Source organism: Starkeya nomas (genome assembly GCF_902703545.1).
Classification (GTDB): Bacteria; Pseudomonadota; Alphaproteobacteria; order Rhizobiales; family Xanthobacteraceae; genus Ancylobacter; species Ancylobacter moscoviensis.
Genome location: NZ_CACSAS010000001.1, coordinates 54,419 through 110,903 on the forward strand (window position 1 = coordinate 54,419; position 56,485 = coordinate 110,903).

Here is a 56,485-nt window from a genome sequence, read left to right on the forward strand (position 1 = left end):
GCACGCCGCGTCGGGGCAGCACCACCACCAGCCCGTCGCGCGCCAGGCGCTGCAACGCCTCGCGGATCGGCGTGCGGCCGATATTGAGGCGCTGCGCCAGCGTCAGCTCGGAGAGCACCGTGCCCGGCGGCAGCTGCAGCGTCGAGATCAGCTCCTCCAGCTGGCGATAGGCGCGATCGGTGAGCGTGAGATCCTCGGTCTCGAACCGCTCCTCATTGCGCCGGCTGCGCGACGTGCCGGTCTTACGGGTGTCCGTGGCGGCGCGCTTGGTACCTGCTGGCGGCATGGGGAACTCCGGAGAAAACCGGCCGGGAAAGGACGGTGGAAGGCGAAGTCTGGAGATATCGAAGTCTGAGATATCACTGAGTCGCGGCCAGCATATCACCCCGCGCGGCGGCATAAAGGCGCAGCAGGGCCTGCGCGAAACGCTCCGGATCCTGCGCCATCAGATTATGCCCGGCGCCCGGCCACACGTCGAGCCGCGCGCCGGGAATGCCCTCGGCGATCCGCCGGCCATGCGCGAGCGGGCACTGGTCGTCCTCCGCGCCATGCAACACCAGAGTGGGCAGGACGATGCCGGCCAGCGCGGCGCTCAGATCGGCATTGCGGACGCTCTGCCATGCGCCGGCCACCGCCACCGGCGTGGCATAGGCGGAAAGCGCCAGCCGCTCGGCCCGCAGCCGTGCTTCTTCGGCGAGGCCTTCATGGCTATCGGAATGGAACCACACCGCCTCGGTCCCCGCACAGGCGGTGCCGCTCGCCAGGACTAGACCGTCGAGCCGGGCGGGGTCGTGCCGGGAGAGATAGCTCAGCGCCACCAGCACCCCCATGCTCCACCCGACCAGCGTCACCGGAGCCGGTGCCGCCTCGATCACGGCATGGAGGTCCGCCGCGAAGTGAGCGAGCGTGTAGGCCTCGGGCGACGGCGGGCTGAGCGAACGCCCGCGCCCGCGCAGGTTCGGCATGAGGATCACCCGTTCGCCGCCGAGCCGCGCCGCGACCGCGCTCCAGCTCGCCGCCGTGCCCTGTATACCGTGCAACAGTATGAAGCTGCCGCGCGCGGGGTCCGCGCCGCCGGCGACCCGCAGGCACTCGATGGCGCCGGCGGGCGTGTCGATGACGTCTGTCGTGGGCGGCACCATGGCGGCACTCAGGCCGCGCGGGCAGTGAGAGCGGCGTCGATATCGGCGCTGGTGAACTCCCACTCATTGCCGAAATTGGCGACCACATCGCGCATGAAGCGCTCATGGTTCGTCAAGGCCGGCTCGGCGGCACCGAAATGATCGGCGAGCATGGCCAGGGCGAGTTGCGCGGGAGCGATCCCCTCATAGCTCCACTCGAAGCCGTCTCGGCTTATTTCCCTGATGTCCGTACGCTCCGGCAGCGGAACGCCGTCCACCGTCACCAGCACGCCGTCGATGGTCCTGTCTCCGCGATATGTCTTCATAACCAAATTCCATTAGCACCCGACATCTGACATGTTAGATGTCTATTTTATGGCAGGCAATGGAATTCGTGCCTCGTCGACGTTCCAAGCGCGGGGACATCCGCAATCGGGGAACGGCATTGCCGACAGGCGCAGGGGCAGGCCCGGAACATGATCTCCGGTCGGAGCGCCGCCAACGCCGTTGGCCCGAGTACGGTTCGAACGGCGCGGCTCCGAACGGCCCTCCGAGAACGCGGACAACCGCTTACGACGGCCCCGTTGCGAGCAGGGCCTCCCGCGCCGCCCGGATGTGCCGTCGCATGAGGATTTCCGCAACATCACCATCCCGCTCGACGAGCGCGGCAAGGATGCGGCGGTGTTCCTTCCACGCGGCGAGACCGCGCCCCTTCAGCAGCCCGTGTCGCGAGCGGCAGAGTTTCAGCCGGGGATAGAACTGCTCGCACAGCAGCCCGGTAAGTACCGGATTCCGGCAGCCCATCGCGATGCGCACATGGAAGTCGTTGTCGAAATCGTTCTGGACGTAGGGGCCCTCCGGATCGGAATGCAGCCCCTCGCCATGCCGCTCGACGATGGCAGCGAGCTTCTCGAACTCGACATCGGTCATCGCCGTCGCGGCCAGCCGGCAGGCCATGCCCTCCAGCGCTTCACGCACATCGAGCAGCGACAGGAAATCCTCCAGCGTCGGCGAGATCACCCGGACGCCCTGATGGGCGACATGTGTGACGAGTCCCTTCTCCTGAAGGCGTCTCAACGCCTCGCGGACCGGTGCGCGGCTGACGCCGAACTCGTCGGCAAGCGCCGGCTCATTCAGCTTCTCTCCCGGCCGGATGCGCCCCGCCATGATCGCCGAGGTGAGCATGTCGAAAAGCGCGTCGGACTGGTTCGAGCGCCGAGCACCCTCTGGATAGGCGATTTGTGTCGACACATTGATGGGCGCGCTCAAGCTCACCTCCTTATAAATTGGTCGACATCGGCTTGCGATCGCGACAATTCTCTGCAATGTGTCGACAATAACGAAAACTTGGGAGGATAACCAGATGATACGCCTGCTTCTGGCCGTCACGGCCGGCCTCGCCCTCGGCGGCGTGGCGCCGGCCCAGAATTTCGAGCCCGCCAACCCCGAATGCATCGCCCCGGCCGCGCCGGGCGGCGGCTTCGATCTCACCTGCCGCATCACCTCCCAGCAGCTCAACGAGCTCGGCATCGTCAAGCCGACGATCCGCACCACCAACATGCCCGGCGGCATCGGCGCCGTCGCCTACAACAACATCCAGGCCCGCCGGGTCGACGACCCCAACGTCATCATCGCCGTGTCGACCGGCTCCTGGGTCAATCTCGCCCAGGGCAAGTTCGGCCGCTTCAACGAGAACGACGTGCGCTGGCTCGGCGCCATCGGCGCGGATTACGGCGTGCTGGCCGTGCGCAAGGACAGCCCCTACAAGACGCTGCAGGATTTCGTCGACGCGCTGAAGAAGGATCCGGGTTCGGTGACGATCGGTGCCGGCGGCACGGTCGGCAGCCAGGACTGGATGAAGCCCGCCCTCGTCGCCAAGGCCGCGGGCGTCGATCCGCGCAAGATGCGCTACCTGTCCTATGAAGGCGGCGGCGAGGCGCTGGCGGCGCTGCTCGGCGGCACCATCCAGGCGGTGCCGGGCGATGCTTCCGAAGTGCAGGGCCAGCTCGAAGCCGGCGAGATCCGCGTGCTCGCGACCTTCTCCGAAGATCGCCTGCCGGGCGTCTTCGCCAATGTGCCCACCGCCAAGGAACAGGGCTACGACGTCCAGTGGCCGATCGTGCGCGGCTTCTATGCCCCGCCGAAGATCACCGACGAGCAGTACGCCTACTGGGTCGATGCGCTGAAGAAGCTCAATGCCGATCCCAAGTGGCAGAAGGTGCGCACGGACCAGGGCCTGTTCGAATACGACATGGTCGGCGCGGACTTCGATGCGTTTGCCAAGCAGCGCACCGACGCCTTCCGCAAGCTCGCCGCCGAAGTCGGCCTGAAGACCACCGATAACTGAGGTCGGGTCATGAAGGCTGGGCTGTTGGGCGACCGGATCACCGGCTCTCTCTTTCTCCTCATCGGCATCGGCGCGATCTGGCATGCCTGGTCGCTCGACGTTCCCTTCGCCGCCGACCCCGTCGGTCCGAAGGCCTTCCCGATGGTGGTCGGGGCGCTGCTGGCGATCGCCGGTGCATCCATCCTCCTGCGGCCCGACGAGATCGCGTGGGAAGTGGGCGACTACGGCCGGGTGGCCGTGGTCGCCGGCGCGAGCTTTTTCTATCCGCTCGCGCTGGAATTCATCGGCTTCGTCCTGGCGACGGCCCTTCTGTGCTTTGCGTGCGGCAAGGCCTTCCGGGGCCCGACAATCGGCACCGCCATCGCCTCGGTCGCGCTTTCAGTGACCTTCCTGCTGCTGATCGACGTCGTGCTCGGTCTGCCCCTGCCGCGCGGACCGCTGGGTATCTGACATGGACGCCGTATCCTCGCTGGCCTTCGGCTTCAGCGTCGCCTTCACCCCGTTCAACCTTTCACTGGCTCTTGCCGGCGCCGCCCTCGGCACGGCGATCGGCGCGCTGCCGGGCATCGGCCCGATCAACGCCATCGTGCTGCTGCTGCCGCTGTGCTTTTCGCTGAAGCTGCCGCCCGAGAGCGCGCTGATCCTGCTGGCCGGCATCTATTACGGCTCGGGCTATGGCGGGCGCATTTCGTCGATCCTGCTGAACATTCCCGGCGACCCCGGCCTCGTCATGACGACGCTGGACGGCTATCCGCTCGCCCGACAGGGCCGCGGAGCGGCGGCCCTCGCGCTGAGCGGCATCGGCAGCTTCGTCGGCGGCACGCTCACCGTCCTGCTCCTCACCTTCCTCGCCGTGCCGATCGCCCGTCTCGCGGTGGCGTTCGGGCCTGCGGAATATGTGTCGCTGATGGTGCTGGCCTTTGCCCTGCTCTCGACCATGGGACAGGGACGCACCGCCAAGACCTGGGCGGCGATCTGCCTCGGCCTGCTCGGCGCGATGATCGGCATCGACGGCGGCTCAGGCGTGGAGCGTTTCACCTTCGGCTCGCTGGAGATGCTGGGCGGCATCGACTTCACCACGCTGACGATCGGCCTGTTCGCCGTGAGCGAGATCCTCGTCGTCGCCGAGGGCATGCGTTCGGGCGCGGTGACGAATCTCGGCTCCGGCGAACGGTTGAAACTCAGCGAGTTGGTGAGCTGCCTGCCGGCGATGTTTCGCGCCACCGGCATCGGTTTCTTCCTCGGCGTTCTGCCGGGCACGGGCGCGGCGGTGGCGTCGGCGCTCGCCTATACGGCGGAGAAGCGCGTCTCGAACCGCAACAACACGTTCGGCAAGGGCGACATGCGGGGCCTCGCGGCGCCCGAGACCGCCGACAATGCGGCGCAGACCGCCTCCATGGTGCCGATGCTCGCGCTCGGCATTCCCGGCTCCGGCACCACGGCCGTCATGCTCGGCGCGCTGCTGATGTACTCGATCACGCCGGGCCCGCTCCTGTTCACGCAGCGGCCGGAGATCGCCTGGGGCCTGATCGCCTCGATGTATATCGGCAACGTGATGCTGCTGGTGCTGAACCTGCCGCTGGTCGGCCTTTTCGCCCGCCTGCTGCTGGTGCCGAACTGGATCCTGTTCCCCGGCGTGCTGGGACTCTCCTTCGCGGGCGTCTACGCCGCCACCAATTCCACGTTCGAACTGCTGCTCACCACCGGCATCGGCATCGCGGCCTATGCGATGCGCAAGATGGGCATCCCGCTCATCCCCATGCTCATCGCCTTCGTGCTGGCGCGCCTTCTGGAAGACAACATCCGGCGCGCCCTGTCGATCTCGGACGGCGACCTCATGGCCCTGTTCTCCTCGCCGGTCGCCATCCTGTTCTGGCTGCTCGCCGCCCTGACGCTGCTGGTACCCGTGCTGGCCCCCCGGTTCGGCCGGCGCATTCGCGCCGTCTCGGACAGCGAGGGCGGCTGAGGCTGCTTCGGTTCAACCGCACATCTACAAGGACCAACGCCGTGACCTATCTTCTCAGCGCCGATCTTCCCGCAGCCTCGGCCGGCGCGCGCTTCCGCTCCCTGATCGAGCGCGACGCGATCCTGCAGATGCCGGGCGCCCATAACGGGCTGGCCGCCATCCAGGCCCGCGATGCCGGCTTCGAGGCCCTCTACCTGTCGGGCGCGGCGGTCAGCGCCGCGATGGGCCTGCCGGACCTCGGCATCCTCACCGTCGACGACATGGCGTTCCACATCCGCCAGATCGCCCGCGCATCGAGCCTGCCGATCCTGGTCGACGGCGACACCGGCTACGGCGAAGCGCTCAACGTCATGCACATGGTCCGCAGCTTCGAGGACGCCGGCGCGGGCGCGGTGCAGATCGAGGACCAGATCCTGCCCAAGAAGTGCGGCCACCTGAACGACAAGCATCTCGCCTCGCCCCAGGATATGGCCGCGAAGGTCAATGCCGCCCGCAAGGCGCGCCGCGATCTCGTCATCGTCGCGCGCACGGATGCCGCCGCCAGCGAAGGCATCGAGGGAACGGTGGCGCGCGCCAAGCTTTATCTGGAAGCCGGCGCCGACGCGATCTTTCCGGAAGCCCTGACCTCGGTCGACATGTTCCGCGACGTCGCCCAGCGTCTGCCGGGCGTGAAGCTGCTCGCCAACATGACCGAGTTCGGCCGCACCCCGGCACTGACCGCGGCGGAGTTCCAGGAACTCGGCTACCGCATGGTGATCTGGCCGGTCTCCTCGCTGCGCGTGGCCGCCAAGGCGCAGGAAGAGCTTTTCGCCGAGATCCGCCGCGCCGGTACGCCGAAGGCGCTGATCGCGCGCATGCAGACCCGGGCCGAGCTCTACGACACCATCCGCTATTTCGATTACGAGACGCTCGATCGGTCGATCGTCACGACAGTGCTCCCATCCGCATAGACGGCCAGGCAGACCAGCTTCAGACGAGCGGCCGCGCATGCGGATCGCGTGAGCAATCCCTGCTGTCGCCGGAGGTGGCCGGCGTCGTCGAAACGTTGCCTTGCCGGGCGATAATCGGCGCGCGGCGATTCTGGCCCGGAAGATCCGGAGATGAGCCCACGCGCCAGGCCGCCGCCGAGCCCGGCGTCGGAGATGGCGCTCGACAAGATGATCCGGGCGGAGGCAGCCGGTCCACCGCGTTTGCGTCGGCCCCGCAATCGCTGCATCAGCGACAGTCGCAGACGAACACGGCATCCCGGCCACTCCATGGGGCGGACGACAGCGTCCGAGGAGGAGCACGGTCAGCCAAAGCCCCCCCAACAGATGCTGGACAACCCTGTCCTGAAGGGAACGTCTGTTCAAAAATGCCGCCCCCTGCTTCTCGACCGCAACGTCGAGATCGTTCCGACAGACGTCTACGGCGGGGGCACCCGCGGGGCTGTCAGCAGGCCTTCGTCTGATTGCGGCATAGTGACCGACCGGGTATCACGGCCGCAGCTTATGACTCCCGGCGACCTTCTGGACACAAGTCGCCTTATTCCACTAGAAATATCAAATCACCATCTTACGCCGCAACGTTGAACGCTACCATCACAAATGAATATGAATCACGTTCGCGACTATCTAATAACTTCTTATGATTTCGATACTGCTAGCAATCTTTGGCATCGACCAAACGCAAGCCCATTCTCCTATTCCGATGGTGATGAAGTAGAAGATAGAATTTATTCTATTATCAAAGAAAGCTCTGATCGCTCCTCGTCGTCGATAGAACTACAAAAGTCAATTACAGACTGGCCAACGAACTATCATTTCAACTCTCGGCGCGCCAACTTAATGCGCCCGATTCGGCATTTGCTGAAAGGATCGATTCTCGAAATCGGAGCGGGAACCGGGGCCGTCACTCGGTTTCTCGGCGAAAATGGCGGTCAGATCCTCGCCATCGAGGGGAGCGGGCGGCGGGCGGCCATCGCGGCCACACGCTGCGCCGATCTGTCCAACGTCACTGTGGTAGCGGACGACTTTGCTGCCCTCCCGTCGGGCCCGAAATTCGATGTAGTGACACTGATCGGCGTGCTGGAATATGCGCGCATATTCTTCAAGATCGACGATAGCGATCCTGTGGCCGCCCTCATCGCGCGCGCTCGCAGCTTTTTGCGTCCTGGCGGCATCCTCATTGTCGCCATCGAGAACCAGCTTGGTTTGAAATATTTCGCGGGCTGCGCGGAAGATCACACCAGCAAGCCCATGTTCGGCATTGAGGATCTCTATCGCGGGGACACGGTGATGACGTTCGGGCGAGCGGAGCTCTCGCGACGTCTCGCCGATGGCGGCCTGCCGCATCAGCAATGGTGGTTTCCATTGCCGGACTACAAGTTGCCCGTTTCGGTGCTGTCGGATCAGGTATTGCGACATGAGGTCGACTTGTCGGCGCTGCTCGCTGAGGCGGTGCGCACCGATCCGCAGATCACGGGTCCGCTCGCATTTTCACTGGAGCGCGCCTGGAGCCCCGTCTTCCGCAACGGCCTGCTTGGCGATCTCGCCAATTCGTTTCTCGTGTTGAGCTCCGACGAGGCGTTGCCAGATCACGACGTCCTGGGTGTTCACTATGGCACCTCGCGACGGCCGGAGTTTTCGAAAGAGGTTCGTTTTGAATGGCAGGACGGGACCGTTCGTGTGTGCCGCAGCCGGCTGAATCACGAGCCGGGCGCCAACCCCTCGGAATTGATCTCGCTTCATTTGGCCGACGAACCGTTCCTGCCCGAGCGCACCTGGCACGCCGAGCTCATATCACTGTGGGCGAGGGCAGGATGGACGCTGGAGGAGTGGAGAGGCTGGGCCCGGCGCTGGCTGGACTCCGTGCTGGCTCTCACGCCTATGCCCGCCCAGCCCGCTCCACCCCCAGCTGCGATTGTCCCCGGCCATCTGGTGGATGCCATTCCGCGGAACATGGTCCTAGACGGCAAGGGAACACCGCACTTCTTCGATCAGGAATGGCGGCTGAATGAGCCGGTCGAGATCGGCTTCATCGCCTACCGCGGCATTTACGACAGCCTCGACACCCTGGTCAGCTGCGCCAAGCCTACTGAAGGCGTCAGCCTCAGCAAAATGTCGCTGTTCCAGGATTTCACCAGGTCGCTGGGTTGGCAGGTGACGGCTGACGACATACGGCGCTACACGCAATTGGAAGGACGTATCCAAGCAACGGTCTCGGGAGCCAGCGAGCGTCCGCTTTCCAGCCTTTACGACACGGTCGCCGTCCACCTCGGGTTCGGAGATATGAAGGTCAATTGCATTCAGGCCTTGCAGCAGCAACTCGTTGAGTCGCAGGCTGAAATCCAGCAACTAACGACATCGAACGAGACCAGGGAAAACGAGCACCAAGCCTATCTCCGGTATATTTCAGATATCGAGGAGAAGCTGGCGACATCAACCAAGACCCGGGAAAATGAGCGCCAGACTACCTTCCAGTATATTGCAGATATCGAGCAGAAGCTGGCGGCATCGATCAGGTCCCGGGAAACCGAGCGGCAAACTTCCCTTCAGTATATTGCAATTATCGAGCAAAAACTGGCGGCATCGATCAAGTCCCGGGAAACCGAGCGCCAGACGTCATTTCAGCATGTTTCGGCTATCGAGCAGCGACTGGCGGCGTCGATCGCTAGCCGGGAAAACGAGCACCAGACCTCTCTCCAGCACATCACGGCTGTCGAGCAGCAACTGGCGGCGTCGATCAATAGCCGGCAAAACGAGCACCAAGCCTCACTCCAGCACATCGCGGCTATCGAGCGGCAACTGGCGGCATCATTGGAAGCTTATCATGAGGTGCAGTGGCAACTGATAGCCATGAAATCCGCGAGCGATTGGCTGGCCAGCCAACTATGCCGCGCTTATTTCAAACCGTGGCACCCCCTACGCCAAGGCATACAGCGCTTGGGATTGCATACGGCACTGTTTTTCAAGCCCGTACTCTCTCGCCGCGGCATTCGCCGTTTCCGGAAGTCACTTCTGAGACGCGAACCTGTCCGTTTCCAACTCGAATGGGAAAGAAGGAGCACTCTTGCCGCTGTGTTGCCTGCAGGCGAGCACGCTCCAACATACGGCGAACAAGAATTTATTCCAATCCAGAGCGAAAATTACATCGGCATACCGGCAGAAGAACTGGAAGCCGATCAAGAGAATGATGCGAATTTCAGCACACAGGCCGACAATAGTAATGAATTATACGAACTTACAAATGAACCAGACATCATTCTGATTCGCACCGATCAAAAAATATCTCTTGAATTCAGCGAAATAAGTTCATTTGATTCTCAATCTGAGAACGACATTGCACTGATAGAGAATCATCAATTCTTTGATGATATTTCTTATTCTGGAACCGCGGAAGCTGCCCAGATGGGCATGTCACCGATCGCCCATTATGTGAAGCTAGGCGAAGCTCGCGGACTTGCGCCATCGCGACAGTTCGACCCGACTTTCTACAGGCGCCGCTACCCCGACATCGTAGAACGCTGTTTAGTTCATTATATCTGTCATGGCCGGGATGAAGGGCGTTCCCCCTTCCCGGTTGCGCGGCGACTGAACTATCCCGTCGGAACGATAGACCCACGTCTACCTACAGTAGTCATTCTGGTACATGAAGCCTCTCGTACCGGGGCTCCCATTCTTGCATGGAATATAGTCCGCTCGCTCCGTCAAAAATACAATGTCGTTGTCTTTCTCCAGCGGCAGGACGCTCTTACGGAAGCTTTCGAGATGGCGGCAAACGCCGTTGTCACCATGCCCATCGATCTCGTGGCGCATGAGGCTGAGTTCGAGGAACTGGCGCGAGAACTGATCAGCAATTACAATCCGATCTATGTAATCGCCAACAGTGTCGAGAGCCGCAGTCTCGTGCCCGCCTTCGAAGAGAACGGCGTGCCCGTTATTGCCCTGGTTCACGAATTCTCCAACTGCCACCGCCCACTCGGGATTCTCTACGGCCTTTTCAAACTGGCGTCACAGGTGGTCTTTCCGGCACAAATCGTAGCGGACTCTGCGCTCACCGATCATCGCCACCTGATGCCCCGCCGCTACACCATCCTGCCGCAGGGGCACTCCGAAGTGCCCCCTCAAGCCGAGAGTGCGGAAACGGGATTTCCCGTCGCAGATCCGCGCATACTGAAAAAACCGGGCCTGCCCGAGCATGGCGACATCGATGCCTTGCCGCCGCGCGATGGAACCCTGCTTGTGGCGGGTATGGGTACCATCACGCCCCGCAAGGGAGTTGATGTATTCTTGTCAGCGGCAGCCGAAGTCGTTCGCCGCAGGCCAGACCTGTCGATCGAATTCGCCTGGGCCGGTGAGGCCTTCACCTTCGACCAATCCTATGTCGATCTGCTGGAGGCGCAGGTGGAGCGCAGCGGCCTCGCCGGCCGATTCCGCTTTCTCGGGGCCTTCAGCGACCTTGAGCCGCTCTACGCGCGCACCGACATCATGGTGCTGTCCTCGCGGCTCGATCCGCTGCCCAACGTTTCCATCGACTGCGCCCTGCACGGCATTCCGGTACTGTGTTTTGAAAATGCCGGCGGAATGGCAGAGCTTCTGCTGAAGTCCGAGGATACACGCAAGCTGGTCGTGCCCTATCTGGATGCGGGAACCCTTGCCGAACGCATCGTGGAACTGGCCAGTGACACGGATCTGCGCCGGACGCTCTCACAGGCCGTACGGGAGATCGGCGATCGTACCTTCGATATGCAGGGCTATGTCGATGCTATCGACAATCTCAGGCAGGCATCGCTGCATGTGCGGCGGCAGACGCAGATCGATTTTGAAACGATCGGAGCTGCCAGCATGTTCAATGCGACACTCTACCAGCCGGGCGACACCGCGCAGATCGGTAGCGATGAGGCTCTTTGGCACTATTTGCAGGCCTCCCGTCATGCGGTTCCCCGCGGCGAGCCTTATTCCGGCTACTTCGTACGTCGTCCCCTTGAGGGCTTTCATCCGTTGATCTACGCGGAAGACAACGCCGCCTATGACGAGATGACAGGCGAAGATCCGCTGGCGCATTATCTGCGCTCCGGCTCTCCCAGGGGTCGCTGGCTCCATCAGACAATCACACCACAGGCGAACCCGCCATCAGTACCCAGCCATCTCAGGGTCGCGATGCACGGGCATTTCCACTACCCGGAACTCCTGCCGGAATTCCTCGGGCGGCTCTCCCGGAACCGGGTGCCCTGTGACCTCTTCCTCACGACCAGCAGCGAGGAGCGCCGTCTGCAACTCCAGCGCTCGCTGGAAGAGTTCGGCATGAGGGGAACGGTCATGGTCGTTCCAAACAAGGGGCGTGATATCGGGCCCCTGCTCAATGCCTTTTCGCGCGAGCAGCTTTTCGCCTACGACATAATCGGCCATGTCCATGGCAAGCGCAGCCCACATGCCGATGGGTCGCTGGGTGATGTGTGGCGCACCTTCCTCTGGGAACATTTGATTGGCGGCGATTTTGCCATGCTGGACGAGATCGCGGCCGCTTTCGAGGCAGATCCGCGGCTTGGCCTTGTGTTTCCCGAGGACCCGAATCTTTGCGACTGGACCGAGAACCGGGAGATTGCCGAGGCCCTCGCGGCACGAATGGGCATCGATCTAACGAACCACTTCGACTTCCCGATAGGCACGATGTTCTGGGCTCGTCCGGAAGCACTCCGGCCGCTCTTCGATCTCCATCTGACTTGGGACGATTATCCGGCGGAGCCGCTGCCCATCGACGGAACGATGCTGCATGTGCTGGAGCGGATGATACCGTTTGCGGCCCGCAAGGCCGGCTACGATTATGCGACGACCTACGTAAGGAACCATCGGCGGTGACGCATCCTCCTATCAACTTGGATGGATGCGGCGTTCGAGTTCGAGATCAGGATGCTCACATACGTCCCGGGCCATGCCTGGTGTCTTGGAGAACGTCCCCCTCGCGAAGGGCCGCAAGCCCGAAGCGCTGGCGATATTCGCGGGGCCCGAGCCCCGTCACCTTGACGAAGACCTTGCGGAACGAGCCCGGATCCTCGTAGCCGACATCCCACGCGACCTGCTCGATGGGACGCGTGGTCGCCTCCAGCATCTCGCGCGCCTTGCCCACGCGCAGGTGCTGGCAGTATTCGCTCGGCTTCAGCCCTGTTGCCTTGTGAAAGCGGCGCAGGAAAGTGCGCGGCTCGAGCCCCGCCTTCTCCGCCATCGCGGCAAGCGTCGCATCACGGGCGCCGGTCGCCTGCAGCCAGTGCTGGACCTGCAGCACCGCCTCGTCGCCATGGCGCAGCTTCGGTGAAAACACGCTGTAGTATCGCTGCTCGCGGCCGGGAGGGTCGACCAGCAGGAAGCGCGCGGTCTCGAGCATGACGGTCGGCCCCAGAAGCCGATCCACGAGCCTGAGTCCGAGGTCCGTCCAGGCCATCAATCCGCCCGCGGTGATGAGGTCGCCGTCGTCGATGACGAGCTTGTCGATGTCCATGCGGGCATTGGGGAAACGTTCCGAAAAGTCATTGGCGTAGAACCAGTGGGTGGTGGCGGCGCGGCCCTCCAGCAGCCCGGTCTCTCCGAGCAGGAAGGCGCCGGCGCAGACCGAGCAGAGCGTGGCGCCGCGCGCGTGGCGGTCGCGCAGCCATGAGGCAAGCGGCGCCGCCTCCTCCGCGGTTATCGGCGCGATGACGGCCGGCGGCAGGATGACGAAGTCCGGTTCGCCCGGCAGCCCCGGATGGCTGTCGAACACCCGCTCCGCTCCCTCGCCGTCTTCTCTGCCGCGCCAGTGGCCAAAGCGCAGCCCGGGCGCCTCGCCACCCAGGTGTCGTTTCACCATGAGGTTCGCAACCGAGAACAGGTCGGTCAGCCCATGCGCCGCGCCGAGTTGCGCACCGGGATAGATCAGGACGGCGATATCGGCGATCGGGGTCGAGGGGATGGTTTTTGTCATTTGTCACTTATGGCCCGGATTATGTCGATTCCGCCAATCCGAAACGCGACCGCGGCGGTCTATCTGTTTCTCCATCGAATTGAACCGCGGACGAGACGTCCCGGCCGAGAACCAGGAGAAACAAGCCATGAGCACGGTTACCACCAAAGACGGCGTTGAAATCTTCTTCAAGGATTGGGGCCCGAAGGACGCCCAGCCGATCGTATTCCATCATGGATGGCCGCTGTCGTCCGACGACTGGGACGCGCAGCTGCTGTTCTTCCTGTCCAAGGGCTATCGCGTCGTCGCTCACGACCGGCGTGGCCATGGCCGCTCGTCGCAGGTCTGGGACGGCCACGACATGGACCACTACGCAGCCGACGCCTCGGCGGTCGTGCAGCATCTCGATCTGAGGAACGCCGTCCACATCGGCCACTCGACCGGCGGCGGCGAGGTCGCCCGCTACGTCGCGCGGCATGGCGAGCCGCAGGGGCGGGTCGCCAAGGCGGTACTGGTCAGCGCCGTGCCGCCGCTGATGGTGAAGACCGCGAACAATCCCGGCGGCCTGCCGATCGAGGTGTTCGACGGCTTCCGCAAGGCGCTCGCCGACAACCGCGCGCAGTTCTTCCTCGACGTTCCCGCCGGCCCCTTCTACGGCTTCAACCGCGAAGGCGCGAAGATCGACCAGGGCGTGATCAACAACTGGTGGCGGCAGGGCATGATGGGCTCGGCCAAGGCCCATTATGACGGCATCAAGGCCTTCTCCGAGACCGACCAGACGGAAGATCTGAAGGCGATCACCGTGCCGACGCTGGTGCTGCACGGCGAAGACGACCAGATCGTACCGATCGACGACAGCGCGCGGCTCTCGGCCCCGCTGCTGAAGAATGGCACGCTGAAGACCTATCCGGGCTACGGCCACGGGCTGCTGACGATCAATGCCGACGTTCTCAACGCCGATCTGCTCGCCTTCATCCAGAGCTGAGCGACAAGGGAATCGGCGCACGGGAAATCGTGCGCCGGTTCTTCAAATGATCGCCGGCGGCATCGACCCGGAACCAGGCGACATGAAGCCCGACATCGCCGGAGGCCGAGAAGGGGCCGCTCCCGCCTGAACCCACAGCCGACCGCGGCAGGATCTGCTAGAAACCCGAAGCGCACCCATCGCTGCGCGGATCGCCGGCCCCCTCCAACGTGCCGTCCGCCGTGCGGACGATCGCGCCGGCATGACCCATCATCGCATCGAAGGGCGGCACGATTTCCACATCATGCCCGGCGGCCCGCAGGGCCGCGACCAGCGCCGGCGGAAAGCGGTCTTCCAGCTTCAGCGTCACGCTCTCGGCACCCCAGGTCCGTCCGAGCAGCCAGCGCGGCGCCGTGATCGCGGCCTGCAGTTCCTCGCCGAACAGCGCATAGCGTGAGAACAGCGCCGCCTGGGTCTGCGGCTGCCCTTCGCCACCCATGGTGCCATAGACCATGTAGCGCCCATCCTCGAAGGCGGCCATCGCCGGGTTGAGCGTGTGGAAGGGCTTGCGGCCCGGCGCCAGCAGGCGGGGGCCCTCCCCCCGTAGCTGGAAGCTCGCGCCGCGGTTCTGCCAGACGATGCCGGTCTGCGGCAGAACGATGCCGGAGCCGAACTCGAAGTAGATGCTCTGGATGAAGCTCACCGCGAGTCCGTTGCCGTCGATGGCACCGAGCCACACCGTGTCGCCGGCGGAAGGCGGTGCCGGCCAGGGCAGCGCCGTTTTCCCGTCGATACGTCCGGCCAGGCGATCCAGGGCCGCGTCGGCGAGCCAGTCGGCCGGGTCCTCGCTCATGCTGTCGGGGTCGCCGACGATGCGGTCGCGCACGAGGAAGGCCTGCTTGGTCGCCTCGACCAGGCCGTGAATGTGGTCGAAGCCCTCCGCCTCGCTGACGCCCAGCCGGCTAAAGATGGCGAGGATCATCAGCGAGGACAGGCCCTGCGTCGGCGGCGGGAAATTGAACAGCCGCATGCCGGGCAGCCGCACCGAGAGCGGCGCGACGCGCCGAGCCTCGCAGCGTGCGAGGTCCTCCAGCGCGACCGGCGAGCCGGCGGCGGCGAGGTCATCAGCGATCTCGCGGGCGAGCCTGCCGCGATAGAAGTCATCGGTGCCGGCCGTGCCGATCCGGCGCAGGGTCGCGCCGAGCGCCGGCAGCTTCATAATGGAGCCAACCGCCGGCGCGGCCCCATGATCGAGGAAGCTTCCGGCAAAACCTGAAACGCCGGCCAGCTCGGGCCGCTTTTCGGAGGTCAACTCGTTCTGGCTGGCCGTGACGGGGAAGCCGTTCTCCGCGTGCCAGACAGCCTCCTCGACGAGCCGGGCGAGCGGCAGTCTCCCGCCATGTTCGGCGCTGACCTTCAGCGCCTCGCCCCAGCCGGCGATGGTGGCGGCCGTGGTGTTGGCTGCCAGCGGGCCGCGCTGGGGAATGGCGTCGAGGCCGGCACGGCCATAAAGCTCGGGCGTAGCCGCGCCCGCCGCCCGGCCGCAGGCCTCAACGCCGACGGGCACCTCGCCCGGACGGCCGATGAGCCAGAACCCGTCGCCGCCGATGCTGGTCATGTGCGGATAGACGACGGCGAGGGCGGCCGCCATGGCCACGGTGGCCTCCACCGCGTTGCCACCCTCGCGCAGCACGCGAAGCCCGGCCTCGGTCGCGAGATGATGCGGCGAGGTCGCCATGCCCCGCCGGGCACGTACCGTGTTCAACATAGAGAGATTCCGTCCTTACCAGCCGATCGCCTTGGGCAGCCAGGTCGCCAGTTCCGGGAAGGCGAACACCAGCGTGACGGCGATGAGTTGCAGCCCGATGAAAGGGACGACGCCGCGATAGATGTCGGCGGTCGCCACCTCCGGTGGAGCCACCCCGCGCAGGTAGAAAAGTGCCCAGCCGAAGGGCGGCGTGAGGAACGAGGTTTGAAGCACCGTGGCAATCAGCGCCGCCGCCCAGACCAGATCGACATTCGCCCCGATCATCAGCGGCAGGAACATCGGCACGACGATGTAGCTGATCTCGATCCACTCGATGAAGAAGCCGAGCACGAAGATGATCAGCAGCATGAAGATGAGAATGCCATCCGTGCCGCCGGGCACGAAGGCGAAGGCATCGTGCACGAGCCGCTCGCCGCCGAGGCCACGGAAGGCCAGCGCGAAGACCTGCGAGCAGATGAGCACGAAGAACATCATCGCGGTGATGCGTGCCGTGGACTGCACCGTCTCCGTCAGGGTCTTCCAGCTGAAACGACCGGCAAACGCCGCGACGAGGATGGAGCCGAGCGCGCCCATGCTGGCGGCCTCGGTCGGAGCCGCGATGCCGCCGATGATCGAGCCGAGCACCGCGAGCACGAGGGCGATCGGCGGCAGGCCGACCTTCAGCGCCTTCAGCCACAATTCGCGGCGCGGCATGGCCCGGCGCTCTTCCAGCGGAATGGCCGGCACCTTTTCCGGCCAGATGATGCCGACGGCAATCATGTAGACGCAGAAGATGCCCGTGAGCAGCAGCCCCGGCAGCACGGCGGCGGCAAACAGCGTACCCACCGACTCGCCGAGGATATCGGCCAGAAGAATGAGGATGGTCGAAGGCGGGATGAGCTGGCCGAGGGTACCGGAGGCACAGATGGCGCCGCAGGAGAGGCTCTTGTCGTAGCCACGCCGCAGCAGGGTCGGCAGGGTGAGCAGGCCCAGCGTGACGATGGTCGCGCCGACAATGCCGGTGGTCGCCCCCATCAGCATGCCGACGAGGATGATGCCGAGCCCCATACCGCCGCGCAGGCTGCCGGAGAGATGACCGATCACCTCCATCAGCTCGTCGGCGAGGCGCGACTTCTCGAGCATCACCCCCATGAACACGAACAGCGGGATCGCGATCAGCGTGTAGTTGGCGGTGACGCCGTAGATGCGCGCGGGCAGCAGGCCGAACAGCGTGGTGCCGAAGCCGAGCCAGCCGAAGAAGAAGCCGCTGATCGCCAGCGTGAGCGCCACCGGCACTCCGACGAACAGCATGACGAAGAAGGAGGCGATGCAAGCGATCGCCAGGATTTCATTGAGGGGCATCGACAGGCACCGTCGCGGGCGGCTCGGCCGGCCCACCGAGGAAGGGCTCAAGCGCCCGGAAAGTGGCGGCAAGGCTCTGGAGAAGCAGCAGCGCGAAGCCGGCCGGGATCATCGCCTTGAGAATGAAGCGGTAGGGCAGGCCGCCGGGGTCGGGCGAGGCTTCGCCAATCCGGTAGGACTGCATCACGTAGCGCCAGGACAACGCGATCACGATCACCGACAGGGCGACCACGCTCAGCGCCGAGAACAGGTCGATGGCCTGCTTCACCCGCGCCGGCAGGTGGGCATAGACGATGTCCACCCGCACATGGCCTTCATGCTTGATCGTGTAGGCGATGCACAGCAGCGTCAGCGGCGACATCAGGTGCCATTCCAGCTCCTGCATCGCCACCGAGCCGGTGTTGAAGGCGTAGCGCATCAGCACGTTGCCGGCCATGACGAGGACGAGCGCGAGCCCCGTCCACGCCGCGACCCAGCCGCAAGCCTCGACGATCGCGTCGAGGCCCCGGGCCCATTTTTCGAGAACGGAGATCATTCGCCCCTGCGGATCTGGGTCTGGTAGACCGCTTCGGACAGGCCGGCCCACTGGCTGTGCTTGGCCGCGAAGTCGGTGAAGCTGTCGTAGACCTTCTTGATCTTCGGGTCGGAGGCCGCCAGCTGCTCCAGCGTGGTCTTGGTGACCTCCCGCAGCTTGTCCACCACCGCCTCGGGATAGGGACCGGCGACGACGCCCTGGTTCTTCACTAGATCGGTCATGGCCTCGCCATTGGTGGCTTCGCACCAGGTGTGGCTGATGACGTTGCAGGCCGCCGCGGCCGCGCGCACGATCGCCTTCAGATCGTCCGGGAGGCTGTTCCAGGCATCCTTGTTGACGATGAGTTCGGTGACGTTGTTCGGCTCGTGCCATCCGGTGGTGTAGTAGTACTTGGCCGCCTTCTGCAGGCCGAGACGGCGGTCCTGATAGGGGCCGACGAATTCGGCGGCGTCGATCACGCCGCGCTCCAACGCGGGGAAGATTTCGCCGCCCGGCAGCAGCTTCACGTCGACGCCGAGCTGGGCATAGACCTTGCCGGCGAGGCCGGGGATGCGCATCTTCAGGCCCTGGAAGTCCTCGACCTTCTCGATCGGCTTGCGGAACCAGCCGGACATCTGCACGCCGGTATTGCCCAGCGGCATGGGCACAAGGTTGAAGGGCTCGTAGAGCTCCTCCCAGAGCTGCAGGCCGCCGCCGTGATAGATCCAGGCGTTCTGGCCTTGGAAATTGAGGCCGAAGGGCACGCAGGTGAAGAACTGCGCCGCCGGCACCTTGCCGGCCCAGAAATAGGAATTCGCCGCGTTCATCTCGACCGTACCCGAGGACACGGCATCGAAGCCCTCCAGCGCCGGGATCAGTTCGCCCGCCGCGAAGTGCTGGATGGTGAGGCGCCCGCCCGAGAGCTTGCCGACCATCTCGCAGAAATCGGTCGGGCTGCCGGGGCCGGTGACGTAAAAGGGCGCGCCGGGTCCGTAGGCATTGGTCATTTTCCAGCTGAAGGTCTGCTGGGCGCGGGCAACGTGCGGCGCCGCAACGGTCGCGATGGCGGCCGTGCCAGCAAGACCAGCGCCCAGAAATCCACGACGATCCATCTCTCTTTCCCCTTGTCCGGATGGGCGCCGCTGTTCCGATCGGCGCCTCTGTCTGCGGCTAGATATTCCGCTGCGCCGCAACATGAGCAATGCCCCCATAGGTGCAAAGCGGCGGCCGACCCCGGACCGGGCGAGTCCGTTTCGATAAAAATTATCTTGTTTTATCAATAAGTTATATTAAACTGACGCAATATTGCGCAGCGAAATTCCGGACGGTCGAGACAAGTTTTTGTGCGCCGTTCGTCAAAGTGCTTCACTGGCAAGAACGGGCCCCGCGACCTAGACCGGCAGTGCCATGAACCGAGCCGTTCCGATTTCCATCAACGCCTTTCCGGCCAGCAAGCAGGAGGCCGTCTGGCGGGAGACGCTGGCCAGCCTCGCGCTGTCCGGCCGTCTGCCGAAGGATGCCGCCTTCCATTTCGGCGAGATCTCGATCAAGCGATCGCCGACGCAGGCGTGCTTCGCCCTGTTGCGCTCCACCGCGCAGCACTTCTCGGCCCTGTCCACGGGCGAGCGCCATGTGTTGATCGGCTTCGTGAACTACGGCCGGGGCCATCTCACCGATTCCGGTCGGCGCGCGGCCGAATTTGCCGATGGCGACATCTGGGTCTGCGATCCGATGACGCCTTTCTCGGTGCAGTTCCGCAACGATTTCGAGCTGTTGCTGCTGCAGGTACCGCGCGAACGGCTGACCGGCCGCCTCGGCCGCGCCGCCACCGTGCCCACGCTGGTGCTCGGCGGATCCGTCTCGGCGGCGGCGGCCCGGCCGATGATGCGGGCGCTGACCGCGAACTTCGCCGTCACCGAGGACGGCGACCTCATGGCCGCCGAGACCGCCATCACCGAGTTGATGCTCTCCGCCCTGCTCGCCGAGGCGCGGCCCGAGGAGGACAACGCCACGCAGGTGCAGGCGGCCCACTATGCCCGCGTCTGCGCGCAGATCGAGGCGCGGCTGCGCGAGCCGGAGCTGGCGGTCGCCGATATCGCGAGGGCCGAGGGCCTGTCCGCGCGCTACATCCAGCGCCTGTTCGAAGGCCAGGACCGCTCCTTCTCCGACTATGTGCGCCATCGCCGGCTGGAGCAGTGCCGACGCGATCTCGTGAACCCCGAGCATGCCGACCGCTCCATCGCCGAGATCGGCTTTCGCTGGGGGTTTCCCGATCAGGCGCATTTCAGCCGCGTCTTCAGCGCCGCCTACGGCATTTCCCCGCGCGATTACCGCAAATCGTCCGGCCCGGCCGTGGAGACGCGCTGGACCCGCGGGCGCCCCCTGCACTCGGGCGTGCGCCCCTCGCGCCCCATGCCTGCCGCAGCTCCTGCGCACGATGATGTGGAAGACGTACCGCGTCTGCCGCCGCTGCCGCGCGACATCGGCGAGCCCGGACGCCACCACCTGCCGGTGTCGCGCGAGAGCGTGCACTGGGGCTACCTCTCACGCGCCATCCCGCCAGTGCTGCGCGTGCGTTCGGGTGCGACGGTGACGGTGGAGACGCTGACGCAGCATGCCTATGACGACCATGAGCGCATGATCGCGGGCGACGCCGGCGCCGAGAGCGTGTTCCGCTGGACGCGGGACTACAAGGCGGTCGATCGGCGCGGCGCCGGGCCGGTGAACGCCAGCATCTTCGGCCGTGGTGCCGGCGAGGGCTTCGGCGTGCATATCTGCACCGGGCCGATCTTCGTCCACGGCGCCGAGCCGGGCGACGTGCTGGAGGTGCAGATCCTCGACCTCAAACCCCGCCCCTGCGCCAATCCGCTTTATGCCGGCCATGCCTTCGGCTCCAACGCCGCCGCCGCGTGGGGCTTCCACCACGACGACATTCTCGACGAGCCGCGCAAGCGCGAAGTCATCACCATCTACCGGACCGACGCCGCCGGCGAGAGCGGCTATGCCGAGGCGGTCTATTCCTTCCGCTGGATGCCGCAGACCGACCCGTTCGGCGTGGTGCACGAGACCATCGACTATCCCGGCGTGCCGGTCGACCACGCCAAGATCGTCGAGCGCCACGACCTCCTGAAGGGTGTGCGCGTGCCGGTGCGCCCGCATTTCGGCTTCATCGCCGTCGCGCCGCGCGAGACCGACATGGTGGATTCCGTTCCACCCGGCTATTTCGGCGGCAATATCGATAACTGGCGCGCCGGCAAGGACGCCTCGGTCTACCTGCCGGTGACGGTGCCGGGAGCCCTGCTTTCGGTCGGCGACCCGCATCTGGCGCAGGGCGATGGCGAGATCAGCGGCACGGCGCTGGAATGCTCGCTCACCGGCGACATCCGCCTCGTGCTGCACAAGCGCGGCGAGACCGAGAAATCCTATCTCAACGGTCTGGGCGCACCGCTGATCGAGACGCCCGACGCCTGGCTGCTGCACGGCTTCAGCTACACCAACTATCTGCGCGAGCTGGGCCGCAACGCCCAGTCGGAAGTCTTCAAACGCTCCTCGCTGAGCCGGGCACTACGCAGCGCCTTCCGCGCCGCCCGCAAGTTCCTCATGGAACGCTACGGGCTCGACGAGGACGAGACGATCTCGCTGATGTCCGTGGCGGTCGATTTCGGCGTGACACAGGTGGCGGATGGCAATTGGGGCGTCCATGCCAAGGTCGCCAAGGGGATTTTCGAGGTACGCGATCCCTGACGCCGCAACGCCACGCTCCAGCTCGGCCTCGACAAGACGCTGAGACCGTCTTCGTATTCTCGCCCTCGCTGATGCCCCTTTTCCATCGCCCATAAAACGCGACGCATCGCTTCCGCGGGCAGAGATCACCGAAATCCCGAAGGCGGCGCGCAGTCGCTCAATAAATTGATTTCATTAAGAAAATTGGCGCACCCGGCACGATTCGAACGTGCGACCTTTGCCTTCGGAGGGCAACGCTCTATCCAGCTGAGCTACGGGTGCCCGCGGCGCATAAGAGACGCCGGTGCTGCGCCTTCATAGTCGAACGGCCGGCCTCCGGCAACCGGGCGGAAGGCGATCCTCTCAACTCGCGTGAAGACCAGAGAGGAGGGCCTCGATGCGAGCGCGCGTGCCGTCTTCCGCCACCTCCGTCCGCAAGGCGACTCCGTCGGCGCCGGCCAGGAGACCGGCGAGGATGTCCGCCACCCCGTCCATCCGGTCGGCACGCAGGCCGAGCGTGGCGAGGAACTGGCTGCCGACGCGCAATGCGGACCGCCCCTCGCGGGTGATGTCCGGGCAGATTCCCACGATGACGCCGTGCCGCGCCAGCGCCTCGATCAGCGCACGGGGATCCTCCGCCGCGCCGATCGGGATCAGCATCTGGTGCGTGAACCCGCTTTCCGGCGCGATCACCGGCAAGCCGCGTGCCCGGCAGGCCCGAGCGAGGACTGCGGTGTTGGCGACGACCGCATCGGCATAAGCGGCGCCATGTGCCCCCACCTCTTGCAGGACACGCAGCAACGGCGGCAGCAGGGCCGGATTGTAATTGGCGAGAAAGCGCGCATCGAGCAGGCTTGCAAGCGTCTCCCCCTGCGCCGGGTCGCGCCCGAGGATCAGCCCGTGCGGCAGGCCCGGAATGGTCTTGTAGGTCGACGTCACCATGACGTCGACGCCGGCCTCCAGCGGGTTGGGATAGATGCCGCCGGCGATCAGCCCGGCGACGTGGGAGGCGTCGAACACCGTCGTCGCCCCCGCCGACCGGGCGGCCGCGACGACCGGCGCGATATCGTCCGGCCGCACCATCACGCTGCGGCCGAGCATGACGAGGCGCGGGCGGCGCGCTTCCACCATCCGCGCGGCGCCGGCCGCGTCGAGACAGAGCCCCTCCCCGTCGAAGGGCAGCGCCTCGCAGGAAAGCCCGGCCAGCGCGGGCGTGCCGCCGTCGCGCTGGCTGAGATGCCCGCCATGCGCCTTGTCGGGCGCGAGCATCAGGTCGCGGGGGCGCGCGAAGGCGTGGAAGACGGCGAGGTTGCACAAGGTCGCGCTGGGCAGGCGCGGCTCCGCCCAGGTGGCCCCGAAGAGCGCGCAGGCCTCCCGCCTCGCCGCCACCTCGAACTGCGAGACCAGCTCGGTGCCCGGCTGCTCCTTGTCGAAGCTCGGCCCCATGGAGGGCATGGCGCCGAGGCCCGGCGCGCAGGCCGCGCGCACGGTAGCGGAGGGGTAGTTGGCGCCGGCATAGAGCACGAGGCGCCGGCGGGTCAGCGTCTCGCCATGAAGGCGGGCGGCGGCGAACAGGGCGTCGGTCGTGCCGGTGTCGATCACGGTGGCGGGGGCATCGGTTGCGTGGCTCATGCCAACCAGATAGCGGCGATTCGCCCGCCTGCCCATGGCCGGTCGCACACACGCCCGCGCGTGCAGCGCTGGCAGGCGCCGGCATCGTTGCTATATAGCCGCATCATGACCGATCATGCCCCTGCCCCCGCGCGCGCTCCCCTGTTCTCCTCCGACGAGGTGGAGCGCTATGCGCGCCATCTGGTGCTCAGCGAGATCGGCGGGCCGGGCCAGCAGAAGCTGAAGAAGGCGAGCATGCTGGTGGTCGGCGCCGGCGGGCTCGGCGCCCCTGCCCTGCTCTATCTCGCCGCTGCCGGCGTGGGGCGGCTCGTGGTGATCGACGACGACACCGTGTCGCTGTCGAATCTGCAGCGGCAGGTGATCCACACGACGGCGGCGATCGGCCAGCCGAAGACCGAGAGCGCGGGCGCCTTCGTCGCGGCGCTCAACCCGCATGTCGCCTTCGAGGGGATCAACGCCCGGATCACCGCCGACAACGCGCTGGAGCTGGTGTCCGGCGTCGACGTGGTGATCGACGGTTCGGACAATTTCTCCACCCGCTATCTGGTCTCCGATGCGTGCGCGCTGGCGGGCATTCCGCTGGTGACGGCGGCGCTCGGGCGCTTCGACGCCACGGTGACGACGCTGCGCCCGCATGAGAAGGCGGCGGACGGCACGCCCAACCCGACCTATCGCTGCCTGTTTCCCGAGCCCCCGCCCGCCGGCACGGTGCCGACCTGCGCCGAGGCCGGCATTCTCGGCGCGCTGGCCGGGATCGCCGGCTCACTGGTGGCGCTGGAGGCGATCCGCGCCGTCACCGGCTTCGGCGACGGGCTGGTGGGGCGGCTGCTGATGATCGACGCCAAGTCGATGCGCTTCGAAACGCTGGCCTATGGCTGGGACCCGGACAATCCGCTGACGGGAACCCATCCGACGATCAAGGACCTGTCACGACACCAGCGGTGAGCGGCGCGGGAGCGCGCGCCTCACAGCATCGCCGGCAGCACGCGGTCCGGCGGGCGGTGGCCATCCATGAACGCCTTGATGTTCACGATCACCTTCTCGCCGGTGTCGATGCGCGCTTCCACCGTGGCCGAGCCCATATGCGGCAGCAGGACGACCTTGCCGGCGCGGGCGAGCTTCAGCAGCTTCGGGCTCACCGCCGGCTCGCGCTCGAACACGTCAAGCCCGGCACCGGCGAGTTCGCCGTTCTCGATCATGCGGATCAGCGCGTGCTCGTCGATCACCTCGCCGCGCGCGGTGTTGACGATGTAGGCGTCGGGCCGGACCAGCTTGAGCCGGCGGGCCGAGAGCAGGTGGAAGGTTGCGGGCGTGTGCGGGCAGTTGATGGAGAGGATGTCCATGCGGGCCAGCATCTGGTCGAGGCTGTCCCAATAGGTCGCCTCCAGCTCCTCCTCGATATGGGCGGGGAGCGGTCGGCGGTTGTGATAGTGGATCTGCAGGCCGAAGGCGCGGGCGCGGCGGGCGACCGCCTGGCCGATGCGCCCCATGCCGATGATGCCGAGCCGCTTGCCCCAGATGCGGTGGCCGAGCATCCACATCGGCGACCAGCCGGGCCAGGTGCCGTCGTCGCTGGTGATCAGCGCCGCGCCCTCGGTCAGGCGGCGGGGCACGGCGAGGATCAGCGCCATCGTCATGTCGGCCGTGTCCTCGGTGAGGACGCCCGGCGTATTGGTGATGGCGATGCCCCGCGCATTGGCGGCGGCGACGTCGATATGGTCGACGCCGTTGCCGAAATTGGCGATCAGCTTGAGGTTCGGCCCGGCGGCCTCGATGACGGTGCTGTCGATGCGGTCGCAGATGGCGGGCACCAGCACGTCCGCGGTCGCCATCGCCTCGGCGAGCTGCGCCTGCGTCATCGGAACGTCGTCGACGTTCAGACGGGCGTCGAACAGTTCGCGCATGCGGGTTTCGATCTTGTCGGGCAGCTTGCGTGTCACGACGACCAGCGGTTTTTTGCGGGCCATGTTGCTCCCCGTGCGAATCCCCGGCGCAATCAAGCTCCCGTTAACGCTACGGGTTCCACACTCGCGCCAACCGGGCGAGGCGTTCATTAGCAGACGGGTCCGCGAAACACAAAAATGCACCGATTTCCGGTGCAGGGCGTGTCTCAAGGATTGCGCCGCAGCACAGGACCGCTGGCTGGCGCCGCTCCCGGTGGGGCGAATGGGTGATCAAGGTGATGCGTAAGGACTGGCTTCGGGACAGGTCGAAGCTGCGGGAAATGATGTGTGTTCTGGCGTTCGGGTTGCTCGCGGCGGGTCTGTCGCCGGGCATGCCGGCGAGCGCCCAGCAGTCGGCTCCGGCCGAATCGACCGGGCCCGTGGGCCGCACGAGCGGCCTGCCGGTGCCCCGCTTCGTGAGCCTGAAGGCCGACAAGGTGAATGTCCGCTCCGGCCCCACGCGCGACCATGGCGTGGCCTGGGTGTTCACCCGCGCCGGCCTGCCGGTCGAAATCACCGCCGAATTCGAGACCTGGCGCCGTATCCGCGATTCGGAAGGGGCGGAAGGCTGGGTCTACCATTCCATGCTGTCCAGCCGCCGCACCGCGCTGGTGAGCCCGTGGAAGGGCGGCGAGCCCGCTCCGCTGCATTCCGAGCCGTCGACCTCCTCCTCAGTCAAGGCGAAGCTGGAGCCCGGCGTACTCGGCCGCGTCGAGCAGTGCGACGGCAAATGGTGCCACTTCTTCGACAAGGACTTCGAGGGTTTCGTCGAGCAGGAACGCCTGTGGGGCGTCTATCCCGGCGAAAAGGTGGAGTAAGGCGCGGCCTGCTCCATCGAGCCTCCCAAGCTCGGAGAACATGAAAAAGGCCGGTCGCAGGACCGGCCTTTTTCAATCTCGCGATGTCTCGTCGAAGTCCGTAGCGGGCCGCGTGTCAGGAGCGGCGCTTGGGGCGCAGCCGCACCACCACGTCGACGCGCGCCACCTCGTAGCCTTCCGGCGGCTCGGGAATGCGCTCGACCTCGACCGAAGTGCTGGGGATGTCGACGAGGTTGTTCTCGCCTTCGAGGAAGAAGTGGTGGTGGTCCGACGGATTGGTGTCGAAATAGGTCTTCGAGCCGTCCACCGCGAGCTCGCGCAGCAGCCCGACCTCGGTGAACTGGTGCAGCGTGTTGTAGACGGTGGCGAGCGAGACCGGGAAGCGCGCCTTGATGGCTTCCTCGTGCAGGATTTCCGCCGAGACGTGACGGTCGCCCTTGGCGAAGAGCAGCCAGCCGAGCGCGAGGCGCTGGCGGGTGGGACGCAGGCCGACGTCGCGCAGCATGTGACGCACGTCGTGGAACGGGCAGCCGGTGCGGCTCGTACCCGCGCTGTCGCGCAGGCGAGCAACCGGAAGAACCGGTTCGTCGTCCTCGACCACCATGCGGGAAATGGCTACGTTATGGGGGCGAAAGCCTTCGCTCATCTCGTATTCCAGACCAAGGTGAACCGGCCTTGCGCACCCCTTCCGGGCTCACGCGCCGCCGTTCCACATAAGTTATGCACCGCTGCCGGCCCCGCAACCGGAGCCTCGCCTACGTTGCGTTTTTCATCTGGCATTATATCTGCACGGCAAGCGCCGGGGCAATATCGCGACCGATAATCGTAATTGTTCCAATGTGAGGCCGGCGCGGGGCCCGCCGCCGGCGGGGCCCGGGCGCCGTCACGCCCGTGACATTTTGAGTGTCGCAGGGGCAGGCGCGGCGGCTTTGAGTGCGCCGGACGCTGTGATAGGAAGCGCCCTGCGATCGGTGGTCCGTTGGGGGGCAAGCCCGTAACGTCCGTCGAAAGGGATCGGCGGCGGGGCCGCGCGGGACAGGGTTAGGCGGCACGACCGCTCAAGGCAAAGAAAGTAGCAAGCGTGGGTAACACCGATACGATGGTCGAGCGGCAGACGAGCTTCAGCTACGAGGAGCTGCTCGCGTGCGGGCGCGGGGAACTGTTCGGGCCGGGCAACGCGCAGCTTCCGGCGCCGCCGATGCTCATGTTCGACCGCATCACCGAAATCTCCGAGGACGGCGGCCCCAATGGCAAGGGCCATGTGCGCGCCGAGCTCGACATCAAGCCGGACCTTTGGTTCTTCGCCTGCCACTTCCTCGGCGACCCGGTGATGCCGGGCTGCCTCGGCCTCGACGCCCTGTGGCAGCTGGTCGGCTTCCATCTCGGCTGGCTCGGCGCTCCCGGGCGCGGGCGGGCGCTCGGCGCGGGCGAGATCAAGTTCTCCGGACAGGTCCTGCCCACCGTCAAGAAGGTGGTCTACGGTATCGACTTCAAGCGCGTCATGCGCTCCAAGCTGGTGCTCGGCATCGCCGACGGCTGGGTGGAAGCGGACGGCGAAGTGATCTACCGGGCGAACGACCTGAAGGTCGGCCTCTTCCAGGCCTGAGCGCCGGAATCGACCGGGCGCCGCACGCGGCGTCCCCTCGCCTGTTTTTAAGGAAAGGAAGCCTATGCGCCGCGTTGTCGTAACCGGAATGGGCATCGTCTCGTCCATCGGCAACTCCACGCAGGAGGTTCTGGCCTCCCTGCGCGAGGGCAAGAGCGGCATCCGCCGCGCCGAGCAATATGCCGAGCTCGGTTTCCGCAGCCAGGTGCACGGCGCCCCGCAGCTCGACGCCAGCGAGATCGTCGACCGGCGCGCGATGCGCTTCCACGGTGGCGGCACGGCGTGGAACCACGTCGCCATGGAGCAGGCGATCCGCGACTCCGGCCTCGAGGAGAACGAGGTCTCCAACGAGCGCACCGGCATCATCATGGGCTCGGGCGGCTCCTCGACCCGCACCATCGTCGAGGCCGCCGACATTACCCGCAAGAACGGCAGCCCCAAGCGCGTCGGCCCCTTCGCCGTACCGAAGGCCATGGGCTCCACCGCCTCGGCGACGCTGTCGACCTGGTTCAAGATCAAGGGCATCAACCACTCGATCTCCGCCGCCTGCGCCACCACCAACATCTGCATCGGCAGCGCCACCGAGCAGATCCAGTGGGGCAAGCAGGACATCGTCTTCGCCGGCGGCTGCGAGGACCTGGACTGGACGCTCTCCTGCCTGTTCGACGCCATGGGGGCGATGTCCTCCGACTATAACGACACCCCGGCGGTCGCCTCCCGTCCCTATGACAAGAACCGCGACGGCTTCGTCATCTCCGGCGGCGCCGGCGTGCTGGTGCTCGAGGAACTGGAGCACGCCAAGGCGCGCGGCGCGCGCATCTATGCCGAGATCATCGGCTACGGCTCGACCTCGGACGGCGCTGACATGGTCGCCCCCTCCGGCGAGGGCGCAGCACGCGCCATGAAGCTGGCCCTGAAGGACGTGAAGGGCGGCATCGACTACATCAACCCGCACGCCACCTCGACGCCGATCGGCGATCTCAAGGAGATCGAGGCGATCCGTGCCGTGTTCGGCGACAAGGCGCCGCCGATCTCGGCCACCAAGTCGCTCACCGGCCATTCGCAGGGCGCAACCGGCGTGCACGAGGCGATCTACTCGATCCTGATGATGCAGAACGGCTTCATCTCGGCGAGCGCCCATATCGAGGAACTGGATCCGGCCTTCGCCGACATGCCGATCGTGCGCGAGCGCATCGACAACGCGAAGCTCTCCCGCGTGCTTTCCAACGGTTTCGGCTTCGGCGGCGCCAATGCGGTGCTGGTGCTGCAGCACCCGGAAGCCGCGTGATCGGACCCGAGCGGAAGGAACATCGAGCATGAGCCTGATGCAGGGAAAACGCGGCCTGATCATGGGTGTCGCGAACGACCACTCCATCGCCTGGGGCATCGCCAAGACGCTGGCGGCGCAGGGCGCAGAACTCGCCTTCACCTATCAGGGCGAGGCGCTGGGGCGCCGCGTGAAGCCGCTGGCCGAAAGCCTCGGCAGCGACACCATGCTCGCCTGCGACGTGGAGGACCTCGATTCGGTCGACGCCGTGTTCGCGGCGCTGAAGGAGAAGTGGGGCGGCATCGACTTCCTCGTCCACGCCATCGGCTTCTCCGACAAGAACGAGCTGAAGGGCCGCTACGCCGACACCACGCGCGCCAATTTCACGCGCACCATGGTAATCTCGTGCTTCTCCTTCACCGAGCTCGCCAAGCGGGCGGCGGCGCTGATGCCGGAGGGCGGCTCGCTGATCACGCTGACCTATGGCGGCTCCACCCGCGTGATGCCGAACTACAACGTGATGGGCGTCGCCAAGGCGGCGCTGGAGGCGAGCGTGCGCTACCTCGCCGCCGATTACGGCCCGCAGGGGGTGCGCGTGAACGCCATCTCCGCCGGCCCGATCCGCACGCTGGCGGGCGCGGGCATCGCCGATGCGCGGCTGATGTTCAACTACCAGAAGCGCAACGCCCCGCTGCGCCGCACCGTCACCATCGACGAGGTCGGCGGCGCCGCGCTCTACCTGCTCTCCGACCTCTCCTCCGGCGTGACCGGCGAGGTGCACTTCGTCGATTCCGGCTACAACATCATCTCGATGCCCCACCCGGACGCGCTGAAGACCATCGAGGATGCCGAGGAACGCGCCGCCGGCGGCGACGTCGCGGCGGAGTAGACGCGGCGACTGGCCGCCGCCCTCACCTCCCGACGAACGACATGCCCGGCCTCGTGCCGGGCATTCGCATTCGGGCCGGACGCAGGGCCGCTCGTCCGGGAAGCTAGGCCCGCAGCGCGATCCGGTACGGATGCGCCGGGTAGACGCCGAGGATGCGCAGCTCCTTGGAGAAGAAGGCCAGTTCCTCCAGCGCCAGCTTCAGCGAGCGGTCGTCGGGATGGCCGTCGACATCGGCGTAGAACTGCGTGGCGAAGAACTCGCCATCGAGCTGGTAGGACTCCAGCTTCGCCATGTTCACGCCGTTGGTGGCGAAGCCGCCCAGCGCCTTGTAGAGCGCCGCCGGCACGTTGCGCACGCGGAACACGAAGGTGGTGACGGTCGGACCGTTGCCGGAGGCCGCCCATTCCCCGTCCTTGGCGAGGATGACGAAGCGCGTGGTGTTGTGCGCCTCGTCCTCGATGTTCTCGGCGATGATGTCGAGGCCGTAGATCTCCGCCGCGAGACGCGAGGCGATGGCCGCCTGCGTCGGATCGCCGGCCTCCGCCACCAGCCGCGCCGCGCCGGCCGTATCCGCGCCGACGACGGACTTCAGGCCGAGCTTGCGGATGATGTTGCGGCACTGGCCGAGCGCCATGACGTGGCTGGTCACGCTCTTCACCGTGGCGAGGCTCGCGCCCTTCACCGCCATGAGCTGGTGCGACAGCGGCAGGAAGAACTCGCCGACGATGGTGAGGCCGGAGGTCGGCATCAGGTGGTGGATGTCCGCCACGCGCCCGGCGACCGAGTTCTCGATCGGGATCATGCCGAGATCGGCCTCGCCGTTCTGCAGGGCCGCGAACGCGTCCTCGAAGGTCGGGCACGGCACGGCCTCGTAGTCGGGGTAGACCTCCCGGCAGGCGATGTGGGAATTCGCGCCCGGCTCGCCCTGGAAGACGATGGTGCGGCGGGTGGTCATGACGGCTTCCTCGACGGGTTCGATTCGCGCGCGAGGATTTCGCGCGCCCTTTCCAGATCTTCCGGCGTGTCGACGCCGAGCGGCACGGTATCGACGATGGCGACGTCGATCCGCATGCCGGCCTCCAGCGCCCGCAGCTGTTCCAGCTTCTCGCGCTGCTCGAGCGGCGACGGGGGCAGCGCGACGAAGCGCTCCAGCGCCGCGCGGCGATAGGCATAGAGGCCGATGTGGTGGAACAGCGACCCCTCGCCATAGGGCGCGGTGGCGCGGGTGAAGTAGAGCGCGCGCTGCCGGGCCGGCGACAGCGGGCTACCGACCGCCTTCACCACATTCGGATTGGTGCGTTCGGCCGCGACCGTGATCTCGGCCGCCAGCGTGCCGATGTCCACCGCCGGATCGTCCAGCAGGTCGATGGCGGCGCGGATGAGCGCCGGGTCGAGCGTCGGCAGGTCGCCCTGCACATTGATGATGCGGCTGGCGCGACGCGCGGGATCGATATGGCCCAGCGCCTCGAAGATTCGGTCCGATCCTGTGGTGTGGTCGGCACGGGTCATGACGACCTCGAATCCCGCCTTTTCCACCGCCGCGCGCACACCCTCGTCGTCGGTCGCGACCACCACGCGGCCCACATCCGCCGCGGCGGAACGCCGCGCCACCTCGACGATCATCGGCCGGCCACCGAGATCGGCGAGCGGCTTGCCCGGAAGCCGGGTGGAAGCCATGCGGGCCGGGATAAGTATAAGAGTGTCCTGGAACACGTCCGGGGAAGACATTTCAAAGCCTTGCCATCGTCATGAACGCCGCCCGCCATCCGCCGGGCGGGTGGCGAAACGTAGCACCGCGGCGCGCTTATACGGGTTGCACGCCAACCGTCAAAATGATTAGTTCCGCGCGCCATTGGCGGTCGATATGGGCGGCTGATAGATTGCGCGCGGGGTGTCGGCGGCCGGCCGGACGGCTGCCACGCCGGGTGAGGGAGCGAATATTTCGATGGACAGCTTCGAGCTGAACAAGATTGCAGGTGCGGTGCTGAGCGTGGCGACCTTCACGCTGGGCCTGAGCGTGTTCTCCGACATGCTGTTTTACAACCCCCCACCGGAAAAGCCCGGCTTCGAGATCGCGGTGCAGGAAGCGTCCTCCGGCGCGGCCCAGGCCGCCGCTCCGGCCGATGTGCCGATCGCCCAGCTCCTCGGCGCGGCCAGCAGCGAGCGCGGCGCCGCCCAGGCCAAGAAGTGCGCGGCCTGCCACAACTTCGTCGAGGGCGCCGGCGCCAAGGTCGGCCCGGACCTCTACGGCATCGTCGGCCGTCCCGTCGCGAGCGCGGAGGGCTTCGCCTATTCCGCCGCCCTGAAGGGGCATGGTGGCGACTGGTCCTTTGAAACGCTGAACGACTTCATCAAAAACCCCAAGGCTGCCGTCCCCGGCACCGCCATGGGCTTCGCGGGCATCGCGAAGGAGACGGACCGCGCCGACCTGCTGGTCTATCTCAATACGCTCTCCCACAGCCCGCAGCCGCTGCCCGCGGCCGGCGAGGCGCCCGCCCCGGCCGATGCCAAGCCGGCGGCCCCGGAAGCCGCGCCTGCCCCGACCGGCGAGCCCGCTCCGGCGGCTCCCGCCAATCCGTGACACGGGCGCGCTCCGGCGCGCGCTTTCACGATCACGTCAGGCCGGTGGCGCTTCGCGCCCCGGCCTTATTCTTTTCGGAACCTGGCCGTTCATAATCGTCGCGAAGCTGCGCGCGTCCGGTAATGTGGCACGGATGCGCGTCGCGTATTCGACGTTCGAAAAGGATCAGTGCATGCAAGCCTCGCCCCGCCGCCCCGACATCTTCGCGCCCGGCAGCCGCGCCACGCGGCCTCCCCTGACGCGGGCGCGTCTGGCGCTCGGCACCGCCCTTCTCGGGCTGGGGCTGCTGATGGGACCGGCGACGGCGCAGGAAAGCGGCACCCCGGCCGCCGCAGGAACGCCCGAGTGGCGGCACGGCCTGTCGCTCATGGGGCAGCCGAAATACCCCGCGGGCTTCAAGCACTTCGACTATGTGAACCCGGACGCGCCGAAGACCGGCCTGCTGCGGCTCTCCGTCGACGGGACCTTCGATTCGCTCAACGACATCGTGCCGCGCGGCACGCCGGCCGGCGGGCTCCAGCTCATCTACGACACGCTGATGGCGTCGGCCTTCGACGAGGTGGCCACGGAATACGGCCTGCTGGCGGAGGCGGTGAGCTATCCGGCGGACTATTCCTCGGTCTCCTACCGCCTGCGCCCCGAGGCAAAGTGGCACGACGGACAGCCGGTGACGGCGGAGGACGTCGTCTGGTCGTTCGAGCAGCTCACCAAGAACAACCCGCGCCAGGCCTATTACTACAGCCATGTGAAGAAGGCCGAGGTGACCGGCGAGCGCGAGGTGACATTCACCTTCGACCAGGCCGGCAACCGCGAACTGCCGCAGATCGTCGGCCAGATCCGGGTGATGCCCAAGCACTGGTGGACCGGCACGAACGCCAACGGCAAGCCGCGCGACATCAGCCAGGGCACGCTGGAAGTGCCGCTCGGCTCCGGCCCCTACAAGGTGAAGCAGGTCACCCCCGGCCGCGCGATCTCCTTCGAGCGCGTGCCGGACTATTGGGGCAAGGACCTGCCGGTGAACATCGGCACCAACAATTTCGCCGAGCAGCGCTACGAGTATTTCCGCGACGGCACGGTCGAGCTCGAGGCCTTCAAGGGCGACCAGTACGACTTCCGGGTCGAGACCTCCGCCAAAGACTGGGCGACCGCCTACAATTTCCCGGCGGTCAAGGCCGGCAAGGTGATCCTCGAGGAATTCCCCGACCGCGCCTCCGGCTCCATGCAGGCCTTCATCCCCAACCTGCGGCGCACGAAGTTCCAGGACCAGCGCGTGCGCCGGGCGCTGAACTACGCGCTCGATTTCGACGGCATGAACCGCACGCTGTTCTTCGGCCAGTACAAGCGCACCGCCAGCTTCTTCCAGAACACCGAGCTTGCCTCCTCCGGCCTGCCGCAGGGGCTGGAGCTGGAGATTCTGGAAAGCGTGAAGGACAAGGTGCCGGCGAGCGTCTTCACCCAGCCCTACCAGAACCCGCCGGATGGCGGCGAGGAGGTGCGCCGCGCCAATCTGCGCGAGGCGGCGAAGCTGCTGCGCGAAGCGGGCTACGAGGTGAAGGGCGGCAAGCTGGTCAACGCGCAGGGCGAGCCGCTGACCATCGAGATCCTGCTCGCCAACCCGGCCTTCGAGCGCGTGGCGCTGTTCTACAAGCCGACGCTGGAGCGGCTGGGCATCACGGTGAACATCCGCCAGGTCGACGTCTCGCAATACATCAACCGCCTGCGCGCGCGCGACTTCGACATGATCATCACCGGCTGGGGCCAGTCGCTCTCGCCGGGCAACGAGCAGCGCGATTTCTGGAGCACGGCGGCGGCCGACCGCGAGGGTTCGGGCAATTATGCCGGCATCAAGGACGCGGGCATCGACGCACTGATCGAGAAGGTGATCTACGCCACCAGCCGCGACGAGCTGGTCGCCGCCACCCGGGCGCTCGACCGCGTGCTGCTGGCGCATGACTACGTGATCCCGACCTGGAACTACCCGAACACGCGCACCGCCCGCTGGAACCGCTTCAGCCATCCCGAGAAGCTGCCGCAATATTCCTTCGGCTTCCCCGACATCTGGTGGTGGGATGCGCAGAAGGCGGCGCAGACCGGGGGCACGCAGTGAGCGCGGCGAAAGACGGTTTCAGCCGCCGTCAGATGCTCGTCCTCACGGCCGGCGCGGGTGCGGCTTTCGCCGCGCCGCGCCGCGCCCTCGCCCAGGCGGCCCCGTCGACGCCCGCAACGGCCGAACGCCACGGGCTCTCGGCCTTCGGCGACCTGAAGTATCCCGCCGACTTCACCCATTTCGACTATGTCGACCCGAACGCCGCCAAGGGCGGCACCTTCTCGCAGGTCGGCCCGACCGCCGCCTTCAACCAGTCCTTCCAGACCTTCAACTCGCTGAACGGCTTCATTCTCAAGGGCGACGGCGCGCAGGGCATCGACCTCGTCTTCGACACGCTGATGGTGCGCGCCTTCGACGAGCCGGACGCCATCTACGGCCTCGTGGCCAGGAGCGTGGCGATCTCGCCGGACGGCACCGTCTACCGCTTCCGCCTGCGCCCCGAGGCGCGCTTCCACGACGGCTCGAAGCTCACCGCCGAGGACGTCGCCTTCTCGCTGAACCTGCTGAAGGCGAAGGGGCACCCGATCATCGGGCAGAACCTGCGCGACATGGAAGGCGCGGAAGCGGAGGGCGAGGAGATCGCGGTGGTGCGCTTCGCCCCGTCGCGGGCGCGCGACGTGCCGCTCTTCGCCGCCTCGCTGCCGATCTTCTCCAAGGCCTATTACAGCGCCCGGCCGTTCGACGAGAGCACGCTGGAGCCGCCGCTCGGCTCCGGCCCCTACAAGGTCGGGCGCTTCGAGCCGGGCCGCTTCATCGAATATGAGCGCGTCAAGGACCACTGGGCCGCCGGGCTGCCGGTGAATGCCGGCGCGAACAATTTCGACGTGGTGCGCTACGAGTATTTCCGTGACCGCGAGGTCGGCTTCGAGGCCTTCAAGGCGCGGGCCTATCTGTTCCGGCAGGAATTCACCTCCCGCACCTGGGCGACTGGCTACAATTTCCCGGCGCTGAAGGATGGACGGGTGAAGCAGGAGATCCTGCCCGACCGCACGCCGTCCGGCGCGCAGGGCTGGTTCCTCAACACCCGCCGGCCGCAGTTTTCCGATCCACGCGTGCGTGAGGCGCTGTCCTATGCCTTCGACTTCGAGTGGACCAACAAGAACCTGATGTTCGACGCCTACCGGCGCACGACGTCGTTCTTCGAGAATTCGGACCTGAAGGCGGAAGGCCCCGCCGGCCCCGAGGAAAGCGCGCTCATCGACGCGCTGGGCGAGCGCATCAGCTCCGGGGATGCCGCCGTGCTGAAGGGCGTGCCGTGGACCCCGCCGGTCTCGGACGGCTCGGGCCAGGATCGCGCCCTGCTGCGCAAGGGCGCGCAGCTCCTGAAGGAGGCCGGCTGGGTCATCAGGGACGGCCGGCTGACCAATGCCGAGGGCAAGACCTTCACGGTGGAGTTCCTCGACGACGAGAACGGGCTGGAGCGCCACACCGCGCCCTTCATCAAGAACCTCAAGCTGCTCGGCATCGAGGCCCATTTCCGCCTCGTCGATTCCCCGCAATACCAGCGCCGGCTCAACGATTTCGACTTCGACGCCACGGTGCGGCGCTTCTCGGTCTCCACGGTGCCGGGGGAATCGCTGCGCAACTATTTCGGGGCGACGGCGGCGAAGACGGCGGGCTCCAACAACCTGTCCGGCATCTCCGACCCGGTGGTCGACCTGTTGATCGAGAAGGTGATCGCCGCGCCGACGCGCGCGGAGCTGAGCACGGCCTGCCGGGTGCTGGACCGCCGGCTGCGGGCGGGGCGCTACTGGGTCCCGCAATGGTATTCGGCCGAGTTCCGCATCGCCTTCTGGGACGAGTTCGCCTGGCCCTCCGTGCCGCGCCCGACCTTCGCCCGCGCCATCCCCGAGATCTGGTCGGCACGCGGGAGATCGGCAGGGTGAGCGCGCTGTTCTTTCCTCTCCCCACCGGGGAGAAGTGGCTCGCGAAGCGGGTCGGTGAAAGGCGACAAGGCTGCGGAGCGTCGAAGGCCCCTCACCCCGACGGGGAGAGGGAGTTCTGCGGCCGGGATGGCGGCTTTCTTCGAACAACCCCGCATGAACGGACGTTAAGTTGACGCGGTAGCGCCCGCCCTCCACCCTGTGCGCAACAGTCCGGTGACGCCCGGCGAAGGAACCTCGATCGCATGCTCGCCTATATCGTCCGACGCCTCGCGTTGATGGTGCCGACCGTCATCGGCATCATGCTGGTTTCCTTCGTGGTGGTGCAGTTCGCGCCCGGTGGCCCGGTCGAACGGGTGATCGCCGAACTGACCGGCGAGGGCTCCTCCGCCACGGCGCGCATCTCCGGCGGCGGCGGCGATTTCGGCGGCATGTCGCAGGGCGCGCCGACGGGAGATCCGGTCTCGTCGAAATATCGCGGCGCACAGGGTCTCGACCCCGCCTTCATCAAGGAACTGGAGAAGCAGTTCGGCTTCGACAAGCCCGCCTATGAGCGCTTCGCCCTGATGATCTGGAACTATGCCCGCTTCGACTTCGGGCGCTCCTATTTCCGCGACATCTCGGTGATCGACCTCATCAAGGAGAAGATGCCGGTCTCGATCTCGCTCGGCCTGTGGATGACGCTGATCACCTACGCCATCTCCATCCCGCTCGGCATCGCCAAGGCCGTGCGCGACGGCTCGCGCTTCGACGTGTGGACCTCGGCGGTGATCATCGTCGGCTACGCCATACCGAGCTTCCTCTTCGCCATCCTCTTGATCATCCTGTTCGCCGGCGGGTCGTTCTTCTCCTGGTTCCCGTTGCGCGGGCTCACCTCCGATAATTGGGACCAGCTCTCGCTGGGCGCGAAGATCCTCGATTATTTCTGGCATCTCGCGCTGCCGATCACCTCCATGGTGCTCGGCGCCTTCGCCACCATGGCGCTGCTGACCAAGAACTCCTTCCTCGACGAGATCCGCAAGCAATACGTCGTCACCGCGCGGATGAAGGGGCTGTCGGAGCGGGCGGTGCTCTACCGCCACGTCTTCCGCAACGCCATGCTGATCATCATCGCCGGCTTCCCCGGCGCCTTCGTCGCCGCCTTTTTCTCCGGCTCGCTGCTGATCGAGACCATCTTCTCGCTCGACGGGCTCGGCCTGCTCGGCTTCGAGAGCGTGCTCAACCGCGACTACCCCGTGGTGTTCGCCAATCTCTACATCTTCTCCCTCGTCGGGCTGGTGGTGAACCTCATTTCCGACCTCACCTATACCTGGGTCGATCCGCGCATCGACTTCGAGACGCGGGACGTCTGAGCATGGACGCCGCGAACACCACCCTGCCCCCGGCCGCGCCCACCGGCACCCCGGCCGCCGCGCCGGCGCCGGAGACCGCGCGCCGCTCGCGCCTGTCGCCGCTCAACCAGCGCCGCCTCGCCAATTTCCGCCGCAACCGGCGCGGCTGGTGGAGCTTCTGGATCTTCTCGGTCCTGTTCGTGCTCAGCCTCGGCGCCGAGTTCATCGCCAACGACAAGCCCTTCCTGGTGGAATATGACGGCGGCTACTATTTCCCCGGCCTCGTCTCCTACCCCGAGACCACCTTCGGCGGCGACTTCGAGACGGAAGCGGACTACCGCGATCCCTATCTGCAAAAGCTGATATCCGAGAAGGGCGGCTGGATGATCTGGCCGCCGATCCGCTACTCCTACTCGACCCACAATCTCGATCTGCCGACCCCCGCCCCCTCCCCGCCGACCTGGATGCTGACCGAGGCGCAATGCGCGCCGGTGGTCGCCAAGCTCGGCCGCACCGGCGGCTGCGACGCGCTGGAATGGAACTGGCTCGGCACGGACGATCAGGGCCGCGACGTGCTCGCCCGCCTCATCTACGGCTTCCGCCTCTCGGTGCTGTTCGGCCTCGTGCTGACCGTCATCTCCTCCATCGTCGGCGTGGCGGCGGGTGCGGTGCAGGGCTATTTCGGCGGCTGGACCGACCTCATCTTCCAGCGCTTCATCGAGATCTGGACCTCGATCCCGGCGCTGTATCTGCTGCTCATCATCTCCTCCATCCTGGCGCCCGGCTTCTGGGTGCTGCTCGGCATCCTGCTGCTGTTCTCCTGGGTGTCGCTGGTCGGGCTGGTGCGCGCGGAATTCCTGCGCGCGCGCAATTTCGAATATGTGCAGGCGGCGCGGGCGCTGGGCGTGTCGAACGGCGTCATCATGTGGCGGCACATGCTGCCCAACGCGATGGTGGCGACGCTCACCATGCTGCCCTTCATCGTTTCCTCCTCGGTGATGACGCTCACCGCGCTCGACTTCCTCGGCTTCGGCCTGCCGCCCGGCTCACCCTCGCTCGGCGAGTTGCTGGCGCAGGGCAAGGCGAACGTGCAGGCCCCGTGGCTCGGCCTCACCGGCTTCTTCACGGTGGCCTTCATGCTGAGCCTGCTCATCTTCATCGGCGAAGCCGTGCGCGACGCCTTCGACCCGAGGAAGACCTTCCAATGAGCGAGACGCAGCCCCTTCTCTCCGTCCACGACCTGTCGGTCGCCTTCACGCAGGGGGCCCGGACCACGCTCGCGGTGGACCACGTGTCGTTCGACCTCCGGCGCGGCGAGACGGTCGCGCTGGTCGGCGAGAGCGGCTCCGGCAAGTCGGTGACCGCCCTCTCCATCCTCAAGCTCCTGCAATATCCTGCCGCCAGCCACCCCTCGGGGCGCATCCTGTTCAAGGGCGCGGACCTGCTCGCCATGCCCGAGCAGGACATCCGGCAAGTGCGCGGCAACGACATCACCATGGTGTTCCAGGAGCCGATGACCTCGCTCAATCCGCTGCACACGGTGGAGCAGCAGATCGCCGAGATCCTGTTCCTGCATCGCGGCATGCGCGGGACGGCGGCGCGGACGCGGGTGATCGAGCTGCTCACCGAGGTCGGCATCCCCGAGCCGGAGACGCGGCTCGGCTCCTACCCGCACCAACTCTCCGGCGGCCAGCGCCAGCGCGTGATGATCGCCATGGCGCTCGCCAACGAGCCGCAACTGCTGATCGCCGACGAGCCGACCACCGCGCTCGACGTCACCGTGCAGGCGCAGATCCTCAAGCTGCTGAAGGACCTCCAGCGCCGGCTCGGCATGGCGATGCTGTTCATCACCCACGACCTCGGCATCGTGCGCAAGATCGCCGACCATGTCTGCGTGATGAACCACGGCCGCATCGTCGAGGCGGGGCCGGTGGCGGACATCTTCGCCAACCCGACCCATCCCTATACGCGCGCGCTCATCGCCGCCCAGCCGCGCGGCAACCCCGCCCCGCCGCACCCGGAGGCGCCGGTGGTGCTGGAGGCGAAGAACCTCAAGGTGTGGTTCCCGATCAAGGCCGGCGTGATGCGCAAGACCGTCGGCCACATCAAGGCGGTGGACGGCATCTCGGTGGAGATCCGGCGCGGCGAGACGCTGGGCGTCGTCGGCGAGAGCGGCTCCGGCAAGACCACGCTCGGCCTCGCCCTGCTGCGTCTCATCTCCAGCGACGGCCCCATCGTCTTCATGGGCAAGCCGATCGACACGCTCGGCTTCAAGCAGATGCGCAGCCATCGGCGCGAGATGCAGGTGGTCTTCCAGGACCCGTTCGGCTCGCTCTCGCCCCGCATGTCGATCGCCGACATCGTCGGCGAGGGGCTGAGGGTGCATCAGCCCAGGCTCTCCGCCGAGGAGCGCGATGCGCGCGTGATCGCGGCGCTGCAGGATGTCGGGCTAGAGCCGGAGAGCCGGCATCGCTACCCCCACGAATTCTCCGGCGGCCAGCGCCAGCGCGTGGCCATCGCCCGCGCCATCGTGCTGGAGCCTTCCTTCGTGGTGCTGGACGAGCCGACCAGTGCGCTGGACATGATCGTCCAGGCCCAGATCGTCGACCTGTTGCGCGACCTGCAGAACAAGCGCAGCCTCACCTATCTGTTCATCAGCCACGACCTGCGCGTCGTCGCCGCGCTCGCCTCGCGGGTGATGGTGATGAAGGGCGGCGTGGTGGTGGAGGAAGGCCCGGCCGCCGAACTGTTCGCCGCGCCGCAGACCGACTATACGCGGGCGCTGTTCGCCGCCGCCTTCAACATGGAGACGGCAGCCGTGGCAGGCAACGGCGCCTAGAGGCAGGTCTCCCCATGACAGAACGAGCGAAAATCGGCGTGCTCGCCGACCGCTCCATCGACGTCGCCCTGACGCCGCCCGAAGAGGTGGGTGCCGGCTTCCGTCCCTATCACCGCATGGTGGCGACGCTGGACGGGGCGCGCGACGCACCGCTGCGCCAGCAGCGCGACATCCTGCGGGTCGGCCCGGTGGTCGGCGTCCTCGCCTATGATCCCGACGCCGCCTGCTTCGTGCTGATCCGCCAGTTCCGCCTCGGCGCGCAGCTGGCGACAGGGGTGGGCGAGCTGGTCGAGATCGCCGCCGGCCTCGTCGATCCCGGCGAGGAAACCGAGGCCGCCGCGCGCCGCGAATGCCGCGAGGAGATCGGCGTCGCCCCGCGCGCGCTCCTGCCGGCGGTGCGCTTCCTGCCGACGCCGGGCGTCACTGACGAGCACGCCACCATCTATGTCGGCCTCGTCGATTCCACGCAGGTTCCCGCCGTCGCCGGCGAGCCGGGCGAGACCGAGCTGACGCATCCGTTCCTGGTGCCGGTGGAGGACGCGCTGGCGAGCCTCGCCGCACCCTTCCCCCACCCCTTCGCCAATGGCTTCGTGCTGATCGCCCTGCAATGGTTCGCGCTGAACCGGGCGCGGATCGAGGCGTTCGTCGCTGCCGGCCGCTAGAGCATTTTCGAGCGAAGCGGGCACCGGTTCGCGTGAAGAAAATACGACAACTCAAAGGTCTAGAGCGTTTCAGTGCTTACGCTAAGCCATGAAACGCTCTAGAGAACGCCCGCGCTCCGCAGCCGGGCGCGCTCCTCGGCGGACAGGCCGAGCACCTCCGCCAGGACCGCATCCGTGTGCTGGCCGAGCGTCGGCGGCGCCAGCGGCGCGTCGAGCGGGGAATCGCTCAGCCGCAGCGGGCTGCGTACGCCGGGAGCCATCCCGCCCAGTACATGGGGAAGGCTCAGCGCCAGCCCGCGCGCGAGCGCCTGCGGCTCGGCGAAGGCCTGTGCGATGGTGTTGATCGGCCCCGCCGGTATCCCCGCCGTATCCAGCATGGCGAGCCATTCGCCCGTGGTCTGGCGCTTCAGGGCGGCAGCCACCAGCGGGATCAGCACCTCGCGATGGGCGACCCGGCCGGCATTGGCGAGGAAGCGCGCATCCCCCGCCACCTCCGGCAGATCGGCGATCCGGCAGAAGCGGGCGAACTGCGCGTCGTTGCCGACCGCGAGGATGAGATGGCCGTCCGCCGTCTCGAACGCCTGATAGGGCACGATGTTGGGATGGGCGTTGCCCAGCCGGCGCGGCGCCGTGCCGCCGACGAGGAAGTTCAGCGCCTGATTGGCGAGGCTCGCCATGGCGACGTCGAACAGGGCGAGGTCGACATATTGGCCCCGCCCGGTCCGCTGCCGCTGCTGGAGCGCCGCCAGCACCGCGATGGCGGCGTGCAGGCCGGTGAGCACGTCGACCAGCGCCACGCCGATCTTCTGCGGCTCGCTCTCCGGGCTGCCGGTCACCGACATCAGGCCGGACATGCCCTGGATCATGAAGTCGTAGCCGGCCCGGCCCGCCTCCGGCCCGTCCTGCCCGAAACCGGTGATCGAGCAGTAGACGAGGCGCGGGTTCAGCGCGGCGAGGCTGTCATGGTCGAGCCCGTAGCGCTTCAGCCCGCCGACCTTGAAGTTCTCCACCAGCACGTCGCTGGTCTGCGCCAGCCGGCGGATCAGCGCCTGCCCCTCGGGCTTGGCCATGTCGATGGTCACGGAGCGCTTGTTGCGGTTGGCGGCGAGGAAATAGGCGCTCTCGCGCGTCTCCCGCCCCTCGCCGTCCGCCAGCCAGGGCGGCCCCCAGCCGCGCGTGTCGTCGCCGGCGCCGGGCTTCTCGATCTTGATGATGTCGGCGCCGAGGTCGCCCAGCATCTGGGTCGCCCAGGGGCCGGCGAGCACGCGGGAGAGGTCCAGCACCCGTATCCCGGCCAGCGCCTGCGCGGGGGAAGGGCTCGTTCGGTCATCGGTCATGGCGGGCCTGCCCGGTTCGTGGACGCGTCCGGTTCGTGAAGGGCCGGCATATCACGCGCGCGTCTTGTCGGCCTCATTCTCCGCGCGGGTGCGCTCGAGGAAGCCGATCAGCGAGACGCTGGCGCCGAGAATGTGCTCGCGGGTGAGCCGCGCCGCCTCGTCGGCGTCGCGCCGGATGCAGGCTTCCAGAATGCCCTGATGCTCGCGCCGTGCGCGCGCCATGCCGTCGGTCAGCACGAGCTGGGCACGCAGGTAGCGGTCCACGCGATCGAGCGCGGCGCTGATGGTCTGGAGGTAATAGGGTCGCCCGGAGGGTTCGTAGAGGCTGTAGTGGAAGCGCCGGTTCAATTCGCCCCAGTGCGAGGAATCGCTTTCCGTCGAGAAGGCGTTGGCGAAGCGCTTGGCGTTCTCCAGCCCCTCCTCGGTGATGCGCTCCACCGAATAGCGCAGCACTTCCGGCTCCAGCAGCGCGCGGAACTCGAAGATCTCGCGGATCTCCTCGGTGGACAGGGTAGTGACCACCGCGCCGCGATAGCGCTGGGTCGAGACCAGCCCCTGCTCTTCCAGCCGGGTCAGCGCCTCGCGCACCGGGATGCGGCTCACGTTGAACATGCGGGCAATGTGGTCCTGCCGCAGGGTCTGGCCTTCGGAGATGTCGCCCTTGGCGATCGCCTCGCGCAGCGCGTCGAAGATGACGTCGGAGGCGGACGCCATCTGCGCGATGTCCGTTGCCCTAACCTTCACCGCACTCCCCTTCCGGCTGACCCGCCGACCGGCTTCGCACCGATTCGGCATCGACTAATGGCGTAGCACCCTGCCGTCTCGGCGCCCGCAACGCCAGTGCGCGCAGCACAGGCGGCAGGCATGCCGAAGAATTTCGCACAGATACTGCAAAAAGGATATTGCAACTTGGATCCAAAAATTGGAAGCTCCTTCCCGTCGCCGGCCGGCACCTGAAACAGCGGCGCCGACGGCCACTAACAGCAAACACATGTCCTTCAGAGGAGAGCCGTAATGGCTAAGGGAATCGGCATTCTGGCGGCCGCGGCGCTGACGCTCGCCGCCGCCATGCCCGCGCAGGCGGACAAGCTCGACGACATCATTGCTTCCGGCACGCTGCGCTGCGCGGTGGTGCTCGACTTCCCGCCCATGGGGTCGCGCGATGCCAACAACGAGCCGATCGGCTTCGACGTCGACTACTGCAACGACCTCGCCAAGGTACTCGGCGTGAAGGCCGAGATCGTCGAGACCCCGTTCCCCGACCGCATTCCCGCTCTCGTCTCCGGCCGCGTCGACGTCGGCGTCGCCTCCACCTCCGACACGCTGGAGCGCGCCAAGACCGCCGGCTTCACCATCCCCTACTTCGCCTTCAAGATGGTCGTGCTGACCAAGGACGGCCTCGGCATCAAGGATTACGCCGACCTCAAGGGCAAGAAGACCGGCTCGGTCTCCGGCACCTTCGAGGCCATCGCGCTTGAGAAGGACGTGAAGGCGTGGGGCACCGGCTCCTTCCGCGGCTACCAGACCCAGGCCGACGTGTTCCTCGCCCTTGCCCAGGGCCAGATCGACGCCACCGTCGTCACCTCCACCGTCGCCGCCGCGATCGTGAAGGAAGGCAAGTACAAGGGCCTGATGATGGGCGGCGACGCGCCCTACGACATCGACTACGTCGCGCTGATCGCGCTGCGCAACGAGCAGGGCCTGCTCAACTACCTGAACCTGTTCGTCAACCAGCAGGTGCGCACCGGCCGCTATAAGGAGCTCTACGACAAGTGGGTCGGGCTCGGCACCGCGCCGGACCTGACCGTGCCCGGCGTCTATCGCTGAGCCGGCAGACGCTCCCGTCGCCGGACGTCGTGGCCGGGCCTGTCCCCGGCCACGCACCGGCCTCCTCATGATCGCGACCGCGCATGCCCGGCATCGGGCCGGGTATGCGGGTGGCGGCCTCGGGTCACGCTGAGCAAGCGAAAGCGATGAACTACACCTTTCATTGGCTGCCCGCGTTCAGGGCCCTGCCGGAGATGCTGGCGGGCGCGCTGGTGACGTTGGAGATCGCCGTGCTCTCCATGCTGCTCGGCGTGTTCTTCGCGGTGCTGCTGGCGGTGGCGAGCAGCTCTTCCTACCGCTCGCTGCGCGCCCTCGCCGCGACCTGGGTGGAGCTGGCGCGCAACACGCCCTCGCTGTTCCAGATCTATATGGCCTATTTCGGCCTCGGCTCGCTCGGCATCCATCTCGACAGCTTCGTCGCGCTGCTCGCCGGCATCACCTTCAACAATGCCGGCTACCTCGCCGAAACCTTCCGCGGCGGCCTGCGCGCCGTGCCGCAGACCCAGGTCCGCGCCGCCCGCTCGCTCGGCATGGGACAGGTGCAGGCCTTCCGCCTGATCGTGCTGCCGCAGATGTTCCGTATCGTGTTCTATCCGCTCACCAACCAGATGGTCTGGGCCATCCTGATGACCTCGCTCGGCGTCATCGTCGGCCTCAACAATGACCTCACCGGTGTGACGCAGGAACTCAACGTGCGCTCGTTCCGCACCTTCGAATATTTCGCCCTGGCGGCGGTCATCTACTACCTGCTCGCCAAGCTCGTCACCATCTCCGCCCGCCTCATGGCGTGGCGCCTGTTCCGCTACTGAGGGAGGCGCCGCGATGTTCTCCTCCCTCTTCGAGACGACCTTCTCGCTCAACGACCTCTGGTTCATGCTGAAGGGCGCGGGCGTCACCCTCGCGCTCACCGGCTGGGCGGTCCTCGGCGGCACGCTGCTCGGCGTCGCCTTCGGCGTCGTCCGCGCGGTCGCGCCCTGGTGGGTCAACGCCCCCCTCGGCGCGGTGCTCGACGTGTTCCGGTCGATCCCGCTGCTGATCCAGCTGGTGCTCGCCAATTCCTTCAAGACCATCGTGGGGATCCACTGGAGCCCGTTCACGGTGGGCTGCGTGGTGCTGGCGCTGTACATGTCGGCCTACTGCACCGAGATCGTGCGCTCGGGCTTCCTCGCCGTGCCGGCGACGACGCGCCGCGCCGCCCGCTCGCTGGGGCTGAGCTACCGGCAGGACCTGACCGAGATCGTCTTCCCCATCGCGCTGCGGGTGGCGCTGCCGAGCTGGATCGGCCTCACCCTCGGCGTGATGAAGGACACCGCCATGGTCTGGTGGATCGGCGTCGTCGAACTGCTGCGCTCCTCGCAGGTGATCGTCACCCGCATCCAGGAGCCGCTCTTCGTGCTCTCCATCGCCGGCCTGATCTATTTCCTGATGAGCTTCCCCATCGCCCGCCTCGGGGCGCGGCTGGAGAAGCGCTGGCGCGAAAACGACTGAGAAAGACCATGTCGATCGAGATTCAGGACGTTCACAAATCCTTCGGCTCTCTCGAAGTGGTCAAGGGCGTCACCATGACCGTCGAGAAGGGCGAGGTGGTCTCCGTTATCGGAGGCTCCGGCTCGGGCAAGTCGACCCTGCTGATGTGCATCAACGGGCTGGAGCCGATCAATTCCGGCCGCATCCTCGTGGACGGCACCGACGTGCACGCCCGCGGCACCGACCTCAACAAGCTCCGCCGCAAGATCGGCATCGTCTTCCAGCAGTGGAACGCCTTCCCCCATCTGACGGTGCTGGAGAACGTGATGCTCGCCCCGCGCAAGGTGCTCGGCAAGTCGAAGGCCGAGGCCGAGGCCATCGCGGTCGAGAAGCTCAGCCATGTCGGCCTCGCCGAGAAGCTGAACGTCTACCCCTCCCGCCTGTCCGGCGGCCAGCAGCAGCGCATGGCCATCGCCCGCGCGCTTGCCATGTCGCCGGACTACATGCTTTTCGACGAGGTGACGTCCGCTCTGGACCCTCAGCTCGTGGGCGAAGTGCTCGACACCATGCGCCTGCTCTCCGCCGAGGGCATGACCATGATCTGCGTCACCCACGAGATCGCCTTCGCCCGCGAGGTGTCGAACCGCGTGGCCTTCTTCCACAAGGGCCGGATCCACGAGATCGGCCCGCCCGCCCAGGTGATCGGCAATCCACAGCAGCCGGAAACCGTGGCGTTCCTCAAATCCGTTCTGTGATACCCGATCGATTTTTCGAGAGACCGAAGGAGCATTTCCCATGTGGCAGGGCGTCTTTCCCGCCGTTACCGCCAAGTTCAACGAGGACGACACCCTCGATCACAAGGAGATGGAGCGCTGCTTCGCCTTCCAGATCGAGGCCGGCGTCGATGGCATCATCGTCAACGGCTCGCTGGGCGAAGGTCCGATGCTCTCGCATGACGAGCGCCTCGCCGTCCTGAAGACCGCCAAGGCCGTCGCCGGCAAGAAGCCGGTGCTGATGACCATCGCCGACGCCGCCACCCGCGACAGCGCCGCGCTCGCCAAGCGCGCCGCGCAGGCCGGCGCCGACGGGCTGATGGTGGTGCCGAGCCTCGTCTACCACACCAACCCGAAGGAGACGGTGGCGACGCTGAGCGCCGTCGCCGAGGCCGCCGACCTGCCGGTGATGATCTATTCCAACCGCATCGCCTACCGGGTCGACGTGACGGTCGAGATCATGGCCGAGCTCGCCAAGGACAAGCGCTTCGTCGCGATCAAGGAGTCCTCGGACGACATCCGCCGCGCGATCGAGATCGTCAACGCGCTGGGCGACCGCTACGACGTGTTCACCGGCGTCGACAACCTCGCCTATGAGGCGCTGGCGGTGGGCGCGGTCGGCTGGGTCGCCGGCCTCGTGGTCGCCTTCCCGCACGAGACGGTCGCGATCTACCAGCTGATGAAGGCCAAGCGCTATGACGAGGCGCTGGCGATCTACCGCTGGTTCCGCCCGCTGCTCGACCTCGACGTGTCGACCTACCTCGTCCAGAACCTGAAGCTGGTCGAGGCGCTGGTCACCGGCACCACCGAGCGCGTGCGCGCCCCCCGCCTGCCGCTGGAAGGCGAGCAGCGCGCCAAGGTCGAGACGATCGTGCGCGAGGCCCTCGCCACCCGCCCGGCCCTCGCCAAGGCGGCGTGAGCCGATCTCTTTGCCGACACCCCCGTCTCCGGAGCCACGGCTCCGGAGACACGCATGACAGGCCGCCCCTTCAACCGGCAGGCGACCGGCCGCGATCCCGCCCGCAAGGGCTGCCTTCCCGCCTGAGCAGGACAACATGACCGACCAGATCGCCCGGGATGAAACCGTCGTCATCGGCGCGGGCATCGTCGGGCTCGCCACCGCCTTCCATCTCGCCACCGGGGGCCACCGCGTGCGGCTCGTCGAGCGGGGCGGCGTGGCGGAAGGCGCCAGCTTCGGCAACGCCGGAGCCTTCGCCTTCACCGACATCCTGCCGCTGGCCTCGCCCGGCATCCTGCGCAAGGCGCCGAAATGGCTGCTCGACCCGCTCGGGCCGCTCGCCATCCCGCCCTCCTACCTGCCGCGCATCGCGCCCTGGCTCCTGCGCTTCTGGCGCGCCAGCCTGCCCGACCGCTACCGCCACTCCATCGAGGCCCAGGGCAACCTGATGCGCTTCGCGGCCCGCGCCATGGAGGCGATGGTCGCGGAGGCCGACCTCGGCGGCCATGTGCGCCGCGACGGCAATCTCCAGCTCTATGAGAGCGAGGCCGAACTCGCCGCCTCCCAGCCCGGCTGGGACGCGCGCGCCCGCGAAGGCATCGTCTTCGAGCATGTGCGCGGCGCGCGGCTCGCCGAGCTGCAGCCCGGCCTGTCGCCCCGCTTCGTCGCCGGCACCTTCACCCCGCACTGGCAGACGGTGGACGATCCCTATCATTTCGCCCTCGCTCTGTTCCGCGCGGTGATGGCGCGCGGCGCGGCGCTGACCCATGGCGAGGTCGCCGCCATCGAGCCGTGTGAGGGCGGCGTGCGCCTGCGCCTTGCTGGCGGCGAGACGCTGGAGGCCGACCGTGTCGTCCTGGCCGGCGGCGCCTGGTCGCGCCCGCTCGCCGCCGCTCTCGGCGACGCCATCCCGCTGGAGACCGAGCGCGGCTACAACACCACGCTGCCGCCCGGCGCCTTCGCGCTCAACCGCCAGCTCACCTTCGGCGGCCACGGCTTCGTCGTCACGCCGCTCTCCACCGGCATCCGCGTCGGCGGCGCGGTGGAGCTCGGCGGGCTCAAGCTGCCGCCGAACTTCAAGCGCTCCGAGGCCATGCTGACCAAGGCCGCCGCCTTCCTGCCGGGGCTGCGGACCGAGGGCGGCAAGCAGTGGATGGGCTACCGTCCCTCGCTGCCGGATTCGCTGCCGGTCATCGGCACCTCCGGCGCCTCCCCCCGCGTGTTCTACGCTTTCGGCCACGGCCATCTCGGTCTGACCCAGAGCGCCGCCACCGGCCGGCTGGTGGCCGACCTCGCGGCCGGCCGCACGCCCTCCATTCCACTCGATCCCTTCCGCCCCGACCGCTTCTGACGAGTTCATGCCATGGCGCGACACAGCTTCTTCTGCATAGACGGCCACACCTGCGGCAATCCCGTGCGCCTCGTCGCCGGCGGCGGGCCGAACCTTCAGGGCGCGAACATGATCGAGAAGCGCGCCCATTTCCTCAAAGAGTACGACTGGATCCGTACCGGTCTCATGTTCGAGCCGCGCGGCCACGACATGATGTCCGGCTCCATCCTCTACCCCCCGACCCGGCCGGATTGCGACGTCGCCATCCTGTTCATCGAGACATCCGGCTGCCTGCCCATGTGCGGACACGGCACCATCGGCACGGTGACCATGGCCATCGAACACGGGCTCGTGACGCCGAAGACGCCGGGTGTGCTGATGCTCGACACGCCCGCCGGCGTGGTGAAGGCCGAGTACCGGCAGGAGGGGCAATATGTGGAGGAGGTGCGCATCACCAACGTGCCCGCCTTCCTCTACGCGCGCGGTCTCACCGCTGAATGCCCGGGCCTCGGCGAGGTGACGGTGGACGTCGCCTATGGCGGCAATTTCTACGCCATCGTCGAGCCGCAGGAGCGGTTCCGCGACATGGCGGACTTCACCGCCGGCGAACTGGTCGGCATGAGCCCGGCGCTGCGCAAGGCGCTGAACGCGAAATACGAGTTCGTGCATCCGGAGAAACCGGAGATCCGCGGCCTGTCGCACATCCTCTGGACGGGCGTGGCGCAGCACCCGGAGGCGCATGCGCGCAACGCCGTGTTCTACGGCGACAAGGCTATCGACCGCTCGCCCTGCGGCACCGGCACCTCCTCGCGCATGGCGCAGCTCGCCGCCCTCGGCAAGCTCAAGGTCGGCGACGACTTCGTGCACGAGAGCATCATCGGCTCGCTGTTCAAGGGCCGCGTCGAGGCGGCGGCGAAGGTGGGAGATCGCGACGCGATCATCCCCTCCATCGGCGGCTGGGCGCGCATGACCGGCTACAACACCATCTTCATCGACGACCGCGACCCCTTCGCGCATGGCTTCGTGGTGGTGTGAATCCTTCTTTCGTCATGGCCGGACTTGTTCCGGCCATCCACGAATTGGCCTCGAAAGACGTCACTCCCGGGACGGGCCCGGGATGACGTCGAGACAACGGATGTGACGCACATGAAGATCACCGGCATCAAGGCGTGGAAGGTCGGCCTGCCGCTCAGGGAAGGCCGCTACAACTGGTCGAACGGCAATTTCATCGAGGTGTTCGATTCCACCGTCGTCGCGGTGGAGACCGATGCCGGCATCACCGGCTATGCCGAATGCTGCCCGCTCGGCTCGGCCTATCTACCCGCCTATGCGCATGGCGTGCGCGCGGGCCTCGAGGAAATCGGCCCCAAGGTCGTCGGCCTCGACCCGACCGACCTCAACGTCCTCAACCGCCACATGGATTCGGTGCTGCGCGGCCATCCTTACGTGAAGGCGCCGATCGACATCGCCTGCTGGGACATCCTCGGCAAGGTCTCGGGCCTGCCGGTCTACAAGCTGCTCGGCGGCGCCGCGCAGGAAAAGGTCGCTCTCTACCGCGCCATCTCGCAGGAGGCGCCCGAGGTGATGGCGAAGAAGATCGCCGGCTACAAGGCCGAGGGCTACACCAAGTTCCAGCTCAAGGTCGGCGGCGACGCGGATCAGGACATCGACCGCATCCGCGCCACCCGCAACATTCTGGACGCAGGCGACATCCTTGTCGCCGACGCCAATACGGGCTGGACGCGGGCGGAAGCCGCGCGCATCGCCGCCAGCGTCGCCGATCTCGACGTCTATATCGAGCAGCCCTGCCCCACCTATGAGGAATGCGTCTCGGTGCGCCGGCGCACCGCGCGCCCCTTCGTCCTCGACGAGGTGATCGACGGCGTGGCGAGCCTCCAGCGCGCGCTGGCCGACGACGCCATGGACATCATCAACCTGAAGATCTCCAAGGTCGGCGGTCTGACCAAGGCGCGGCTGATGCGCGACATCTGCGTCGCCTCCGGCACGCCGATGACCATCGAGGACACCTGGGGCGGCGACATCGTCACCGCCACCATCGCCCATCTCGCCCGCTCGACGCCGGAGGAGTTCACCTTCTCGGCCACCGACTTCAACAGCTACGGCACGGTGGACATCGCTCACGGCGCGCCCAGGCGCGTCGACGGCTTCATGACCACCTCGGACGCGCCGGGGCTGGGCATCGAGCCGATCTTCGACGCGCTGGGTAACCCGGTGGTGGTGATCGGCTGAACACCTAACGACGTCATCCCCGGGCTTGGCCCGGGGATCCACGCCTTTCTTCCTCCGCAGCAGAAGACGTGGATGGCCGGGTCAAGCCCGGCCATGACGACCAGACGGCGGATAGAACCCACCGGAGGCCCCCATGCGCTCATCCAAGGTCATCCATGTCGTCGGCTGCCACGCCGAGGGCGAGGTCGGCGACGTCATCGTCGGCGGGGTCGCCCCGCCCCCGGGCGAGACGGTGTGGGCGCAGTCGCGCTTCATCGCGAGCGACAACACGCTGCGTAACTTCGTCCTTCAGGAGCCGCGCGGCGGCGTCTTCCGCCATGTGAACCTGCTGGTGCCGCCGAAGGACCCGCGCGCCGTCGCCGCCTGGATCATCATGGAGCCGGAGGACACCCCGCCCATGTCCGGCTCCAACTCCATCTGCGTCTCCACCGTGCTGCTCGACACCGGCATCGTGCCGATGGTCGAGCCCGAGACGCATATGGTGCTGGAGGCCCCGGGCGGGCTGATCGAGGCCACCGCCTATTGCCGGAACGGCAAGGCCGAACGCATCAAGGTGCGCAACCACCCCTCCTTCGCCGACAAGCTCGACGCCAGGCTGGAAGTGGAGGGCCTCGGCACGCTGACCGTCGACACCGCCTATGGCGGCGACAGCTTCTGCATCGTCGATGCCCATGCGCTCGGCTTTTCCATCCGCCCGGACGAGGCGAAGGACCTTGCCGAGACCGGCATGAAGATCGTCAAGGCGGCCAATCGCCAGCTCGGCTTCGCTCACCCCGAGAATGCCGACTGGAACCACATTTCCTTCTGCCAGTTCGCCGCGCCGGTGATCGAGGAGAACGGCGTGAAGTCGGGCGCCAACGCGGTCGCCATCCGCCCCGGCAAGATCGACCGCTCGCCCACCGGCACCGGCTGTTCGGCGCGCATGGCGGTACTGCACGCCAAGGGCCGGCTGAAGGTGGGCGAGACCTTCATCGGCCGTTCCATCATCGATTCCCGCTTCGAGTGCCGGATCGAGGGCGAGACCACGGTCGGCGGCCGGCCGGCGATCTTCCCCTCGATCATGGGCCGCGCCTGGGTGACGCACACCGCCCAGCTTATGCTCGACCCGGAGGACCCCTGGCCGACCGGCTACCGGCTCTCCGACACCTGGCCGGTGTGGAAGCAGGATTGAGACCTCCCACATGAAAGAGGCGCCCGACGGGCGCCTCTCGCGTCTTCAGGGATGAGGCAGCGCTCAGCCGAGCGTCGCGCCGACCTTGCGCAGCTCCGGCAGGATGGGCGCCTTGGGCACCCAGATCTTGTCATACTCGGCAATGATCGGCGCCGAGTCCGCCGCCGGCGGCACCACCATCTTGATGCCGGTGCCCTCGAAGTCCTTGATGATCTTCGGCGCGTTCGCCACCGTCTCGTCGACCTGCACGTCGAGCGCCGCCTTGGTCGCCTCCGCGATCAGCTTGCGGTCCTCCTCGGGGAGCGATTGCCAGGCGCGGCCGGAGGCCAGCGCGATCATCGGCATGAACACCGCGTCCATGCGCATCATCACCTTCGACACCTTGTCGAAGCGCTGGTTCCAGGAGAAGTCGAGGTCCGCCTCCAGCCCGTCCACCTGACCGTTGGCCATGGCGTCGAACACCTGCGGGGTCGGGATCGGCGTGGGGGCGGCGCCGAGCAACTGGTAGAAGTCGCGGAAGGCCGGCGTCGTGTTGATTCGCAGCTTCATGCCCTTCAGCCCGGCGAGGCCGTCGATCTGCTTGGCCGAGAACACCGCGCGGATCGAGGTGATGCCCCAGCCGAGGCCGAGCGTGCCGGTCTCCTTCGGCAGCGGGTCCAGCATCTGCATGGCGATGGGCTGGCGCACCAGCTTCGCCGCCGCCTCGGTGGAGCGCACGACATAGGGCGCGAGGATGGCCGCGACGTTCGGCACCCGGTTGCCGACCTCCGCCGCCTGCAGGAAGGCCAGGTCGAGCGCGCCGGTCTGCAGCTGCTGCATCATCGCGCCTTCATTGCCGAGCTGGCCGGCATGGAAGACGGTCATGGTCAGCTTGCCGGCGGTCTTCTCCTTCAGAACCTCGCCCACCTTGAGGGCGGCGTTGTTCCAGGGATGGCCGGGCGGGGTGATCAGGCCGAGGCGCAGGTCGCGCGTCTGGGCGCGGAGCACTCCGGGAGCGGCGAGCGGCAGGACGGCACCGGCCGCCGCGGCCGTGAGCAGGGAACGGCGTGAGAGCATCGGTTTCTTCTCCTCTGGCACGGAAGGTTCTTGTTGGCGGAGGTTCAGCGGACCAGTGCGGTGGACAGCACCGGGAAGATCGAGAGCAGCACCAGCAGCACGCAGGACGCGATGAAGAACGGCAGGGTGACGATGAACATCTTGCCCGGCTTGGCCCCGGTGACGGCCGCAGCGACGAAGAAGCAGAGCCCGACGGGCGGCGACAGGAAGCCGAGCACGAGGTTGACCACCGCCACCACGCCGAACTGCACGGGGTCGATGTTGTAGACCTCGGTGGCGATCGGCAGCAGGATCGGCACCGTCATGATCAGCCCCGGCGCGCCGTCGATCACCGTGCCGATGACGAGCAGGATGACGTTGACCAGCAGCATGAAGCTGATCGGCCCGCTGGCGATCGACTGGATCCACAGCGCGACTTCCTGCGGGATCTTGGCGAACACCAGCACCCAGGACAGCACGCCCGCCGCCGCGACCAGGAACAGCACGATGCCGGAATAGACGCCGGCGCGCAGGAACATGCGCGGCAGCTGGGCGAAGCGCAGCTCTCCCGTCCAGTACCGGCCGATCAGGATCGAGGCCAGCGCGCCGACGGCGGCGGACTCGGTCGGGTTGGCGAGGCCGGTGAGGATGGAGCCGACGATGACGATGGGAATGAGCAGCGTCGGCGCGCAGGCGAGCACGGTCTTCACACGCTGCGAGAGGCTGGCCGCCTCGCCGCGCGGATAGTTGTAGCGCAGCCCCATCAGCGCGATGACGATGCAGAACAGCGCCGTGAGCACGAAGCCGGGGACGAGGCCGGCGATCAGCATGTCGCCCACCGGCACCTGCGCCAGCACCGAATACATGACGAACATGATCGAGGGCGGGATGATGGGCCCCAGCATGCCGGCATAGGCGGTGAGGCCGGCGGCGAATGTCTTGTCGTAGCCCTTCGCCTCCATCTCCGGGACCATGAGCTGCGCCATGATCGCCACCTGCGCGGTGGCCGAGCCGAGGATGGACGAGACGAACATGTTCGCCAGCAGGTTCACATAGGCGAGGCCGCCGCGCATCGCGCCGATGAACGCCATCGTCATGTCGATGATGCGCCGGGTGATGCCGCCGCCGTTCATGATCTCGCCGATCAGGATGAACAGCGGAATGGCGATCAGCCCGTAATTGTCGACGCTGCCGAACATTTGCAGCGGAAAGCTCTGGTAGAGCACCGGATTGCCGCTGGCGGCGATGAACACGACGCCGGTGAGGCAGATGGCGATGCCGATGGGCACCCCGATCAGCAGCGCAAGGACAAAGGCAGCGCTGGTGATCATCAGGCGACCTCCTCGGCGCTGCCGAGGCCGAAGCCGCTGCGGTCGGGCCGGCCGGAAAGACCGAGGTCCTCCGCGAGGTTGGCGGCGCTGTGGACGGTGAGCGCCACCGCGAAGACGGGCAGCACCAGATAGACCACCCAGCTCGGCCAGTTCAGCGTCTGCGTGCGCTCGGTGTAGAGGAAGTTGAAGGTCGCCCCGCCATATTCCTTCCCGTCGAAACCGGCGCTCGCGATGCCGACGGGGTCCATCCACACCCAGCACATCGCCGCGAGCGCGAGGCCGAAGCCGAGCACGCACAGCGTCGCCAGCACGCCCACGGCTTTCGCCGCCCCGCGGGAGAGGTGCTCGGTCAGCAGTGTCATCGAGAAATCGAGCCGCAGCCGCGACATGGCGGAGGCGCCGATGAAGGTGAGCCACACCGTGGTGAAGATGGCGGACTCGTCCACCCAATAGAGCGGGATGCCGCCGTAGCGCGTGACGACGTTGAGCAGGATGAGGCCGGTGAGGAGCGCCATCAGCGCACTGATGGCGAGCCGCTCCACCCATAGGAGCGCCTCGGAAACGGTGGTGAGCGCATGGAGGGGCCCGCCACCGGCGGGGAGGCCGTCGGCTTGCGACATGATCACGCTTTTCCCTCTGTCTTTTTTGTGATCGTAGATTTTATAAATTATATCCGTCAATATGCCCGACGTGATTTTTGCAGGCCCGAAACGCGCAGAATGACCCCGCTCCTCAAGCACCGCACCCTTTCGGCCGCCATCCTCGACCAGCTGCGGAAGGCGATCCTCGACGGCACCTATCCGGCCGGCGCGCAGCTCCGGCAGGACGCGCTCGCCGCGACCTTCAAGGTGAGCCGCATCCCCATCCGCGAGGCGCTGTTCCAGCTCGACGCCGAGGGGCTGGTGCGGATCGTGCCGCAGAAGGGCGCCATCGTTTCCGAGCTCTCGCTCGACGAGATCAACGACGTGTTCGGCCTGCGCCGCCTGCTGGAGCCCCGGCTGCTCGCCCGCTCCATTCCCGCGCTCGCGGAGGCGGACTTCACACGGCTCGACGAGATGAACCGGCAGATGGTGGCGGCCACCGCCGCGCAGGATCTGAGCCGCTGGGGGCAGCTCAACGCCGACTTCCACATGGCGCTGTACGGGCGCGCCGGCCAGCCACGCTCGCTGACCATCGTGCAGTCGCTGCTGCAATCGAGCGACCGCTACACCCGCGTGCAGCTCAGCGACACGGCGGGAACCGGCATCGTCGGCATGCAGCGCGCCGTGGACGAGCATGCCGAGCTGGTGACGCTCAGCCGCGCGGGCGAGATCGCCAAGGCCTGCGCCTTCCTCGAGGAGCACATCGGCACGGTGCATGACGACCTGCTGCGCGCGCTGGAGCGCGGCGCCCGCGAGGACGCTCCATGACCGGTGCCGCCGCGGACACGGTGCGCCTGACCCTCGACGAGGTGCACGCGCTGTGCGCCGACACGCTGACCGGCGCCGGGCTCGGCGCGGCACATGCGCAGGCCATCGCGCGTTCGATCACGCGGGCGCAGGTCGACGAGTGCCACTCGCACAGCCTCTACCGGCTGATCGGCTATGTCGGCTCGGTGCGCAGCGGCAAGGCGGAGCGCCACGCGCTGCCGACCCTCACCCGCGTCACGCCGGCGGTGCTGCGGGTCGACGCTCATCGTACCTTCGCCCCGCTCGCCATCGAGACCGGCGTGCCGGCGCTGATCGAGGCGGCGAAGACCTACGGCATCGCCGCTCTGGCGATCCGCGACTGCTATCATTTCTCGGCCCTGT

At 66.9% G+C, this 56,485-nt stretch carries 49 protein-coding genes and 1 tRNA gene (2 of these 50 cut by a window edge); 30 read left to right on the forward strand and 20 right to left on the reverse strand.

The annotated features are described in order from the left end of the window. The 4 genes from STARVERO_RS00285 to STARVERO_RS00300 form a co-directional block, all read right to left on the reverse strand. Positions 1–286, reverse strand: the 5' end (the start) of a protein-coding gene (locus STARVERO_RS00285) for a GntR family transcriptional regulator (protein ID WP_159597505.1). Its footprint begins 443 nt before the window's first position; 286 of the gene's 729 nt are visible here — the first part of the coding sequence; its start codon is at positions 284–286; its stop codon lies off the left edge, out of view. Between the two features lie 73 nt (positions 287–359). Beyond that, positions 360–1,142, reverse strand: a complete 783-nt coding sequence (locus tag STARVERO_RS00290) for an alpha/beta fold hydrolase (RefSeq protein WP_159597506.1) — start codon at positions 1,140–1,142, stop codon at positions 360–362. 8 nt (positions 1,143–1,150) lie between these two features. Further along, complete coding sequence (locus STARVERO_RS00295) at positions 1,151–1,447, reverse strand: DUF6166 domain-containing protein (RefSeq protein WP_144343756.1); 297 nt, start codon at positions 1,445–1,447, stop codon at positions 1,151–1,153. Between the two features lie 244 nt (positions 1,448–1,691). After that, positions 1,692–2,390, reverse strand: coding sequence for a GntR family transcriptional regulator (locus STARVERO_RS00300; protein WP_244616458.1), 699 nt, complete (start codon positions 2,388–2,390; stop codon positions 1,692–1,694). A 94-nt stretch (positions 2,391–2,484) separates the two neighbouring features. Here STARVERO_RS00300 and STARVERO_RS00305 point away from each other — a divergent pair, with 94 nt between their 5' ends. The 5 genes from STARVERO_RS00305 (at position 2,485) to STARVERO_RS00325 (ending at position 12,273) form a co-directional block, all read left to right on the forward strand. Next, positions 2,485–3,468 (forward strand): Bug family tripartite tricarboxylate transporter substrate binding protein, encoded by a 984-nt coding sequence (locus STARVERO_RS00305; RefSeq protein WP_159597507.1) that lies wholly within the window; start codon positions 2,485–2,487, stop codon positions 3,466–3,468. Positions 3,469–3,477: 9 nt separating this feature from the next. Further along, positions 3,478–3,918: a tripartite tricarboxylate transporter TctB family protein gene (locus STARVERO_RS00310; protein WP_159597508.1), complete on the forward strand. Its 441-nt coding sequence runs from the start codon at positions 3,478–3,480 to the stop codon at positions 3,916–3,918. A 1-nt stretch (position 3,919) separates the two neighbouring features. Continuing rightward, positions 3,920–5,434, forward strand: a complete 1,515-nt coding sequence (locus tag STARVERO_RS00315; protein ID WP_159597509.1) for a tripartite tricarboxylate transporter permease — start codon at positions 3,920–3,922, stop codon at positions 5,432–5,434. A 41-nt stretch (positions 5,435–5,475) separates the two neighbouring features. Beyond that, positions 5,476–6,384, forward strand: coding sequence for a methylisocitrate lyase (prpB, locus tag STARVERO_RS00320; RefSeq protein ID WP_144343752.1), 909 nt, complete (start codon positions 5,476–5,478; stop codon positions 6,382–6,384). 642 nt (positions 6,385–7,026) lie between these two features. Continuing rightward, complete coding sequence (locus STARVERO_RS00325; protein WP_159597510.1) at positions 7,027–12,273, forward strand: rhamnan synthesis F family protein; 5,247 nt, start codon at positions 7,027–7,029, stop codon at positions 12,271–12,273. Positions 12,274–12,328: 55 nt separating this feature from the next. Here the strand turns inward: STARVERO_RS00325 and STARVERO_RS00330 are convergent, their stop codons facing one another. Continuing rightward, entirely contained in the window at positions 12,329–13,369 is a 1,041-nt protein-coding gene (locus tag STARVERO_RS00330) for a GlxA family transcriptional regulator (protein ID WP_159597511.1), read from the reverse strand. A 127-nt stretch (positions 13,370–13,496) separates the two neighbouring features. Between STARVERO_RS00330 and STARVERO_RS00335 the strand changes: the two genes are divergently transcribed. Continuing rightward, on the forward strand, positions 13,497–14,333 hold the full coding sequence (locus tag STARVERO_RS00335; protein ID WP_159597512.1) for an alpha/beta fold hydrolase: 837 nt from the start codon (positions 13,497–13,499) through the stop codon (positions 14,331–14,333). Between the two features lie 157 nt (positions 14,334–14,490). Here the strand turns inward: STARVERO_RS00335 and STARVERO_RS00340 are convergent, their stop codons facing one another. The 4 genes from STARVERO_RS00340 to STARVERO_RS00355 are packed head-to-tail and all read right to left on the reverse strand — an operon-like array spanning position 14,491 to position 19,047. Continuing rightward, the gene (locus STARVERO_RS00340; RefSeq protein ID WP_159597513.1) at positions 14,491–16,080 is read right to left on the reverse strand and encodes a gamma-glutamyltransferase family protein; all 1,590 of its coding nucleotides are present in this window, start codon (positions 16,078–16,080) and stop codon (positions 14,491–14,493) included. A 15-nt stretch (positions 16,081–16,095) separates the two neighbouring features. Next, complete coding sequence (locus tag STARVERO_RS00345) at positions 16,096–17,421, reverse strand: TRAP transporter large permease (protein ID WP_144343747.1); 1,326 nt, start codon at positions 17,419–17,421, stop codon at positions 16,096–16,098. Continuing rightward, positions 17,408–17,956: a TRAP transporter small permease subunit gene (locus STARVERO_RS00350; RefSeq protein ID WP_159597514.1), complete on the reverse strand. Its 549-nt coding sequence runs from the start codon at positions 17,954–17,956 to the stop codon at positions 17,408–17,410. Before STARVERO_RS00350 ends, STARVERO_RS00345 begins: the two co-directional genes overlap by 14 nt. Further along, complete coding sequence (locus STARVERO_RS00355) at positions 17,953–19,047, reverse strand: TRAP transporter substrate-binding protein (RefSeq protein WP_159597515.1); 1,095 nt, start codon at positions 19,045–19,047, stop codon at positions 17,953–17,955. Before STARVERO_RS00355 ends, STARVERO_RS00350 begins: the two co-directional genes overlap by 4 nt. 295 nt (positions 19,048–19,342) lie before the next feature. Here STARVERO_RS00355 and STARVERO_RS00360 point away from each other — a divergent pair, with 295 nt between their 5' ends. Further along, positions 19,343–21,679 (forward strand): acetamidase/formamidase family protein, encoded by a 2,337-nt coding sequence (locus tag STARVERO_RS00360; protein ID WP_159597516.1) that lies wholly within the window; start codon positions 19,343–19,345, stop codon positions 21,677–21,679. Between the two features lie 184 nt (positions 21,680–21,863). Here STARVERO_RS00360 and STARVERO_RS00365 read toward each other — a convergent pair. Further along, positions 21,864–21,940 (reverse strand) — tRNA-Arg (locus STARVERO_RS00365). Positions 21,941–22,021: 81 nt separating this feature from the next. Further along, on the reverse strand, positions 22,022–23,290 hold the full coding sequence (locus STARVERO_RS00370; RefSeq protein ID WP_159597517.1) for a glycine hydroxymethyltransferase: 1,269 nt from the start codon (positions 23,288–23,290) through the stop codon (positions 22,022–22,024). 105 nt (positions 23,291–23,395) lie between these two features. On the opposite strand from STARVERO_RS00370, the gene STARVERO_RS00375 reads away from it, so the two are divergent. After that, entirely contained in the window at positions 23,396–24,235 is an 840-nt protein-coding gene (locus tag STARVERO_RS00375) for a HesA/MoeB/ThiF family protein (RefSeq protein ID WP_200837611.1), read from the forward strand. A 20-nt stretch (positions 24,236–24,255) separates the two neighbouring features. On the opposite strand, the gene STARVERO_RS00380 is transcribed toward STARVERO_RS00375, so the two are convergent. After that, entirely contained in the window at positions 24,256–25,257 is a 1,002-nt protein-coding gene (locus STARVERO_RS00380) for a 2-hydroxyacid dehydrogenase (protein ID WP_159597518.1), read from the reverse strand. Positions 25,258–25,514: 257 nt separating this feature from the next. Between STARVERO_RS00380 and STARVERO_RS00385 the strand changes: the two genes are divergently transcribed. Then, the gene (locus STARVERO_RS00385) at positions 25,515–26,051 is read left to right on the forward strand and encodes an SH3 domain-containing protein (RefSeq protein WP_186291845.1); all 537 of its coding nucleotides are present in this window, start codon (positions 25,515–25,517) and stop codon (positions 26,049–26,051) included. Between the two features lie 115 nt (positions 26,052–26,166). On the opposite strand, the gene irrA is transcribed toward STARVERO_RS00385, so the two are convergent. Next, complete coding sequence (gene irrA / locus STARVERO_RS00390) at positions 26,167–26,697, reverse strand: iron response transcriptional regulator IrrA (RefSeq protein ID WP_159597519.1); 531 nt, start codon at positions 26,695–26,697, stop codon at positions 26,167–26,169. A gap of 453 nt (positions 26,698–27,150) precedes the next feature. On the opposite strand from irrA, the gene fabA reads away from it, so the two are divergent. The 3 genes from fabA to fabI all read left to right on the forward strand — a co-directional run bounded on the left by fabA (position 27,151) and on the right by fabI (position 29,813). Next, positions 27,151–27,657 (forward strand): 3-hydroxyacyl-[acyl-carrier-protein] dehydratase FabA, encoded by a 507-nt coding sequence (fabA, locus tag STARVERO_RS00395; RefSeq protein WP_144342085.1) that lies wholly within the window; start codon positions 27,151–27,153, stop codon positions 27,655–27,657. A gap of 64 nt (positions 27,658–27,721) precedes the next feature. Beyond that, positions 27,722–28,945, forward strand: coding sequence for a beta-ketoacyl-ACP synthase I (fabB, locus tag STARVERO_RS00400; RefSeq protein ID WP_159597520.1), 1,224 nt, complete (start codon positions 27,722–27,724; stop codon positions 28,943–28,945). 28 nt (positions 28,946–28,973) lie between these two features. After that, positions 28,974–29,813: an enoyl-ACP reductase FabI gene (gene fabI / locus STARVERO_RS00405; protein ID WP_159597521.1), complete on the forward strand. Its 840-nt coding sequence runs from the start codon at positions 28,974–28,976 to the stop codon at positions 29,811–29,813. Between the two features lie 103 nt (positions 29,814–29,916). On the opposite strand, the gene STARVERO_RS00410 is transcribed toward fabI, so the two are convergent. Both STARVERO_RS00410 and STARVERO_RS00415 read right to left on the reverse strand, forming a co-directional pair. Continuing rightward, positions 29,917–30,768, reverse strand: coding sequence for a prephenate dehydratase (locus STARVERO_RS00410; protein ID WP_159597522.1), 852 nt, complete (start codon positions 30,766–30,768; stop codon positions 29,917–29,919). Next, positions 30,765–31,541 (reverse strand): 3-deoxy-manno-octulosonate cytidylyltransferase, encoded by a 777-nt coding sequence (locus STARVERO_RS00415; RefSeq protein ID WP_159597523.1) that lies wholly within the window; start codon positions 31,539–31,541, stop codon positions 30,765–30,767. Before STARVERO_RS00415 ends, STARVERO_RS00410 begins: the two co-directional genes overlap by 4 nt. Before the next feature lie 217 nt (positions 31,542–31,758). On the opposite strand from STARVERO_RS00415, the gene STARVERO_RS00420 reads away from it, so the two are divergent. The 7 genes from STARVERO_RS00420 (at position 31,759) to STARVERO_RS00450 (ending at position 41,216) form a co-directional block, all read left to right on the forward strand. Continuing rightward, complete coding sequence (locus STARVERO_RS00420; protein WP_159597524.1) at positions 31,759–32,394, forward strand: c-type cytochrome; 636 nt, start codon at positions 31,759–31,761, stop codon at positions 32,392–32,394. A 289-nt stretch (positions 32,395–32,683) separates the two neighbouring features. Further along, positions 32,684–34,501: an extracellular solute-binding protein gene (locus STARVERO_RS00425; protein WP_200837888.1), complete on the forward strand. Its 1,818-nt coding sequence runs from the start codon at positions 32,684–32,686 to the stop codon at positions 34,499–34,501. A 32-nt stretch (positions 34,502–34,533) separates the two neighbouring features. Continuing rightward, positions 34,534–36,387, forward strand: coding sequence for an extracellular solute-binding protein (locus STARVERO_RS00430; protein WP_159601487.1), 1,854 nt, complete (start codon positions 34,534–34,536; stop codon positions 36,385–36,387). Between the two features lie 242 nt (positions 36,388–36,629). After that, positions 36,630–37,736: a microcin C ABC transporter permease YejB gene (locus STARVERO_RS00435; RefSeq protein WP_144341969.1), complete on the forward strand. Its 1,107-nt coding sequence runs from the start codon at positions 36,630–36,632 to the stop codon at positions 37,734–37,736. 2 nt (positions 37,737–37,738) lie between these two features. Next, entirely contained in the window at positions 37,739–38,923 is a 1,185-nt protein-coding gene (locus STARVERO_RS00440) for an ABC transporter permease (RefSeq protein WP_159597526.1), read from the forward strand. Continuing rightward, the gene (locus STARVERO_RS00445) at positions 38,920–40,554 is read left to right on the forward strand and encodes an ABC transporter ATP-binding protein (protein ID WP_159597527.1); all 1,635 of its coding nucleotides are present in this window, start codon (positions 38,920–38,922) and stop codon (positions 40,552–40,554) included. Before STARVERO_RS00440 ends, STARVERO_RS00445 begins: the two co-directional genes overlap by 4 nt. Before the next feature lie 14 nt (positions 40,555–40,568). Beyond that, a complete protein-coding gene (locus STARVERO_RS00450; protein ID WP_159597528.1) occupies positions 40,569–41,216 on the forward strand; it encodes an NUDIX domain-containing protein in 648 nt (215 codons plus the stop codon). A gap of 98 nt (positions 41,217–41,314) precedes the next feature. Here the strand turns inward: STARVERO_RS00450 and STARVERO_RS00455 are convergent, their stop codons facing one another. Then, entirely contained in the window at positions 41,315–42,553 is a 1,239-nt protein-coding gene (locus STARVERO_RS00455; RefSeq protein ID WP_159597529.1) for a CaiB/BaiF CoA transferase family protein, read from the reverse strand. Between the two features lie 51 nt (positions 42,554–42,604). Then, positions 42,605–43,267, reverse strand: a complete 663-nt coding sequence (locus STARVERO_RS00460) for a GntR family transcriptional regulator (RefSeq protein ID WP_144341964.1) — start codon at positions 43,265–43,267, stop codon at positions 42,605–42,607. A gap of 300 nt (positions 43,268–43,567) precedes the next feature. Between STARVERO_RS00460 and STARVERO_RS00465 the strand changes: the two genes are divergently transcribed. From STARVERO_RS00465 to STARVERO_RS00505, 9 genes are all read left to right on the forward strand, one after another. Then, the gene (locus STARVERO_RS00465; RefSeq protein ID WP_159597531.1) at positions 43,568–44,380 is read left to right on the forward strand and encodes an ABC transporter substrate-binding protein; all 813 of its coding nucleotides are present in this window, start codon (positions 43,568–43,570) and stop codon (positions 44,378–44,380) included. Positions 44,381–44,526: 146 nt separating this feature from the next. Beyond that, positions 44,527–45,189 carry an amino acid ABC transporter permease gene (locus STARVERO_RS00470; RefSeq protein WP_159597532.1) on the forward strand — a complete coding sequence of 221 codons (663 nt, stop codon included), beginning with the start codon at positions 44,527–44,529 and terminating at the stop codon, positions 45,187–45,189. 13 nt (positions 45,190–45,202) lie between these two features. Next, the gene (locus STARVERO_RS00475) at positions 45,203–45,868 is read left to right on the forward strand and encodes an amino acid ABC transporter permease (protein WP_144341961.1); all 666 of its coding nucleotides are present in this window, start codon (positions 45,203–45,205) and stop codon (positions 45,866–45,868) included. 8 nt (positions 45,869–45,876) lie between these two features. Continuing rightward, positions 45,877–46,602 (forward strand): amino acid ABC transporter ATP-binding protein, encoded by a 726-nt coding sequence (locus STARVERO_RS00480; protein WP_144341960.1) that lies wholly within the window; start codon positions 45,877–45,879, stop codon positions 46,600–46,602. A gap of 40 nt (positions 46,603–46,642) precedes the next feature. Beyond that, positions 46,643–47,539, forward strand: a complete 897-nt coding sequence (locus tag STARVERO_RS00485) for a dihydrodipicolinate synthase family protein (RefSeq protein WP_159597533.1) — start codon at positions 46,643–46,645, stop codon at positions 47,537–47,539. Between the two features lie 136 nt (positions 47,540–47,675). After that, the gene (locus STARVERO_RS00490) at positions 47,676–48,929 is read left to right on the forward strand and encodes an NAD(P)/FAD-dependent oxidoreductase (RefSeq protein ID WP_159597534.1); all 1,254 of its coding nucleotides are present in this window, start codon (positions 47,676–47,678) and stop codon (positions 48,927–48,929) included. Positions 48,930–48,941: 12 nt separating this feature from the next. Continuing rightward, positions 48,942–49,943 carry a 4-hydroxyproline epimerase gene (locus tag STARVERO_RS00495; RefSeq protein WP_159597535.1) on the forward strand — a complete coding sequence of 334 codons (1,002 nt, stop codon included), beginning with the start codon at positions 48,942–48,944 and terminating at the stop codon, positions 49,941–49,943. Positions 49,944–50,054: 111 nt separating this feature from the next. Beyond that, positions 50,055–51,158 (forward strand): cis-3-hydroxy-L-proline dehydratase, encoded by a 1,104-nt coding sequence (locus STARVERO_RS00500; protein WP_159597536.1) that lies wholly within the window; start codon positions 50,055–50,057, stop codon positions 51,156–51,158. Between the two features lie 133 nt (positions 51,159–51,291). Next, entirely contained in the window at positions 51,292–52,329 is a 1,038-nt protein-coding gene (locus tag STARVERO_RS00505; RefSeq protein ID WP_159597537.1) for a trans-3-hydroxy-L-proline dehydratase, read from the forward strand. A gap of 63 nt (positions 52,330–52,392) precedes the next feature. On the opposite strand, the gene STARVERO_RS00510 is transcribed toward STARVERO_RS00505, so the two are convergent. The 3 genes from STARVERO_RS00510 to STARVERO_RS00520 are packed head-to-tail and all read right to left on the reverse strand — an operon-like array spanning position 52,393 to position 55,315. After that, the gene (locus tag STARVERO_RS00510) at positions 52,393–53,385 is read right to left on the reverse strand and encodes a TRAP transporter substrate-binding protein (protein WP_144341954.1); all 993 of its coding nucleotides are present in this window, start codon (positions 53,383–53,385) and stop codon (positions 52,393–52,395) included. A gap of 44 nt (positions 53,386–53,429) precedes the next feature. After that, positions 53,430–54,695 (reverse strand): TRAP transporter large permease, encoded by a 1,266-nt coding sequence (locus tag STARVERO_RS00515; protein WP_159597538.1) that lies wholly within the window; start codon positions 54,693–54,695, stop codon positions 53,430–53,432. Next, positions 54,695–55,315, reverse strand: coding sequence for a TRAP transporter small permease (locus STARVERO_RS00520; protein WP_159597539.1), 621 nt, complete (start codon positions 55,313–55,315; stop codon positions 54,695–54,697). The genes STARVERO_RS00515 and STARVERO_RS00520 overlap by 1 nt, the downstream gene beginning before the upstream one ends. Positions 55,316–55,414: 99 nt before the next feature. On the opposite strand from STARVERO_RS00520, the gene STARVERO_RS00525 reads away from it, so the two are divergent. Together STARVERO_RS00525 and STARVERO_RS00530 are read left to right on the forward strand one after the other, a co-directional pair. Beyond that, on the forward strand, positions 55,415–56,104 hold the full coding sequence (locus tag STARVERO_RS00525; protein WP_159597540.1) for a GntR family transcriptional regulator: 690 nt from the start codon (positions 55,415–55,417) through the stop codon (positions 56,102–56,104). Then, on the forward strand, positions 56,101–56,485 hold the 5' end (the start) of the coding sequence (locus STARVERO_RS00530) for an Ldh family oxidoreductase (RefSeq protein WP_159597541.1). The gene runs 647 nt beyond the window's last position; the window shows 385 of its 1,032 coding nt (coding positions 1–385); its start codon is at positions 56,101–56,103; its stop codon lies off the right edge, out of view. Before STARVERO_RS00525 ends, STARVERO_RS00530 begins: the two co-directional genes overlap by 4 nt.

Coding starts and splice junctions, on each gene's coding strand:
- STARVERO_RS00290 (WP_159597506.1), bottom strand. CDS start 1,142: ATGGTGCCGCCCACGACAGACGTCATCGACACGCCCGCCGGCGCCATC.
- STARVERO_RS00295 (WP_144343756.1), bottom strand. CDS start 1,447: ATGAAGACATATCGCGGAGACAGGACCATCGACGGCGTGCTGGTGACG.
- STARVERO_RS00305 (WP_159597507.1), top strand. CDS start 2,485: ATGATACGCCTGCTTCTGGCCGTCACGGCCGGCCTCGCCCTCGGCGGC.
- STARVERO_RS00310 (WP_159597508.1), top strand. CDS start 3,478: ATGAAGGCTGGGCTGTTGGGCGACCGGATCACCGGCTCTCTCTTTCTC.
- STARVERO_RS00315 (WP_159597509.1), top strand. CDS start 3,920: ATGGACGCCGTATCCTCGCTGGCCTTCGGCTTCAGCGTCGCCTTCACC.
- STARVERO_RS00325 (WP_159597510.1), top strand. CDS start 7,027: ATGAATCACGTTCGCGACTATCTAATAACTTCTTATGATTTCGATACT.
- STARVERO_RS00330 (WP_159597511.1), bottom strand. CDS start 13,369: ATGACAAAAACCATCCCCTCGACCCCGATCGCCGATATCGCCGTCCTG.
- STARVERO_RS00335 (WP_159597512.1), top strand. CDS start 13,497: ATGAGCACGGTTACCACCAAAGACGGCGTTGAAATCTTCTTCAAGGAT.
- STARVERO_RS00340 (WP_159597513.1), bottom strand. CDS start 16,080: ATGTTGAACACGGTACGTGCCCGGCGGGGCATGGCGACCTCGCCGCAT.
- STARVERO_RS00345 (WP_144343747.1), bottom strand. CDS start 17,421: ATGCCCCTCAATGAAATCCTGGCGATCGCTTGCATCGCCTCCTTCTTC.
- STARVERO_RS00350 (WP_159597514.1), bottom strand. CDS start 17,956: ATGATCTCCGTTCTCGAAAAATGGGCCCGGGGCCTCGACGCGATCGTC.
- STARVERO_RS00355 (WP_159597515.1), bottom strand. CDS start 19,047: ATGGATCGTCGTGGATTTCTGGGCGCTGGTCTTGCTGGCACGGCCGCC.
- STARVERO_RS00360 (WP_159597516.1), top strand. CDS start 19,343: ATGAACCGAGCCGTTCCGATTTCCATCAACGCCTTTCCGGCCAGCAAG.
- STARVERO_RS00370 (WP_159597517.1), bottom strand. CDS start 23,290: ATGAGCCACGCAACCGATGCCCCCGCCACCGTGATCGACACCGGCACG.
- STARVERO_RS00375 (WP_200837611.1), top strand. CDS start 23,396: ATGACCGATCATGCCCCTGCCCCCGCGCGCGCTCCCCTGTTCTCCTCC.
- STARVERO_RS00380 (WP_159597518.1), bottom strand. CDS start 25,257: ATGGCCCGCAAAAAACCGCTGGTCGTCGTGACACGCAAGCTGCCCGAC.
- STARVERO_RS00385 (WP_186291845.1), top strand. CDS start 25,515: ATGATGTGTGTTCTGGCGTTCGGGTTGCTCGCGGCGGGTCTGTCGCCG.
- irrA (WP_159597519.1), bottom strand. CDS start 26,697: ATGAGCGAAGGCTTTCGCCCCCATAACGTAGCCATTTCCCGCATGGTG.
- fabA (WP_144342085.1), top strand. CDS start 27,151: ATGGTCGAGCGGCAGACGAGCTTCAGCTACGAGGAGCTGCTCGCGTGC.
- fabB (WP_159597520.1), top strand. CDS start 27,722: ATGCGCCGCGTTGTCGTAACCGGAATGGGCATCGTCTCGTCCATCGGC.
- fabI (WP_159597521.1), top strand. CDS start 28,974: ATGAGCCTGATGCAGGGAAAACGCGGCCTGATCATGGGTGTCGCGAAC.
- STARVERO_RS00410 (WP_159597522.1), bottom strand. CDS start 30,768: ATGACCACCCGCCGCACCATCGTCTTCCAGGGCGAGCCGGGCGCGAAT.
- STARVERO_RS00415 (WP_159597523.1), bottom strand. CDS start 31,541: ATGTCTTCCCCGGACGTGTTCCAGGACACTCTTATACTTATCCCGGCC.
- STARVERO_RS00420 (WP_159597524.1), top strand. CDS start 31,759: ATGGACAGCTTCGAGCTGAACAAGATTGCAGGTGCGGTGCTGAGCGTG.
- STARVERO_RS00425 (WP_200837888.1), top strand. CDS start 32,684: ATGGGACCGGCGACGGCGCAGGAAAGCGGCACCCCGGCCGCCGCAGGA.
- STARVERO_RS00430 (WP_159601487.1), top strand. CDS start 34,534: ATGCTCGTCCTCACGGCCGGCGCGGGTGCGGCTTTCGCCGCGCCGCGC.
- STARVERO_RS00435 (WP_144341969.1), top strand. CDS start 36,630: ATGCTCGCCTATATCGTCCGACGCCTCGCGTTGATGGTGCCGACCGTC.
- STARVERO_RS00440 (WP_159597526.1), top strand. CDS start 37,739: ATGGACGCCGCGAACACCACCCTGCCCCCGGCCGCGCCCACCGGCACC.
- STARVERO_RS00445 (WP_159597527.1), top strand. CDS start 38,920: ATGAGCGAGACGCAGCCCCTTCTCTCCGTCCACGACCTGTCGGTCGCC.
- STARVERO_RS00450 (WP_159597528.1), top strand. CDS start 40,569: ATGACAGAACGAGCGAAAATCGGCGTGCTCGCCGACCGCTCCATCGAC.
- STARVERO_RS00455 (WP_159597529.1), bottom strand. CDS start 42,553: ATGACCGATGACCGAACGAGCCCTTCCCCCGCGCAGGCGCTGGCCGGG.
- STARVERO_RS00460 (WP_144341964.1), bottom strand. CDS start 43,267: ATGGCGTCCGCCTCCGACGTCATCTTCGACGCGCTGCGCGAGGCGATC.
- STARVERO_RS00465 (WP_159597531.1), top strand. CDS start 43,568: ATGGCTAAGGGAATCGGCATTCTGGCGGCCGCGGCGCTGACGCTCGCC.
- STARVERO_RS00470 (WP_159597532.1), top strand. CDS start 44,527: ATGAACTACACCTTTCATTGGCTGCCCGCGTTCAGGGCCCTGCCGGAG.
- STARVERO_RS00475 (WP_144341961.1), top strand. CDS start 45,203: ATGTTCTCCTCCCTCTTCGAGACGACCTTCTCGCTCAACGACCTCTGG.
- STARVERO_RS00480 (WP_144341960.1), top strand. CDS start 45,877: ATGTCGATCGAGATTCAGGACGTTCACAAATCCTTCGGCTCTCTCGAA.
- STARVERO_RS00485 (WP_159597533.1), top strand. CDS start 46,643: ATGTGGCAGGGCGTCTTTCCCGCCGTTACCGCCAAGTTCAACGAGGAC.
- STARVERO_RS00490 (WP_159597534.1), top strand. CDS start 47,676: ATGACCGACCAGATCGCCCGGGATGAAACCGTCGTCATCGGCGCGGGC.
- STARVERO_RS00495 (WP_159597535.1), top strand. CDS start 48,942: ATGGCGCGACACAGCTTCTTCTGCATAGACGGCCACACCTGCGGCAAT.
- STARVERO_RS00500 (WP_159597536.1), top strand. CDS start 50,055: ATGAAGATCACCGGCATCAAGGCGTGGAAGGTCGGCCTGCCGCTCAGG.
- STARVERO_RS00505 (WP_159597537.1), top strand. CDS start 51,292: ATGCGCTCATCCAAGGTCATCCATGTCGTCGGCTGCCACGCCGAGGGC.
- STARVERO_RS00510 (WP_144341954.1), bottom strand. CDS start 53,385: ATGCTCTCACGCCGTTCCCTGCTCACGGCCGCGGCGGCCGGTGCCGTC.
- STARVERO_RS00515 (WP_159597538.1), bottom strand. CDS start 54,695: ATGATCACCAGCGCTGCCTTTGTCCTTGCGCTGCTGATCGGGGTGCCC.
- STARVERO_RS00520 (WP_159597539.1), bottom strand. CDS start 55,315: ATGTCGCAAGCCGACGGCCTCCCCGCCGGTGGCGGGCCCCTCCATGCG.
- STARVERO_RS00525 (WP_159597540.1), top strand. CDS start 55,415: ATGACCCCGCTCCTCAAGCACCGCACCCTTTCGGCCGCCATCCTCGAC.